The sequence below is a fragment of the Acinetobacter sp. CIP 102129 genome (assembly GCF_000368305.1).
Classification (GTDB): Bacteria; Pseudomonadota; Gammaproteobacteria; order Pseudomonadales; family Moraxellaceae; genus Acinetobacter; species Acinetobacter parvus.
The window spans coordinates 1-51301 of sequence record NZ_KB849341.1 but is presented as its reverse complement, the minus strand read 5'-3'; the positions used below and the strand labels follow the sequence as shown (position 1 = coordinate 51301).

Sequence of the window (51301 nt, the reverse complement as noted above, 5' to 3'; positions counted from 1 at the left end):
TGTTGGTGTTGGTGTTGGTGTTGAGTCATTACCATCATTACATCCACTTAATATAAGAGATGTTCCGATAATAGTCGCCAAAAGTGTTTTAGATATATACATAATATGCTCTCCTCGTACTGTAATAGAGCTGAAGTGTTATAAAAACGTTAGAATTTTTATACGGAACTTTATTAGACCTCTTGCGAAAGTATAGTTTTATCTAATTTTTTAATTGGCTAAAACCCCAAAAATATGGCTTTCGACTGCTTAAAATTTGACTAAAGTAAAAAGTCTATTGTGATTAGTGAAAAAGTCAAATTATTTACAGGCTCGATTAGACCTCTTGCGAAAGTCGTTATTGCAAGTTCATCCAGTTCACCAGTGCAGCGATTAAGTTAATGCGTAAACCGAATCTTTTCCGTCTATTTCGATAGCGTTTACTGAGTATTCTAAATCTTTCCAATTGACTATTAGTTAGTATGTTCGATTACAACTCGTATTTTTTCAATCATTTTATTGTACCTTTTCTCAACTTTAAATAATGGGAAATTTTTCTTTTTTTTGATTGGTATCAATAATTTAAATCCATCTTGCTCTAATCCGTAATGCCCTAAATCGGTCATAACATATTCACAATGTTTGAATTTCTTAGCCGTTTTTCTTGCCAATTTAATGTCATGCTGACTGTCATTCGATATATCTACTCCTATGATTTGTTTGCTCTTCGGATGATAGATCACTTGGGCTTTTAGCGTATGTTTCTTCTTTTTACCACTGTAGAACTTACTCTGATTTTTTTTGGGGCGTTCTATTGAACATTCTGTCGCATCAATAATGAACCAGCTAAACTGTTCGTCTGCTGTTGTAATGCTTCGTTTTGGCGGGGTAAAACGCCTTGATTTCATTAATGCATCTTCAACCTTTTTAATAGTTCGATTCACATTACTTTCAGCGATATGGCAATTTGCCACCAATTCCAATTGAGTGTTATAATTTTGTAAGTAATTGAGTGTTAATAATAATTGATCCTCTATAGCTAAAGTATAAGGACGCCCTGATTTCTTTTTAAGTGATTCTGCATCTTTTAAAACTTCGACCATTTCACTGAAAACTGGTCGAGGTACGCCAACCAAGCGCTTGAATTCAGAATCTGAAAAACGGTTTAATTTCTGATATTTCATGAAATCTATATTAAGTCAGTTTTTACTTTCGCAAGAGGTTTATTATATTGTGTTGAATTAAAATGTTTTTTTATTTTATATACTTGTTGAATAAAAAAATATCTTAGATTCAGAATTTTTTTAGCAGTGAGCGTAATTATTATGTTGAAATTATTGGCATTGGATCGTTTTACAATATTATTAATTACAATGGTGATATTGGCGACCTTTATTCCAGTATCAGGTCAGCTTGCACATTATTTTAATATTCTCACAACTGTCGCAATTGCTATCCTGTTCTTTTTACATGGTGCAAAACTCTCACGTGAAGCAGTGGTTGAGGGGATGTTGCACTGGAAAATGCATGCCTTGGTATTTGTCTTTACTTTTGTGATTTTCCCAGCCATTGGGTTACTGGCAAAACCCATTTTGGAACCTCTTTTAGGTCAGCAGTTGTATTGGGGTTTCCTGTTTATGTGCTTCCTGCCATCAACAGTACAGTCCTCCATTGCATTTACCTCAATGGCAAAGGGCAATGTTGCTGGGGCAGTGTGTAGCGCATCTTTTTCCAATATCATTGGCATGTTTATTACGCCAATTTTGGTCAGCTATTTTATTCTCGGGCAAAGCCAGCATGGTTTTGATCCAACCAAGTCGATCATTCAAATCACCTTATTGTTACTGGTTCCTTTTATTTTGGGTCAGTTATTACGTCCTTATATTTTTCCTTATATGCTCAAGCTGCCGAGTCTGGTAAAGGCTTTTGATCAGGGTTCCATCTTGATGGTGGTGTACGGTGCTTTCAGTAGTGCCGTAGTTGCTGGTTTATGGCATCAAGTGAGTGGCTTGACGCTGCTTTATTTAACAGTTGCATGTTCTGTTTTGTTGACTGTGGTGATGTTGCTTGCTATATATCTGCCAAAATGGCTGGGCTTTAACCGTGCTGATCAAATCACCATTTTCTTTTGTAGTTCCAAGAAAACACTGGCCAGTGGTGTTCCGATGGCACAAATCCTGTTTATTGGACAGCCATTGGGGATGATTGTGTTGCCGATTATGATTTTCCACCAAATTCAGTTGATGGTGTGTGGGGTGATCGCCAATCACTGGTCAAAATCAGGTCGGGAATAGTTCGCAAAATTTAATTTATTGGTGTATAATATTCGCCACTTGTTGGCTTTGCTCTGACCTGGAGTCTCGGTGAGTCAAAAGAAATGGTCTGTTGTGGTGTTGATCTGCGAGTGTGAAAACACTTAGCTTTCCTCATGTTGAGAGTGATCAATTGCGATAACAGCTTAAGCCTTTCTTGCTAAATAGGAGCATCGACCATGCGCGCCGATATTCACCCTAAATACCAAACATTAGTTGCTACCTGTTCATGTGGTAATGTGATCGAAACTCGTTCTGCGCTTGGTAAAGAAACAATTTACCTTGACGTATGTTCAGCTTGCCACCCATTCTATACTGGTAAACAAAAGAATGTGGATACTGGTGGTCGTATCGACAAATTCAAGCAACGTTTCTCTGGTATGTCGCGTTCTATCAAGCGTTAATATCAAGAAAACAAAAAACGGGCAATATGCCCGTTTTTTTTATGATTATAATTTCTAGATATAGGGCGTATTGAATACGCCCTATGTGAATTTATTGGTCTTGCACGTCCGTTAAACGGTCCAGTTTCTTCTGGAAATAGTTACCCTGTAGGAAACGGGCCTCTACATTCCATGCATTGGCAAACTGGTTCATATCATTGAGTTCAGTCAGGAAAATCTCAACAGGTTTTTGGGCAATAAAGTGTAGAATCTTTTCCTGTAGTGCCGCCATCTGTTTTTCAGACCCCAGCATTTTTGCCAGCTTGCTATGGAAGCTGAGATATTGGGTATCAATCTGTTGAAGTATGCTGTCACTATACAATGAGTCGCCAAAACCACGGATGGAAATCTCTGCCCCATGTTGTCGCAGTAAGGCAATTTGTGGCTGTGCCTGAGACAGGTTCTGCTGTAGGGCCTGTTCTGAGAATTGCAGAATCAGTGGGTGAGCCTGTTTACTACCAACAATGGTGAGTAACTTGGCAACCAGCTCAGGCAGTTTCTTGTCATTCAACAAGATATGGTGATTGAGGTTTACAATCAATTTCGCTTTAGGATACTGGGTAATAAAGTTATGCAACTGCTTGCATGCCTCAACCAGTATCCAGCGGTCCAGTTGAACTGATAATTCAGGATCATCCTTTAAATCACCCAGATCAGCGATATCCTGCCATTGATTGTTATGGATAAAACCACCCGACACTTCATAAGTATGGGTATGTTGATCCTGCTTGTCATAAAGCTGCTGGTATTTCAGATGGATATCGCCTGCATCCAGTTTTTGCCTGAGTTCTTGTAACAGGCTTAGCTCTACATTGGTTGGAATCTGTTCGGTTGTTAAACCAATATCTGCATCAATTTTTGGGCCATCAATGGTTGGCAAACCAAGTGAGAATGCCTTGTTCAGGATCTGTTCAAAACTGGCTTCATCCGCAATTGGCTGGGCAAGCTCACTGTAGCCCAGTTTTAGGTGAAGAGGGAATGTATAATTCTCAGTTACCAGTAACTGCGGTTTTTGCAGACTATTCAACCCAATCAGAAGTGAGTTGAGTACATGGGTTGATTCTGCCTGAAACAGCGCAACATAAAGCGCATGGTCCACCTGATAGACAGGAACATTGACCTGCTCCTTAATAAAGCCTGCAATGTTGGAGAAATAGGTTTTGGTGGCACGCCAGTCAGTCTGGAATACTTCGTTTGGACAGCTGTTAAGGCTAAATAAAACCAGTGCATTGGCATTGGCTGGGTGGTTTGCAAGCTGTCGGTTGATATGTTGCAGTGCACTATTCAAGCCTGAAATTTTTTCAGAAGAAGTAACGGCTGGTATTGTCGCTGAAGACTGAATGGTGGACTCACATTCGATGTTCAGCTGGATTTCATCCTCATTTCCTGAAGGAAGGAACTCAACCTGTAATGCACTGTTTTTTACACTTGGGTTTTGGGTGCGAAGTTCAAATCGCCCTTGTTCGAACTGTCCCTGTGAAATTTTCTTAAAACGCAGTTTAAACTGACCTAGTTCTTCAGGCTGCAAAACGTCCAGAATGGGTAGGCCAATTAAATCGTCTGCATTGCTGAATCCAAAAAGCTGTGCATATTCGGTGTTGGCCGTAATATGAATGCCTTCCTGCAAAATTGCGACCGCTTTATGGGTTTCTGCAACCAGTGACTGCGCCTGAGTTTGAGCCGCTTCCAGTTCACTGAGCAGACGGTGTTCCGCCTGAACCAAGCGGCTATAGGACAGGGCCCGAATAATACTGATATAAAAATTTTCAGGTGATTTAAGATTTAGGACATCATAAATCCCTTTATGGATATACGTCTGATATTGATCAGCTTTGTAGTCATCTGGTTCAAGTAACAGTATAGGCAGGCTAGGCTGTGAGGATGCCTGAATCAGTGAAAGAGTCTGTTCAATCTTTAGATCGTACGCACGTCCAAAAATAACCATATCCCAGGGAAGATTCAGTTGCTTCTCAAATGCCTTGAGGTCGTCAAGCAAGGTCGCCTTGACCTGATGCTCCTGATTGGCGAATAACTCCAGAATCTGGTTATAACGTAACTGGTTATCATCAATAATGAGTAAGCGGGTTTCAGTTCGTTTTAACTTTTTAGAGAGTAAAGAATTTCTCACTTCAATGCTTCCCATAAATCTTGATCATTGGTATCCATATTATTTTGTGCCATGAATTTATGAAGAATGGACTGTTCATCTTCATTTAGCAGTTCAAAATCAAATTGAACAAAACTCTGGGTAATTAATTGTGCGTTTAATAAATACACTTTTACTTCCTCTTTCCCCAATCTTAAATGAATCGCCTGTTGTTCCCGAAAAATTTGTGAACCAGGCAAAATTAAAGTTGTTTTGGTTTCATCCAAATTCTGGTTTTTTAATAAAAGTGCTGGATGGTAGTTGCTGACATGCCGATCGGCCTGAACGCGTACAGCACATGGGAAAATTTCCTGAGCAAGAACCTCCAATCCCAATTCCAGACTTTTCTCGGTTGACTGCTTAAGCCAGCGAATCACGCCGCCACGCCAGTGGCCATGTGATGTTTCTTTTACAAGAATATACTCACCTGTTCTTAGATTTTTTGGCGCTTCTGCTGACCATTTAATCCGATAACCATTGACACTAATATCTAAAATATCTGCTTGATAGATTGCTTTATTTTCTCGACTTAAACGCTGGATTGAGGATTCTTGATTTCCAGAAGAATCTTTTTTATCCCAAGTCGATAGAAATTTTGATTCGCTTTGTAGTCCATACCCGTGTTCTAAGAGTAATGTTTCACCAAAGTTTTTTGCTTTGGATAAATAGAAGTGGGCCGTTAAGAGTCCAAAACAAATATGTAGTTGAGCTGAATATTCATAACGTTCATGACGGCGTTCTGCTGTGGTTCCAAGAATGGTCTGAACATGAAACTTGAGTGCAGGAGTCAGGTAAATTTTTTCATTCTTGGAAATATATTCAGCATTTTTATGCAAGGTTGCTGTGACATGGTCCAGCAGGGTATTGGTACTGATAAAAACATTGGGATTAAACCCTGAGCTTTGCTTTTTATTGTAGATGGGTGGGTGGTCTTTGCTGGTGTCCACCACATACTTGGTCAGGTCAGTCTCTTTAGACAGAATCTGAAGCATTTTTGCCCAGTCAAAACTACACTGGAACAATGCCTGAATTTCAGACTGGCGAATTTGATTGGTATTAAAAATATCCATCAAAATTAGTTGGGCATAGGCCTGGGAAATATTGCTGAGAGAGTTGGGTTTACTGCCCTGAATCTGTTCCAGATTGGTCTGGTGGTATTTATGGGTGAGTGCAGCCTCATAAAGTTGATGGGAAATCAGCCATTGTCCTGCAACAGGTTCACTATAGAGCATATGTTGCTGATAGAGAAGTTGGGTCAGTTGCTGCAATGCCTGAAAAGTTGCCAGTGTTCTGGCGGTTTGTAAGTTCTTTTTCTGGTTTAGTGCAAAGATTGAAAATTTCTGATTATCGAGCTGGTCACTGCTGCGACGCACAATATTGATGTAGATAGCCGCAAAATAACAGCGTAACAACATGGCCAGTTCAATAATGTGTTCATTACGGTCTGAACTGATGACACCCTGATTAAAAAAGTTCTTTTCCAGACTACCCAGTACATTTTCAATTGTGGGATGTAAAATTTGTACCAGATCGAAACGCAGTGTCTCAGAACACTCAAGTTCGCTGAGTTCCAACAGGGCTGCAAATAGTGCTTTGGAGGTATCGCCCAACTGCATGATGGACAGGTTGGAAATCCATTCATTCAAGCTTTTTGAATTGGTGTCGCAAAAGCTGAGTTTATCCCGTCTCAAGACAGTTGGAATTTGAAATATATCCGAAAAAGCATTATTCATCATTGTGTTATCAATCTCAGAACGTTTGAACCCCAAAAAGCGGTGTTTTATTTTTTTCGCCCGCAATTTCCCTCACAAGTTTCGGAACCAGATAGCCTGGTAAACTTGCCAATACATCACTGTATATCTGATCTATCTCTGAAGATCTTAAATCAAAATGCTGAGCCCCTTTGACTTTATCCAAAACATGCAGGTAATAGGGCATTACTCTGGCTTCAAATAAACGGAAACTCAACTCATGCAAAGTTTTTGCAGAATCATTCACACCTTTTAATAAAACTGCCTGATTTAGCACTGTAATATGGTGTTCTGATAACTGTAATAACTTTGAGCAAGTAAAGTCGTCAAGTTCAGCTGCGTGATTTGAGTGTATCACTACTACAATGCGTAGCCTACTGTTTTTTAATATGGAAATCAGCTCTTCATCGATTCGATTTGGAATAACGACGGGAACACGTGAATGAATTCTCAGAATCTTAATCTGAGGGAGAGATGCTAGACGTTCCAACCAAAGTGCTAATTTGCGATTCGACAAAGTTAGGGGATCTCCGCCACTCAAAATCACTTCATTGATCAGCGGATTTTGCTCAATATATTGTTTGATATGTGGCCAGTCATCATTTTTAGGCAAATTTTCCTGATAGGGAAAGTGACGGCGAAAGCAGTAACGGCAGTGAATTGCACATGCACCTGTTAAGGTCAGTAAAAAACGGGACTGATATTTATGTAGAACGCCAGCCATCTGGTTGGCTGCCTCTTCACCCAGTGGATCGGTGACAAACTCAGGATGTTCCTCAAGTTCTAGATGATGGGGGAGGACTTGTAGCAACAGCGGATCAAGTGGATCGCCAATGCTCATTTTTTCGACGAATGCACGCGGGACACGCAATTTAAACTTTTCAGAGGCGAGGATTGCCCCTGATAATAGCTGATCGGTGGATAACTCAAGTAGATTTAACAGCTCCAGAGGATCAGTAATGAGGTCACTCAGTTGTGATTGCCAGTTTTGCTCTTGATGTAAATAGTTTATCATGCCATACGTTAAAAATAGTGTGAGGACTATGCCTGTACGTGTAGTCTAGCATTAATAGAGTTGAGTTTTAAGTTTGGAGTGCGCCTTTCATGGCCTATTATTCTACAAATGATTTTAAAGCAGGCCTCAAGGTTATGCTTGATGGCAACCCATGTTCAATCATGGAAAACGAATATGTAAAACCAGGTAAAGGTCAGGCGTTCAACCGTGTGAAACTGCGTAACCTGCGTTCTGGTAAGGTATTGGAAAAAACTTTCAAGTCAGGTGATTCTCTGGAAGCCGCTGATATTGTGGAAGTTGAGATGGATTACCTTTACAACGATGGCGAAATGTGGAACTTCATGGATCCTGTATCTTTCGAGCAAATCGCTGCTGACAAAACCGCAATGGGTGATGCTGCGAAATGGTTAAAAGACGATTCAAATGAAAAATGTACCATCATGTTGTTCAATGGCGTACCTTTAACTGTGAGTCCACCGAACTTTGTGGTATTGAAAATCGTTGAAACTGATCCGGGTGTACGTGGTGATACTTCTGGCGGTGGCGGTAAGCCAGCGAAACTTGAAACAGGTGCTGTGGTGCGTGTTCCATTGTTCGTACAGCAGGAAGAAAGTGTTCGTGTAGACACGCGTACAGGTGATTACTTAGAGCGTGCATAATCGTTAAACACAAAACATACGATTATCGAAGGGATGATGAAGAATCATCCCTTTTTTTATGCCAAAGTATTAGATAAATAATTTTTGATAAAAGATAGACTAACAAAGATATTTTTCTACAGAAAATAGAGAAAGGGAAATCAAAATAACCACAAGTTATGTATTGGAGAGGTTTTGAATGGAGATAACACAAGCAAAATCAACACTTCCCTCAAAACTCCTATGGAGTTTGGTTGCCATAGTCGGGGCAATTTCATTTGGGATATTGGCGGTGAGTCGCGGTGAGCATGTCAATGCAGTCTGGCTGGTTCTCGCTGCGGTTTGTGTTTATAGCATTGCATATCGGTTCTATAGCTTATTTATTGCGAACAAGGTATTTGAGTTAAATCCCAGACGCTTAACACCAGCGCATCGCTTAAATGATGGTCTGGATTATGTCCCGACCAATAAGTACGTTTTATTCGGGCATCACTTTGCAGCCATTGCGGGTGCAGGGCCGTTGGTGGGACCAATTCTAGCAGCGCAGATGGGTTACCTACCTGGAACAATCTGGCTTCTGGTGGGTGTGGTGATTGCTGGAGCAGTGCAGGATTTTCTGGTTCTGTTTATTTCAACACGGCGTGATGGTCGTTCCTTGGGTGAAATGGCAAAGCAGGAGCTCGGCACTTTCGCAGGTGTTATTGTCATGCTCGGTACATTGGGCGTGATGATCATTATCCTTGCGGTATTGGCTTTAGTTGTTGTAAAAGCCTTGGCACATAGTCCATGGGGTGTGTTTAGTATTGCCGCCACCATTCCAATCGCCCTGTTCATGGGTATTTATATGCGTTACCTACGCCCAGGAAAAATTGCAGAGGTATCCATCATTGGTTTTGTGCTGATGATGGCCGCAATTGTCTTTGGTGGGGATGTTGCGAAAGATCCATACTGGGGACAGTTATTTACCCTAAGTGGAACGCAACTGACCTGGGCACTGATCATTTATGGCTTTATTGCCTCGGTGTTGCCTGTGTGGTTATTGTTAGCGCCTCGTGACTATCTATCCACGTTTCTTAAAATCGGTGTGATTGCAGGTCTGGCTGTTGGGATTATCTTTGCCATGCCTGACCTGAAAATGCCTGCGGTGACTCATTTTGTCGATGGCACAGGTCCAGTATTTGCGGGTAGTTTATTTCCTTTCCTATTTATTACCATTGCCTGTGGTGCGATTTCAGGTTTCCATGCACTGGTTTCTTCTGGAACAACCCCAAAACTGGTTGATAATGAAGTCAATATCCGCATGATTGGCTATGGTGGGATGTTGATGGAATCTTTTGTCGGCATTATGGCAATGATTTGTGCAACCGTGCTTGATCCTGGTGTTTATTTTGCGATTAATGCCCCAGCGGCAGTTCTGGGCACAACCGTGGATACGGCTGCAGAAGCGGTGCGTAATCTAGGTTTTATCGTCACACCTGAAATGCTGACGGTGCTGGCGCATGAAGTGGGTGAGAGTTCAATCCTGTCTCGTACAGGCGGTGCGCCTACCTTTGCGATTGGGATGGCACACATCATCTCGGAAATATTCAATAGCCGTTCCATGATGGCTTTCTGGTATCATTTTGCCATTCTGTTTGAGGCCTTATTTATTTTGACTGCGGTGGATGCAGGGACACGTGCCTGCCGTTTCATGGTACAGGATACGGTCGGCATCGTAGTGCCAGCGGTGAAACAATCCAGCTCATTCTTTGGAAATCTGGTCGGAACTTTTGTTGCGGTTGCAGGGTGGGGCTTCTTTGTTTATCAGGGCGTGGTTGATCCACTGGGTGGGATTAACTCATTGTGGCCGCTATTCGGTATCGGTAACCAGATTCTTGCCTCAATGGCATTGATTTTGGGTACAGTCATTTTGTTCAAGATGAAAAAAGAGAAATATGTTTGGGTCACCATTGTCCCAACAATTTTCCTGTTCATTACTTCAATGACCGCGGGTTGGCAAAAGATTTTCCATGAAAATCCAAAGATTGGTTTCCTTGCACAAGCCAACCGTTTTTCTGACGCGATTGCACGTGGTGAGGTGCTTGCTCCAGCCAAAACTGTTGCTGAAATGCAGACCATTGTTATGTCCAATCAGATCAATGCCGCATTGTGTGGCTTCTTTATGATTGTGGCGATTGTGATGGTAATTGCCTCAATTGGAATTGTACGCCGTGCATTGCAAAGTTCTGTACCTACTGTCAATGAGGCACCCGCAGTTTATTCAGAAACACCGATGACCGCGAATAGCATCAAGGGAGAGTAGGCATGGATTTTAAGATTGGTCGGCAGGGAAGTGCTGTGATTGTGAAGATTATTAAATTCACCATCATGTCGCAAAAGCACTTGCTTTTATCTCCGAAGAATTGGTCTCGTATTGCAACTTTATGGCAAAACCTGCAAAAAAGTTTTCGTTTGATGGTCGGTGTGCCTGATTATGAAAACTACGTAAAGCATATGCAAGCGCATCATCCAGATTTAACGCCAATGGATGCTAAGACTTTTTATCGTCATTGTATCGATGCGCGTTATCCGTCAGCAGGCGGTAATATGAAGAAATGTCCTTGCTAGAAATCTTTTGATTTCTTTGAAAAAAAGCAAAAACAGTGTATGTTGAATCATGCACTGTTTTAGTTTGGGGATTGCGTTATGTGGGGCATGGAAAAAGCTTCTATTCAAGAAAAACAACAAAAAAATCAGGAAGTAGAGCAAAATATTAAAAATTTTACTCAGAAAATCGAGCGTTTTTTGGTTGAAGTGAATCAACTTATTTTAGATAAACCACAACAAACTAAATTAGCGCTAACCTGTTTATTGGCAGGAGGCCATGTATTGTTTGAAGACTTACCAGGTCTGGGAAAAACCACGTTGGCCAGTGCACTGGCGCGTTTAGCTGGACTGCATTTTCAGCGTATTCAGTTTACCAATGACATGCTGGCAAGTGATGTCATCGGGATCAATATCTTTAATCAAAAAGAACATTTATTTGAATTTAAGAAAGGTCCTATTTTTACCCAAATTTTGCTGGCTGATGAAATTAACCGTTGTAGCCCCAAAACACAGAGTGCCTTGCTTGAGGCAATGGAAGAGGGGGCAGTCACGGTAGATGGGATTCATTATGAATTGCCACAGCCATTCTGGGTGTTGGCGACCCAAAATCCGCTGTTTCAAAGTGGAACCTATGCCTTGCCTGAGTCGCAGCTTGACCGTTTCCTCATGCGTTTATCCTTGGGTTATCCATCACGGCAGGCAGAAAAATTACTATTACAACAAAGCTCACGTCAGGTTTTAATTCATCAATTAGAAGCGGTATTTACGCAAGTTGATATTTTGCAATTACGTGAATTGGCAAAACAGGTTTTTTTAAGCGATGCGGTGTTAAATTATATTCTTGATTTGGCTGCCGAAACCCGTAAGCAACGGCATGGACTTTCTACCCGTGGCGTATTGGCGCTCAAGGCGGCAGCCCAAGCCTATGCACTGGTTGAGGGGCGAAGCTTCGTCACAACCGATGATGTGCAAACGGTTTTTGTGGCAGTGGTTGCGCATCGTCTAAGTCTGGGAGAGGTTGAGGTGAAACAGCTTTTGCAGTCAGTTGAAGTCTTATAGTTGAGATTGACCTATGCAGAATGGATTTAGGCAGCGAGTACAGCAGTGGATTGCAAAACGCTTTCAGGTGGATGGCAGTAAAACGCTGTTGCAGAAAGATGTTTTGGTTTTCATTTATAAACAGGGTTTTTTATATCTCATTCTGATCCTGATCACCTTTATTGCTGGGATTAACTATGCCAATAACCTGATTTTAGGATTCTGCTTTTTAATCAGTGCCATTTTATGTATTAGTTTTTACCTGACTTTTAAGCAGTTGCATGGCTTACACATTGAGGTTGTAACCCCAGAAATTGGACAGGTTGAACAGGCTTTAATGCTAAAACTGCTGTTTAAACAGCCAGTAAATCACAGCCGATATTTGCGTGTGCAATGGCAGCAACAGGAACAGATTTTTTTTCTTGAGCAGGCTCAACAAACTTTAGAATTACCAGTTATTCCGCAAAAACGGGGTATCTACGATGTAGACTCAGTAAAAATCTATTCCACCTATCCTTTAGGGCTGGTACGCGCCTGGACTTACCTATATCCCAAACAGAAAGTCTGGATTGCACCCAAAGCCCATGACTGGCAGAAAGAGCATAAACATCAGAGCACAAATGCGAATGACAGTCTGGATGAGTTTAAAGAGTTGAGAGCATTTCAGCAGGGTGATTCCTATCAAAATGTTGCATGGAAGCAGGTTGCACGTGGGCAGGGATTTTTTATCAAGATGTTTGAAGCCCAGGCCAACCATCAACATCTGGAAATTGATTATCAACAGATTCCAGCACAGGGACATGAAGAAAAGCTCAGTTTCATGATGGGCTTGATTGAGCAATGTGAACAGTTGGGTGATGACTATGCCGTGATTTTGCCACATGCAAGATTGGAAAGTGGACAAGGGCAATCACAGCTCATCAAGGCTAAACTTTTACTGGCGCAGGCTTAATGATGACCAAGCAAATCTATTTCTGTATTTTGGCTGCACTGGCATTTGTCTTGATGGGGCAAGTCGCCTTTATTCCAGTCACCCTAAGTGGATTATGGGGTGTGGTTTGGTTAACACTGGTCTGGCGATATAGAAAACAAAAAATTTCACCATTTCCACGCTTATTTTTAGTTTTTTTCTCTTTATTGTCTTTAGGTCTTATTTATTTAAATTATCAAACTTTACTGGGAGTAGAAGCAGGAGTCGCATTTTTAAGCACCTGTTTATTTGCCAAAAGTCTGGAGGCTAAAAATACCCGTGATCTGCTGATCGTGTTCAACTTTGCTTTATTCGTTAGTGCGAGCTTGCTGTTGCACAGTCAGGCATTCTGGATGGCGGTACTTGTATTCGCATCATTTGTGATGTGCCTGATGGGATTGTATCGGATTCAGACCAGCTTATTTAACAACAACACCATATCTACCAATCAACTGAAACAGGACATTAAACAGATTTTTAAGTTTGTTGGTATTGCAACGCCGTTCTTTATTTTACTGTTTATCTTCTTCCCACGTCTGCCTCCTCTGTGGTCAATTCCAATTCAGAAAGATCGGGCAACCACAGGGATTAGTGACCGCATGTCACCTGGGGATATTGCCGAGCTTTCGCAGTCCTCGGCATTGGCTTTTCGTGTGGTCGCAAATATGTATCAGTTGCCAAGTCGCAATGAATTATATTGGCGTGCTTTGGTGCTGGATGAATATGATGGCACCACCTGGACCAGTAGTTTTTTTAATCAGCAAGTCAAAAATATACAGTCTACCTCCCATAGTGTGCCATACCAATATTTGCCTGCAGATGAACAGGCAAACTGGATTATGGGTTTGGAATATTCAGTTCCTCAGGGACGTTATTTACAGCTTTATCAGGATGATAGTATTCGACCAACCCGATTGATTAAACGTAATCAACCCATTCAAATGCAATGGTTGGGAAGAACCTCAACAGAAGCTGTTTCTTTGTCACCACGTCAACTTGAATTCAGTATCAGGTTTAAAGAGGACAGTGATAAAAAAGCCCAGCAATTGGCGCATGAATTATTTGAGCAGAATCAGCAGCAACCTGAAAAATATATTCAGGCAGTGCTGTCCTGGTATCGGAAAAATGGCTTTGTTTATACCCTGACACCAGGCACTTTAGGTGGTGATCGTATCGATCAATTCCTGTTTTCCAGCCGAAAAGGTTTTTGTGAACATTATGCCTCCAGTTTTGTGATGCTGATGCGTTATGTTGGAATACCTGCACGCGTGGTAACAGGTTATCAGGGGGGGCAACTTGCACCTGATGGTCAAAGCTGGGAGGTTCGTCAACTGGATGCACATGCTTGGAGTGAGGTTTATCTCAATGGCAAGTGGAAAAGAATTGATCCGACTGCAATGATTGCGCCACAACGAATTGATACTGGGATGCAGGATTATCTGGCAGAAGATCAAACAGTTTGGGGCGATAATCAAACACAGGCTTGGCGTGTTCAGCAGTTTAAATTATTAAAAAATATGCGTATCTGGAGCGATTATTTAAGTTATCAATGGCAAAGCAAAGTCGTAGGATATGATGCCGAAAAACAGAAAAACTGGTTGGCTCGACTGGGGCTGGATTCAAGCTATGGCTATGCTGTGGTTCTCATTTTAGGAATCGGTGGTGTTTTAATGCTTTACGTTGGTTTCTATTGGTGGAGACAAAGCAGACGCCAACAGCAATATCAACGTATCATTTTTAAATTTCAAAAACAGTTACCGAAATATTTGCAAAAATATCCTGCTGAAACTTTCCATTGCTGGATCAAACGTTTGTCTTTACTTGTTGAGGATCAACAACCATTTGAAAAAGTAATTGTGTTATATCAAAAAATCGTGTTTTTAGAACAAAAGAATGGTTCCGATATTCATCAATTCACGAAGTTGCTTAAAGACTGCGCAATTGCACTCAAACAGTCCCAAAAAACTTGTGAACACGCTGAAAAATGAATATTATACTTCTCATTCTAGGTGTATAGCTCAGTTGGTTAGAGCGCTACGTTGACATCGTAGAGGTCTCCAGTTCGAGTCTGGATATACCTACCAAGATAAATCAAAGACTTACAAGCATTTCAAAGACTTGTAGGTCTTTTTTTATGCCTTTCGTTTGCTTTATTTGCTGCATTTAATTCTGCTAATAAAGATATATTTGTGTCAAAAATGGGTCAGAACGCTTTGAATAAAACGTTGTGGTCATTTTAACATAACTTTACAATAATGGTGACAGCAATGAAATTACCAAAACCTAGACAGCGTGGAAATAGTTGGTCCACATCAATTATGATAAATGGTAAAAGAGAGTATTGCACAAGGGATACTGAACAAGAGTGTATTCACTGGGCTAGACTATGTTCAAATGGCGATTCAGCGTTTAATTGGTTTTGGGAAAAAAGAAGAGCTTAAGGAAATTCTGGCAATTTTAAGAAAGCAGAAGCCTGATAGGATAAGGGTTCTGTGAAATTTGTCGTGTACAGAGACAATTTATAAATGCTGAACAAAATTAAAAAAAGCTGTTCCACTTTCATGAAACAGCTTTTTGATCTATGCGCTCATAGCATCTACAGAGAGTTCAGCAACAGTTGGTTTTGGTTTTTCTGCTGTTAAACCTAATTTAGCAAATAGGATTTGGTCTTTACCTTCTCCAGCATTAGGCGTAGTCAATAACTTATCACCAGAAAAAAGCGAGTTTGCACCTGCCATGAAGGCAAGCGCTTGATCTGAATCACTCAGTGATTCGCGTCCTGCCGATAATCGAATATAACTATGAGGCATAATAATGCGAGCAACAGCAATCGTACGAATCCATTCGGTTACATCCAGCTTTTCAACTTCAGCAAGCGGTGTACCTTCGATCGGGACAAGCATATTGATTGGCACTGATTCAGGGTGAACAGGCATGGTTGCAAGCTCATGCAGTAAACCAATACGGTCATTACGGCTTTCGCCTAAACCGACAATCCCGCCACTACAAACTTTCATACCCGCTTGACGTACATGATCTAATGTATCTAAACGATCATCAAAAGTACGCGTACTAATAATATGTGAATAGTATTCACGAGAGGTATCAAGGTTATGGTTATAATAATCTAAACCAGCATCTTTTAAGCGTTCAGCTTGTGACTGATTGAGCATACCTAAAGTCATACAAGTTTCTAAACCGAGTGCTTTTACTTCTCGAACCATTTCTAACACATAAGGCATATCTCGTTCGTGTGGATTGCGCCAAGCAGCGCCCATGCAGAAACGTGAAGAACCAGAATCTTTTGCTGTTTGTGCTTCACGAATGACTTTATCTACTGCAATACGCTTTTCTGCTTCTAGTTTTGAGTCGTAATGTGCAGATTGAGAACAATACTTACAATCTTCTGGGCATTTACCTGTTTTGATTGAAAGCAGTGTACTGACTTGAATGGTATTTGGCTGAAAATGCTCACGATGAACACTTTGTGCTTTGAATACTAAGTCTAGAAAAGGTTGATCATATAAAGCTTGGATTTCATCACGAGTCCAGTCATTACGTAAAGTCATTGTTATATCCATGATGATTGATTACAAACATTGAGATTAATCATACAGAAATCGTGCCAAAGCCAAAGGGCAAAAAACATCATTTTTCTATTCAGGTACGTTTATGTGCTGCAATTGTTGTTGAATTGCCCACTCAATATGTACATTGACAATCTCATCGTGTAGAGCTTTTGCTTCTTGCAATTGGCTCACGATTTCAGCCGAGTATGGCGCATTTCCTAAGCCGATTGCAATATTCCGTTTAAAGGATTGATAGCCTGTACGGCGAATTGGACTACCTTCTGTTTTTGCAAGAAAAGTTACTTCATCCCATTGCCAAATCTCTAACAAGCTAATGTCATCTAAACTATGTCTTGGGTCAAAGTCTGGAATTAACGCGGTTTTAGCAAAGCCATTCCACGGGCAAATCAACTGACAATCATCACAACCAAAAATACGATTACCTATACCTGAGCGTAACTCTTCAGGAATGATTCCTTTATATTCAATAGTTAAGTAAGCAATACATTTCCTTGCATCCAACATATAAGGCTCAACAATGGCTTGTGTTGGGCAAATGTCGATGCAAGCAGTACATGAGCCACAATGGGCTGTTGCAGGTTGATCAAAAGGGAGGTCAAGCGAAGTAAATAGCTCACCCAAAACGAAGAATGAACCTGATTTTTTATGAATGAGTAAGGTGTGTTTTCCCGTCCAACCCATACCTGCACTTTCAGCAAGTGATTTTTCAAAAATAGGTGCTGAGTCCGCAAACGGGCGTGATTCGAAATCGCCCACTTTTTCTTTAATACGACTGGCTAAGGTTTTAAGTCGACCACGCATGACTTTATGATAGTCACGTCCACGCGCGTAGCGTGCAATAATGGCTGAATTTGGTTCAAATGGTACATAACGGGGCTTAGGTGATGCCACAAGATAGTTCATGCGCACACAAATAATGCTTTTAGTTCCAGGTACAAGCAATGTTGGATCAGCACGTTTTTCTAGATTTTCCTCTAAATAGTGCATATCTGCATGATAACCACGTTTTAAATATTCTTTAAAACGTGGCATTTGATCTTGAGCATCAGGTTTGGCAATGACACAATCAGAAAAGCCCAAGTCTAAAGCTTGAGTTTTTATCCATGTTTTAAGTTCTTGAGGATCAAGCTGCTGAAGCTCAATTTTATCAAGTGATTTTCCAGAGGATGTGGTTGAAGCCATAAACCAATAATTAGGGGATAACATGCAACGTTCAGTTTACCATAGCCAAAGCATTCAAGCATGGGAGCAGCGTTGGTTTGCGCAGCAAAATTCATCTTTAGGACTGATGCAACAAGCAGCTTGGACAATCTCACAACAGTTAATTGAACCATTTAATAAAAATAAAATTCAAAAGATCGCAATTTGGTGCGGACAAGGCAATAACGCAGGTGACGGTTACTATATCGCTGCTTTTCTAAAGCAACATGGATTTCACATCACGGTTTATGCAGCTGAACTCGGTCAATCTTTAGATTTAAAACAAGCCGTACAATATGCACTGTTAAATCGAGTTGATATTCAAAGTATCGATTATTTATTGTCGGAAAATGCGAATCACCAAGAAATTCCAACTTTTGATTGTCATATTGATGCTCTGTTTGGCATAGGTCTCAATCGAATGCTGGATCAGAAATGGCAATCGATCATCCATTTATTTAACTCACAGATTGGTTTAAAGATTGCTATCGATATTCCGAGCGGTCTACATGCTAATACAGGTCAGGCTTTACGCTCTGCAATTCAGGCAGATCAAACCTTTACAATTTTAGGTTATAAGGCAGGGTTGTTCACTGGGCAAGGCAAGGAATATGTGGGAAAACTACATTTAGTCAGCTTGATCCCAATTGATGCAGAATTAAAACCACTTGCATATCTATCCTCTGAAAAAATTGTATTACCGAAACGCCAAGCTTTTGGACATAAAGGAAGTTATGGGCATGTGCTTGTCGTTGGTGGTCATACGGATATGGGCGGAGCGGTGATTATGTCTGCTGAAGCAGCGTTTCATGCTGGAGCAGGGAAAGTCAGTGTGGTCTGTCATGCCAAACATCATCAAGCTATTCTGGCGCGTTCACCGAATATTATGGTGCGAGATATTAATGCCTTAGATGAAAAAACGATCCAACACCTATTAACTCAAATTGATGCCGTATGTTTCGGGATGGGCTTAGGGCGAGATGAATGGGCAGAGCATGTTTATCTAGAGTGGTTCAATTTACTTAATCAAAATTCACATTTAGAAGTGGTATTAGATGCAGATGGGTTGTGGTTTTTGGCAAAACATCCGCAACAATTAAATCCTCATGTTTACGCAACTCCACATTCTGGTGAAGCAGCGACATTATTGGGTTGCAAGCCTGCTGATGTTGAACAAGATCGTATTGTTGCGATTCATAATTTACAACAAAAATATGCAGGGCAATGGGTGCTTAAAGGTGCAGGTAGCCTGATTTTAGAAGATGAATTATTTATCTGTACACAGGGTAATGCAGGGATGGGAACAGGGGGCATGGGTGATGTGCTGGCAGGGATGATTGCCACTTTAAAAGCACAATTTCATGAGCAAGTTGCATTGCATGAAATTGTGAGTTTGCATGCACAAGCAGGGGATTTACTGGCTGAAAATGGTATGAGGGGTTTGCAAGCACACGAAATGGGGAAAATGATTTATAAGGTGGTGAATAAAGAATAGAAAGATTAAGGTCTATTGACATTTCATAAAGATATCCAAATAAATATATAAGCTAGAGGGTGTAAATAATTCTGTGTAAATGCAATTTTAAAAATACTTGGTTACATGCTCTTCAAGCATGATACTAAAGCGATTCATGGCAGTTTTCCAATTCTGTATGGGCATCGTCCATTTTTTGCTTGCTGCCATAATTGCTAAATATACTACCTTTTTCACGGAATCATCGGTTGGGAAGATTTTTCTTTTCCTAGTTGCATGGCGGATAACGCTGTTCAATGATTCAATCGCATTGGTCGTGTAAATCGCTTTGCCAATATCCATAGGACAAGCGAAGAGTGAATATCTTAGCAATTTGGATCAGCCAAAAAGGGTGAATAAGCTGATATTTTCTCAGCCCAAGATGAAGTCATTTCATTTTACAAGGCTGAAAGCTATAGAATGGGTAAACATGAATTAAATTCACTTTTCTATGAAATTAACTCGTTTTTATTCATGTGATGCTTTCGGTATAAATCACATCATTCAAGTTTTATCGTGGAATTTAGAGTGGTGGATCACAATGAGCAATGAGTTTGCATTTTCGATTAAGCGTATTCGTTTCGATGAAAACTACCGTCCCTCAGACAATACACGTATGACAACCAACTTTGCGAATTTAGCCAGAGGTGAACGTCGTGAGGAGAACTTGCGCAACACGCTAAAAATGATTGACAATCGTTTCAATGCCTTGGCACATTGGGATAATCCTAAAGCAGACCGTTATTCAGTTGAGCTTGACATCATCTCGGTTGATATTGATGTGGAAGGTAATGGTGAGACTTTCCCAACCATTGAAATATTGAAAACCAATATTGTTGATCATAAAACCAATAAACGTATTGAAGGCATTGTTGGCAACAATTTTTCCTCTTATGTGCGCGATTATGACTTTAGTGTCTTATTGCCAGAACATAACAAGCATCAAGCCAAATTTAGCCTGCCAGAAAACTATGGCGAGCTTCATGGTAAAATCTTTAAGTCTTTTTTAAATTCAAAATCTTATAAAGATAATTTCAGTAAACCACCTGTGATTTGTCTGAGTGTGTCAACCACCAAGACTTATCATCGCACTGCCAATCAGCATCCTATCCTGGGGGTGGAATATCAGCAGGATGATTATTCCTTAACTGATGAATATTTCGCAAAAATGGGCTTGCAGGTTCGCTATTTCATGCCACCAAACAGTGTTGCACCTTTGGCATTTTATCATCATGGTGATTTGCTGAGTGACTACACCGATCTTGAACTGATCGGCACGATTAGCACCATGGAAACCTTTCAGAAGATTTATCGCCCTGAAATTTACAATGCCAATTCGGTAGCAGCACAAAGCTATCAACCAAGCTTGAACTATCAGGATTTTTCACTGACGCAAATTGTCTATGACCGTGAAGAACGTAGCCGATTGGCGATTGAACAAGGCAAATGGACTGAAGAGCATTTTATCAAGCCATACCAAAATATCCTTGAGCAATGGGCTGCGAACTACACCGATAAAACCGAAGCCGCTTAAATTCACCAATTTATAGAAAAGATGATTGATCATGACGAAAATATTATTACCGACTTCAACTGCGGGTAGCTTGCCGAAACCATCTTGGATTGCAGAACCTGAGAAACTTTGGTCGCCCTGGAAATTAGAGGGCGATGACCTGATCCAAGGCAAACGTGATGCGTTGCTGGTATCCCTGCAGGAACAACTCCATGCAGGCATTGATATTGTCAGTGATGGTGAGCAGACCCGCCAGCACTTTGTCACCACCTTTATTGAACATCTGCATGGCGTTGATTTTGAAAAACGAGAAACGGTCAGAATCCGCAATCGTTATGATGCCAGTGTCCCGACGGTATTTGATGCTGTTTCTCGTCAAAAGCCAGTTTTTGTGGAAGATGCCAAGTTTTTACGTCAGCACACCACACAACCAATTAAATGGGCATTGCCAGGTCCAATGACCATGATTGATACGCTGTATGATGCCCATTATAAAAGCCGTGAAAAACTGGCGTGGGAATTTGCCAAAATCCTTAATGAAGAAGCTAAAGAGCTGGAAGCTGCGGGTGTGGATATTATCCAGTTTGATGAGCCTGCATTTAATGTGTTCTTTGATGAGGTGAATGACTGGGGTGTTGCGACCCTTGAGCGAGCAATTGAAGGCCTGAAATGTGAAACAGCGGTACATATTTGTTACGGCTATGGCATCAAGGCCAATACCGACTGGAAAAAGACGCTGGGTTCAGAATGGCGACAATATGAAGAAGCTTTTCCAAAGCTGAAACAGTCTAAAATTGATATTGTCTCACTGGAATGTCAGAACTCACGTGTGCCAATGGATTTAATTGAGCTGATCCGTGGCAAAAAGGTCATGGTCGGGGCCATTGATGTGGCAACCAACACCATTGAAACACCTGAAGAAGTTGCAGATACCTTGCGTAAAGCACTTCAGTTTGTTGATGCGGATAAGCTTTATCCATCAACCAACTGTGGTATGACACCATTATCTCGTGATGTTGCTAGAGGCAAATTGCATGCGTTAAGCGCAGGTGCGGAAATCGTTCGAAAAGAAATTTTGGGCAAATAATTTAGAATTGAGAACATGATGTAAAAGTGACCTGTTTAATGGCTGGTTAGGATTAAACAGGTCACTTTTATTGGGAATAAAATGATGATTGAAGCAATAGACTTTAGAAATGCAATGTCTTTGTTAAGTAGTGCGGTCAATGTCGTGACTACGGCAGGCATGTCTGGTCGTTATGGTTTTACTGCATCTGCGGTGTGTGGTGTATCGGATAGTCCTGCGACTTTATTGGTCTGTATGAATAGAGCTGCGAGTTCGCATATTCATTTTATCGAAAATAAAATCCTAAGTGTCAATGTATTGGCTGAACATCAGCAACATCTTTCTACTGCATTTTCCTCTAAAATTAGTCCAGAAGAGCGCTTTAAACAAGCCATTTGGACAGAACTGGAAACAGGTTCACCGATTTTAACAGATGCTTTAGTTAGCTTTGACTGTGAGATTGAGCAAATTCAGGAAGTGGGCACACATAGTATTTTTATCTGCCGTATTGTTGCAATTCAACAAAGTCAGCAGGAGCAGGGACTGGTTTATTTTAACCGTGTCTATCATCATGTGGGGCAAGTGGAAATAGAGGTGGTCCCACTTGTTTGAACAACTAAAAGCTTATTTATAAGTGATATTTTGCTCTAGTTAAGCTACCTTATTTTGTTGTGGTAGCTGGTCATAGGAAAACTCATCTGGAGTCATTTTGTCCAGACTCGAATGAGGTCGTTTCAAATTATAAAATTCAAAATATGCGTTTAATTGCTTCTTCGCATCCAAAACATTGCTGTAGGCTTTGAGATACACCTCTTCATATTTAACGCTTTTCCATAACCGTTCAACCATCACATTATCAATCCATGAGCAGTATACTGCGCAAGTTTACCATCCATGCTGATTTGGATGTCATTTGATTTCAATGCTTCAATAAATGCATCACTGGTAAATTGACTGCCTTGGTCTGTATTAAAGATTTCAGATCGATACCCTATGCACAAGCACCTTACGGCTGTGCCAATCAATCACAGCACATAAGTAGACAAAGCCTTTTGCCATAGGGATATATGTTATATTCGTTGCCCACACTTGATTACTCCGCTGAATACTCAATCCTTTGAGCAGATATGGATATTTACGCTGAGCTTGATTGGCCTGACTTGGATTTGGTTTACGATATAACGCATTAATGCCCATTTTCTTCATTAAAGTACGTGTATGACGTCGTCCTATAGGATGTCCTTGACGATTCAACAAATCACGCATCATACGGCTACCTGCAAAAGGGTATTGCATATGTAATTCATTCATACAACGCATCAGCTTCAGATCTGATGCACTCACAGGTTTTGGGCGATAGTAATAATGGAGTGAAAGAATATTTAAGTGAAATACTCGGTATATTTTTAGGTGCTGATAAGTGTTTCAAAAATAAAACGATCTGTCATGTTTTTTAGACTATTCCTAAAAAATGCATCGTTATACACTACATTTAATCCAAGATAACGCTTCAAAGAGCATAAAGTAGGAATAACAACATGAGTAACTTCTTAAATAGCATTAAATCGCGTCGTAGCATTTATGCAATTGGTAAAAATCTTACCGTTGACCAAGCAACGATTGAAGAAACAATTCGCGAAGCAGTAAAACACAGCCCATCATCATTCAACTCACAAACTTCACGTGTTGTAACTTTATATGGTGAATCACACCATAAATTTTGGGAAATTGTTCGCGAAACTTTACGTAAAATGGTTCCAGCAGAAGCATTTGCAAATACTAGCGCGAAAATTGATAGTTTCTCAGCAGGTTTTGGTACAGCGTTATTTTATGAAGATCAAGATGTTGTAAAAGGCTTACAAGAGCAATTCGCATTGTATGCGGATAACTTCCCAGTTTGGTCTGAACATTCAAGTGCCATTGCACAGTTCGCATCATGGACTGCATTATCTGAAATTGGTGTTGGTGCATCATTACAGCACTATAATCCAATCGTGGATGCCGAAGTGGCTGAAACTTTTGATATTCCATCAAACTGGAAACTACGTGCCCAGTTAGTATTCGGTTCTATTGAAGCAGCTGCTGGCGAAAAAACCTATATGGATGACGCTGCACGTTTCAAAACTTTTAACTAAGTAAATATATGTATCACTAAAAAGAGCACTCAATGTGCTCTTTTTTTATTTAAGGTTTGTATTCGCCAAAAGAACTACGGTGCTTAGCATTAGAAATGATGTATATATCTTAAAAAAGCCAAATTGTTGGAATAGACAGTTTTGTTTTATGTCATAAAATGGTCATAATCGCAGAGCATAGTGCTTACGATTTCATAAATTGTTTATATCGAGAAGAGTCTAATGTCTTTAAGAGTTGGTGTTGCTGCTTTCGGGTTATTATTGAGTAGTTCAGTTTTTTCAGCAGTCACAATCACTGCACCTGAAGAAATCGTGATTCTTGCGGTAAATGGTCAAGAAGTAAATAATGGTTTAATTCCTTCAAAGAAAAATAACTATCAAGTTGATCCTGGGAACTTAACGGTAAATGTTCGTTACCGTGAATATTTTGAACACTTAAATGGTGAACACGATATTGTGAAATCTGGTGTGGTAACAATTCAAACAACAGATCTTAAAGATAATCAAACTTATAATTTGGCACTCGTAAATGCTCCAAAAGACTTTAGTCAAGCAAAAAAATTTGCTGAACAGCCTACGGTTGCTTTATATGATCAAAGTAAAAAACTTGTAGTACAGCAAACAGGTGCAAATAATGAAGCTCAACCGTGGTTTTCAGGTAATAGTTTATTAGCTCGTACCTTAGATTTAACCCAAAAAAATAAAAATAATGTTGTGAATCAACCTGCACCCGTCTATGCAGCTTCGACAACAAATGTAGCACCTGTTGCTGTAACAGCAACAACGGTAGTATCTGGCAATATAAAAACCACAGATCAGCAATTAGTAGAGTTGTGGCAAAAAGCATCGAAAGCTGAACGTCAAAAATTTATGGCATGGTTAGCAGGGCAAACGAACTAATTGCTCAACTGTAAAAGAACCGATGTTATCATCGGTTTTTTATTGAGCGTATAAAATAGAAATGTCTTTTAACATTAGAACTGCAAAAATTGATGATGTAGCGCAATTGGTTGAATGAATCAATTTGGCTGATCGGGCTCAATCTGAGCGAAGTTGGACCACTGAAAAAGCATTTGTAGATGGAATACGGATTACCAATGAACAATTGAGTGGAGACTTGAGCTGATCAAATTTTAAACTGTTTATTGGTGAGAATGAACAAGGTTTGTTAGTTGCTTGTATTGGGCTCAGTCTTGATCATAACTCTGTTGAAATTGGAACTTTTGCGATTGATTCATCGATTCAAAACTTAGGATATGGCAAACAAATGCTCAATTATGTTGAAGTATATGTTGCACAGAGTTGTATGGAAGTTCGAGATTTAATTATGTATGTCTTAGATGTCCGCTCTGAGTTAATCGCATATTATCAGCGTCGTGGTTATCAGATTACAGGTCATACAGCGCCTTATCCTGTAAATGCAAATGTAGGTCAGCCGTTGGTACCAATTCAGTTAATTGAAATGAAAAAGGCGATCATATAGTCTATTGATTATAAATTAAAAATTTTATTACTCAATATTTTAAATTACATTGTAATTACTTTGTGTATTATTAAATGATCATTCAAAATGACTCAAAAAAAGAGGAAGCCATGCTTCCTCCTTTTATTTGATTTGTTAAAGATTAATTACCAATCCAAATATAATAGCCTAAGATCATCAGAGGCCATGCAATATAAGGACTAAATAACCATTTCCATAACCAGAATCTTGGTATAAACCCAACACCATGAATAAAACCGCCAGAAATTCCAATCATAACCAACATGAGTTGGCTATGGTTATAATGTCCATTGGCATCCAGCATCAATGCAGGATGTACCAATAAAATGGCTGCAAGGGGCAATGCCAACAAAAACGAAACGGTCATTGCAAGCACTTGTGCCTTACTATTCTTCGGTGTTGTCATTGCTTGAGCCATTACTTATTCCTCATCTAAATCTTGATGGTGTTCGATATAGAGCGCACTGAGTACACCTGCGAAGCACGCCATCAAAACGCCTAGAATCCATGCAAAATACCACATTTCACATCTCCTCATTAGTACAAACTATGTGAATTTTCTTCAATGTGTTTGTTAGTGATGACACCCCACATTTTGTAATAAGACCAAGAGGTATAGATCAAAATGAGAGGAACAAAAATACAAGCAGCAACAGTCATTACACCAAGAGTTTTGTGACTAGAAACAGCATCCCACATCGTTAAACTTGATGTTGGATCGATACTTGATGGCAATAAGAATGGGAATAATGCAAAACCAGCAGTTAAGATCGCACCCACAATCATCAGACTCGTACCTGTAAAACTTGCAGCTGCCTTACGTTTTCCAGCACTAAGAATAACCAATAATGCACCTAGGATTGCAACAATTGGTGCAGCCATAGTAATTGGATAGGTTGAGTAGTTATTCAACCAACCATGGTTTGCATTTGTTACAACTTCTTTTGCAAGTGGGTTTAATGCAGCATTGGTATCAACAGCAGTAGCATAACTATAGCCTGAGATATTTCCAAAGAATAACCAAACGCCAGCTGCTAAGAAACATACAAGGAATGCGATTGCCATAATTTGAGTTGCTTTAGCTGAACGGTTATGTAAATCACCATCAGTACGAAGCATTAACCATGCACCACCGTGAGCACATAACATCGACAAACTCACAATACCGCAAATCAGCGCAAACGGATTCAATAATGCAAAGAAGCTGCCTGTGTATTGAGAACGTAAGGTGTCGTCTAAGCTAAATGGTACGCCCAAAAATAAGTTACCAAATGCAACACCGAATACTAGTGCTGGTACAGCACCACCAATGCACAGACCCCAATCCCAAGAAGTACGCCATTGAGTATTTTCTAATTTAGAACGGTAGTCAAATCCAACAGGTCTGAGGAATAGAGCAAATAGAACGAGTAGTAATGCCCAATACATTCCAGAGAAAGCGACAGCATAAACCATTGGCCATGCGGCAAAAAGTGCACCACCAGCGGTAATAAACCAGACTTGGTTGCCATCCCAGTGTGGTGCAATCGTATTGATTGCAGCACGTCTTTCAGAATCAGTTTTACCTACAAATGGCATCAGCGCCATTGAGCCCATATCAAAACCATCAGTGAGGGCAAAGCCGATCAGTAATACACCAACCAATACCCACCAAATAATTTTTAGGAGTTCATATTCGATCATGATTGAGCCTCCCCAGTTTTTGCAGCTAGTTTTTCAAAATGATATTTACCAGTATGCAACGAACTTGGACCTAAACGAGCAAATTTGATCATTAAGTACATCTCAATAATGAGAAGTACTGTATAGAACGCAGCTAGGGCGATAATTGAACCCCATACATCACCAGCACTCACACTAGAAGCAGAAAGATGTGTAGGTAAGATTTCACCAATTGACCACGGTTGACGACCACCTTCTGCGACATACCAACCCGTTTGTGCTGCAATCCAAGGTAGTGGTAAAGCAAATAATGCAAATTTAAGTAACCAAGGTTTATTCTCTGCATTACGTTTAGCCACAGCCCAAGTTGCTAAGATGAATAGCAATAACATGAGGAAGCCAGAGGCAACCATGGCACGGAAAGAGAAGAACAATGCAGCTACGTTTGGAATTGTATCTTTAGTTGCTGCCTGAATGTGTTCTTCAGTTGCATCGACCACATTTGGAGAATATTTTTTCAATAAAAGACCATAACCCAAGTCTTTCTGGTTTTTCTCAAATGAAGCAAGCAATTCAGGAGAACGATCCCCTGCACGAAGCTTTTCTAGCTCACTGTATGCAACCATACCATTACGGATACGAATTTCGTGTTCTTTCATCAAGTCATGGATACCCGTGACCTGTTTATCGGTAGAACGTGTTGCAATGATACCCATAACATATGGAATCTTAATTGCATAGTCGGTACGCATTTCTTTTTGGTTGGGGATACCAAACAAGGTAAATGCGGCTGGGGCAGGTTCTGTATGCCATTCAGCTTCAATTGCAGCAAGTTTGGTTTTTTGAACATCACCTAGCTCATAGCCCGATTCATCACCCAGTAAGATGACGCATAGGGTTGAAGCTAAGCCAAAAATTGCGGCGATTGCGAAAGAACGGCGTGCAAATGGTAAATCACGTTTCTTTAACAGGTAATAACTTGAGATCGCAAGTACAAAGATTGAACCTGTGACATAACCAGCGGAAACGGTATGAACGAATTTAACCTGCGCAACAGGGTTGAAAATCAACGCTCCGAAGTCTACAAGTTCCATACGCATGGTTTCATAGTTAAATGCGGCACCGACAGGGTTTTGCATCCAACCATTTGCGATGAGAATCCACAAGGCAGACATATTGGAGCCAATCGCAACTAGCCAAGTTACACCTAAGTGTTGAACTTTAGAAAGACGATCCCAGCCAAAGAAGAATAGACCAATAAAAGTCGATTCTAGGAAGAAAGCCATTAAGCCTTCAATTGCAAGCGGTGCACCAAAGATGTCGCCTACATAGTGAGAATAATAAGCCCAATTGGTACCAAACTGGAATTCCATCGTTAGACCAGTAGTTACACCTAAGGCAAAGTTAATCCCGAAGAGTTTCCCCCAAAATTTGGTCATGTCTTTGTAAATTTCTTTACCAGAAATCACATAAGTGGTTTCCATAATGGCAAGAATAAACGCCAGACCTAGAGTGAGAGGAACGAAAAGAAAGTGATACATTGCGGTCATTGCGAATTGGAACCGCGAAAGATCGACCACGCTTTCAGAAATCATCAACGTGTCTCCTGAGTTTTGGACATATCGCCAGCAATACGCTCGGCAACTTCATTGTTAAAATCTTTTGGAATCGTTGGGGCATCAAACCAGATATGTTTAATCAGCATAAGAATTGCAACTTTAATAATTAGAATAATTGCTATTTCCCAGATTAATCTTCGGTTTGGGTCTTGAGAACTTGTCTTCATCGAGCCAGCCTCATAATTTTAAAGATGTTACACATTATTAATTAAAATTTATTAAAAATAAACCTTTAAGGGCTTTAAAATGAATTAATTTAATATTATTTATAAAAATCAATTAATTATATAAATTTTGATCAAATTTTGAAAAATATTATTATTACCCAACTAAAATAATATGAATTAATTTAAAAAACTGATTAAAACAGTTGTATTTATATTTTTAAATCTGATTTAAAAGGTTTGGTTTATGATTAATTTAAGAAAAATTAAACCAACTAAAATAGTATGGATATAAAAAATATAATATTTACAATCATTTAAGTAATTGATTACACAATTAAGTAATTCTTATAATGGATTCTGCACAAAACCTAGTGTATTGGTAGAGTTTGGTTTAAAAAATGTGTGAAATATCATCCTTCATTTTGGTTTGAAAGTTAGATCAATAGATTGATGAAAATGGAAGAGGGAATTGCAATATTTATAAATTTTCTTTTTGTAACATATTGTAATTTTTGGTGGGGTGCTCAAAATTTTAACGATATAGGTCTTACTCTGCGGTGAATAGCTTATTTGATATGGAGATTTTTTTAGCAATATAGTACGAATTAGATTTCTGACTGATTAACAACACTTGGGATTGTAATTCCAGTTCACCATATTCAGGCTCAACCTGAACATAGTACAGTTGACCAAATTCATCACGTACACGCGCCTGGGCAGAGAATCCTGGTCGTGCGTTACCTGTGGAAATGGTTGCCAGGCGCCCAACCAAATTGGTATGAGTATGCGTGACTTTAGGTTTAATCACCTGATCCAGACAGTGAATCATAAACACGGTAAAGAAAATATCGATGATCAATGCTGGGATAAAAAGGTAATAGGGTGAAATAAAGTGGTGCTGTAAGGCAAAGAATGATAATTCCAGAAAGTAGCCAGCAAAACTGAAATTGATCAGTAAAAAAACAAAGATGAGATACTTGGAGAATTTAACATCGAGTAGCGGTGAATGAAGTAACCATTCAGGTGTCAGCTTTTTGACCAGATGACTTGGCCGCAACCCAATAAAGATGCCAAGTGTTTCCGCAATGCTGAGCAAAATCAAAGCCACTACGCTCATGTGAAATGGCATAAGGTAGTAATTTAAAAAAAACTCAGTCATCGCAGAATTCATGATTTAGGCACTAATCAATATAAATACCACCATCAGAGTGTACTTCCAAATTTACTTTTTCAAGGAATTCACCTAGACATGGACCCGAAATACATTCACCTGTTTCTACAGAGAACAAGGCACCATGTGTAGAACATTGAATATATTCACCGTCCTGATCCAGAAATTGATTCTCCAGATATTCAAGCTCAGTTTGCAAATGCGGACAAAGATTATTGTAGGCATAAAATTGTCCGTCACGCTGAGTGATGAAGATAGTCTTTCCTTTCATGGTGTCATATGCACGTGCTTCACGTTCAGGAACTTCTTCAGTCATGCAAATCTTTTCCATATTATGCACATTCCTGTTGTGTGGATTTGAATTGTTCGAATAGCTTGGCGTAGTTTTCGACGGCCAAACGTGGGCCGAATTGAGCAACAACCTCACTGGAAATTAAAATGGCAAGCTGGGCAGCCGCTTCCAGACTGAGACCTGCATTGATGGCATATAAAAATGCACCCGCAAAGGCATCACCTGCACCATTGGTATCCACAGCATCAACATGCCGTCCAGCCACATGGAACTGTTGTGCTGGATCAATAATCACCGCACCATTTGCGCCTTGCGTGATGACGATATGCTGATTGTTTAATTTTAATGCTGCAATGGCATCATCAAGATTTTCTGTATTGGTAAACATCAACGCTTCCTGCTCATTACAGAACAGTAAGTCAACGCCATCATCCAGTAATTCTTCCAAACCTTGACGGGCATATTGCACCATTGCTGGATCAGAAAGGGATAGGGCGATTTTCACCCCATGCGCTTTTGCAAGCTCACGGGCCTGTTTGACCGCGATACGCGCCGTATCACTGGTTGATAAGTAACCCTCGATATAGAGCCATTTTGCAGTTTTTAACGGTTCAAAATCGATTTGTTCAGCAGTTAATTCAGCGGTAATGCCTAGATAGGTATGCATGGTACGTTCTGAATCAGGACTGATCAGTACCATACAAGTTCCTGTTACGCCTTCACTGATTGATTGGGTTGTGGTCTGGATACCAGCATCATTTAAACCATTCAGATAAATTGAACCAAGTTCGTCGTTACCTACACGGCATCCGTAAAAAGCTGTACTACCTAAAGCACTGAATGCAACAGTTGTGTTTGCAGCCGACCCACCACTTGCTTGACCCTTGTAGCTTTGAGTATCTTGTAATTGTTGATATAAAGCAGCTTGAGTTTCACCATCGGTCAACTGCATTGTGCCTTTTTGCAAAGCCTGCTGTGTTAAAAACTCATAAGAAACTTTAAATTCTTGGTCAATGAGTGCATTTCCAATTGCAAAAAGATCAACTGTTGCCATGTTTGTCATCACATTAAAAAATCAAAAAGCAAAGTTTACACTAATGCATTGACCATCACACCTTGCTTGCTGAATTTTTCTACAAAAACATACCAATTTACATGGATATCCATGCATATTCTTCGGTAGACTCTCTATAATCAATAGCGTTAATTAAATAGATAAATTGGAGATCACATGACTGTCGATGTTTCTGAAAGCATTACTCAAACCATTCACCCTGCGTTTCAGCTATTACGTCAACACCATGTAGAAGCACTTGATATTTACGTTTCAGAATATAAACATAAAGTGACAGGTGCAGTTCACTATCATCTCGCAACCAACAATGATGAAAATGTGTTTCTGGTGGCATTTAGAACGCAGCCGATGGATTCAAAGGGAACCGCACATATTTTAGAGCATACCGCTTTATGTGGTTCTGAGAAGTTTCCAGTCCGCGATCCATTCTTTTTAATGATTCGCCGTTCATTGAATACCTTTATGAATGCCTTTACCGCGGCAGACTGGACGGCTTATCCATTTGCAACGCAGAACAAGAAAGATTTTCAAAACCTGTTGTCGGTTTATTTAGATGCTGCCTTTGCCGCAAACCTGAATCCTCTGGATTTTGCCCAGGAGGGAATCCGTATTGAGTTAGAGAATGATCAGGCGGTTTATAAAGGTGTTGTATTTAATGAAATGAAAGGGGCTATGAGTTCGCCAACCGATCAGCTTTATCATCAACTAGCCTATCATTTATTCCCTGAAACCACCTATCACTACAACTCTGGCGGTGATCCAAAAGAAATTCCAGATTTAAGCTATGAGCAATTGGTTGAGTTCTATAAAACCCATTACCATCCAAGTAATGCGGTGTTTATGACTTTCGGCAATCAAAATGCTTATGATTTACAGGAACAGTTTGAAACATTGGCTTTACATAAGTTTTCCAAAGGAACGACTTTATATTCCACACCTGAGAAGCGTTTAACCGCGCCCATTGAGGTGACTGAATCCTATGCGGTGGATAGTGAAGACCTGAAAGACAAGACCTTTCATGTGATGTCATGGTTATTGCCTGAAACCAGCGATATTAAGCTGCGCTTAGGCATGCGTCTGGTTGAGGGGATTTTGCTGGAAAATTCAGCTTCGCCGTTGCGTCATTATTTGGAAACTTGTGGTTATGCACAGTCCACAGGGCCATTGATGGGTGTGGATGACAGTAATTTTGAAATGACTTTCTATTGTGGCGTACAAGGTTCAAATGCAGAATATGCTGAAAACTTTAAGAATGGCGTATTAAACATTCTACAGGACGTTGCATCCAAGCCTGTTGATACCGATTTGGTCGATGCAATTCTGCATCAGATTGAATTGCATCAGCGTGAAATCAATGGCGATGGCACACCGTATGGCTTAAGCCTGATCCTAAATGGTTTGGGCAGTGCCATTCACCACAATGACCCGATTCATGTCTGGGATGTGGATTCTGCGATTGAACAGGTTAAGGAAGAATTAAAAGACCCAATGTGGTTATCCAAGCTGATTCAAACGCATCTGCTGGATAATCCGCATCGTGTACAAATGACTTTGGTTCCTGATGCAACTAAATCAGTGAAAGAGCAACAGGCTGAACAGGCTCGCTTGGCTGAGATTACCGCAAACCTAACCGAAGCCCAGAAAATCGAGATTCAGGAAAAAACTGAGGCATTGAAAAAGCGTCAAGATACGCCTGATGATCTTGAGCTATTGCCAAAAGTAGGACTGGAAGATGTTCCTGCTGATCTACATATTGTGCCAGGTCAGTTGCGTGAAATTATCTGTAATGGTCTGGATACACCATTAAATCTTTACCATGCAGGGACTAATGGCATTTATTACCAACAGGTCTTGATTCAAATTCCTGACGACATTGTGCAATCACCGTATTTCAACTTACTTTCAATCTTGATGGGTGAAGTAGGGGCAGGTGAATACGATTATCTTGAATTGCAGCAGCTCCAGACGGCAGTCAGTGGTGGGCTGGGTATGGGTGCATCGCTACGCAGTAAAGTAGATAATAAGGATCGGATCAGTGCGTGGCTGACGCTAACTACCAAGTCATTAACGCAGAAGCTTGATGCCATTCAGTTATTAAAACTGGCATTTGAACAGCTTCGCTTTGATGAGAAAGACCGTATCATCGAATTATTGCAGCAGCGGAAAACCCGTTGGCACTCACGTTTGTCTGGTTCAGGACATAGCTATGCGATGCAGGCGGCTTCACGTCAAATGAGTGCCTTGGCTCGCCGTGACTATCACAATACAGGTTTGGGTGCGCTGAACTGGCTGAGTGATTTAGTCACTAAGATTGATCAGGATGAAGATGCCTATCATGCATTAATTGCTGAATTACAGGCAATTCATCGTAAACTATTGCAGGCTCCTAAACAGTTCCTATTGGTGTGTGAAGAGCATCACTCTGACCGTTTAGTGGAAGAGGTGCAAAACGTCTGGGATAAGTTGCAAGTCAATAAAGCGCCTGTAACACTCACCCAGGTTGAACAAGTCAATACAGCAAATGATGAAGCATGGCTGATCCAGACTAATGTGCAGTTCTGTGCTTCCGCCTATCAGGCAGTTGATGTTGCCCATGCTGATGCTGCACCATTAATGGTGTTGGCTGCCTACCTGCGTAATGGCTTTTTGCATAGTGCCATCCGTGAAAAAGGTGGAGCCTATGGTGGTGGAGCCAGTTATGATGGCAATGCCTGCTCATTCCGTTTCTATAGCTACCGTGATCCACGATTGGCGGAAACATTTAATGATTTTGAAGCCAGCGTGCAATGGTTGCTGAATACAGAACAGCAGCCGCATCAACTTGAAGAGGCGATTTTAGGTCTGGTTGCCAGTATGGATAAGCCTGGTTCACCTGCTGGTGAGGCAATTACAGCGTGTTATGCGTTGCTGCATGCCCGTACACCGAAATTCCGTAAAATGCTACGTGAACGCCTGTTAAATGTGACTCTGGATGATTTAAACCGTGTGGCAAAACAGTATTTGTTGCAACAAAAACCTGTGAAAGCAGTGGTTGCACCATTTGCAAAACGTGAAGAACTACAGCAACTCGGATTTAGTATCCAACAGGTCAATTAAAATAAGAATCGGAGAAAAGTATGGCGTTCAAATCTTTTGATCGGGGTCATTTGGAGCTTAGTGTGGTGGCTATACTAAGCTCTATAACCACGTCATTTACCCATGCACAGGAAACGGCGCCAGCCAGTCCTGCAACAGTTGACGCCTGTGTGGCATTGGCTTCAAATGCTGAACGTCTGGCTTGTTATGATGCGCTTTTTAAAGCACCGACCATTATTGAGCCACAGGTTCAGGTGGCTGAACCTGTGATTGCTGCCACATCTGTACCTGTTGCTGAAACCAATGAAAAAAACAAGCCTGAATCTTTAAAGGATAAAGTGGTTCAAAAACTCAGTGACCTACATTTGCTGGGTGCTGCGCCTAAGTTTGATCCGAATGTTTCCTTGCTGGATCGCCGTTGGGAGCTGTCAGAAGAAAGTAAGTTGGGCGTATGGAATATTCGTGCCTATCAACCTGTTTATTTACTGCCAGTGTTCTGGACCAGTGATAAGAATGAATTTCCAAGCAGCCCAAACCCACAAAATACCGTCAATGAGAAACAGGAATTAACCTCTAGTGAGGCAAAGTTCCAGATTTCCTTTAAGACCAAGGCGTGGGAAAACATCCTGGGTAATAATGGCGATTTATGGATAGGTTATACTCAGTCTTCGCGTTGGCAGGTTTACAACTCTGAGGAATCACGTCCATTTCGTGAGACCAATTATGAGCCTGAAGCAAGTTTAATGTTTAGAACCAATTATGAAATTTTAGGTCTAAATGCACGTTTGCTAGGTGTCACCTTAAATCATCAATCCAATGGTCGTTCTGATCCATTATCACGTAGTTGGAATCGGGTGATTTTTAATTTAGGGTTTGAAAAAGACAATTTTGCTTTGATGCTTCGCCCTTGGTACCGTGTCGAAGAAAATGCCAAAGATGATAATAATCCTGATATTAAGGATTATATTGGTCGTGGTGATTTAACCGCATTTTATCGCAAGGGAGAAAATGACTTTTCTGTTATGTTGCGTCATTCCCTTAAAGGTGGTGATAAATCACATGGCGCGGTGCAGTTTGACTGGGCATTTCCAATCAAGGGCAAACTGCGTGGTCATTTACAACTCTTTGATGGATATGGTGAAAGCCTGATTGACTATAACCACCATGCAACCTATGCAGGTTTGGGTGTGTCGTTAATGAACTGGTATTAAATGGGTTTAAATATTCCAGAGCCATTATTGCAGCTTGAGGCAAATTGTGGGGTGTTTGCGGTCTGGCTGATCTTAAAGCAATATCAAACCCATATTGATATTGCTGACCTGATTCAGTTATGTCGCCATGATCAGGAAGAGGGAACATTTACCATTGCCTTGGCTGTGGCCCTGAAAAAATTGGGATTTGAAGTGTCGCTGTATACTGATCTTGACCGAAATATTGATGAGAAAGAACAGCAAAGCTATATTGATGCACGACGCCTACAGATTCCCATTCGGGCTGCCTTGACTTATACAGAGATTCAACAGGCATTTGAAGCGGGTAAATTTGTGATTGTATTTTATGATACCTTGCAGGGTGTTGGGAATCAGTCCTTGATCTATTCAATTGATGAAAAGGAAATCAGTTTTTGTGATCATTTTGACGTCATGTCAAAAACTGTATTTGAGCAGCAACGCCAAGCCGAGGGGATTTGTCGACAAGCCCTTGTGGTTGAGCAAAATATATCAATTTTCTAGCTCGCCTCAATTTTTGGACAATTTACCCAATCTGAATGTTGGCGATGGCATGTTTTAAACGGCTTTTCTTTGGCGTTGCAATTAAGTAGGCAAGGGTCAGTGGACCCAAACGGCCTGTATACATCAGTAAACTCAAGACAAATAAACTGCCATCATGCAGTTCACCTGTTGCGCCACGCGACAGGCCCACAGTACATGCAGCCGAAACCACCTCAAACATCAGGTCAAGTGCATCCAGTTTAGGTTCTAGCAGCAACAGGATGAAACAACCTGTAAATACTAGCATCCCTGTAATTGCGGTGACCGCAAGGGCTTTATAGGTAGTTTCCTGTGATACAGAATGGTTGAAAATGCGAATTTCCTCATTGCGTCTTAAAAATGAAATCACACATAACACCAGAATAACGAAAGTGCCCACTTTAATGCCGCCTGCTGTACTCAGGGAACCACCACCAATAAACATGAGCAACATGGTGAGTAAGGCGGTGCTATGTTCCATCGCACCTGTATCAATGGTATTGAAACCAGAAGAGCGGGGAACTGTGGCCTGAAACCAGGCATTCATGGCTTGTTCACCCAGACTCATAGAACCTAAAGTCAGTGGGTTATTGGATTCTAATAGCCAAATTAAAACAAAAGCCACTAGATTCAGGATGGCGATTGTACTGAGAATCAGTTTGCTGTTCGGTGTAAGTTTGCTCCAGCGTTTATTCTGCTTGATGTCAATTAAAACCAGAAAGCCAATTCCACCCAAGGTATATAGTAAACTGATGGTGAGGCAAATGAGGTAATGGCTCTGGAAGCTCATTAAGTTATTGTCAAATAATGAGAAACCCGCGTTGTTAAAAGCGGAAACACTGTAAAAAACTGCATAATATAGTCCACGTGCAAAGCCGTAGATGGGCGTAAATGAGGCAGTTAATATAACCACGCCAATTAGTTCAAAAAACAGGGTATACATCACCACACCTTTGGCGACAAAAGTCACTTTGGAGAGACTAGTCTGTCCTAAACTGTCCTGTGCCATCATTTGCTGTTTTAGACCAAGTTTTGGGGCAAGGCTTAATGCCGCCAAAATTGCAAAGGTCATAAAACCTAAACCACCAGACTGGATTAGTAACAAGATAATAAACTGCCCAAAATGGTTGAATGATTCACTTAGATTCACCACCGATAAACCTGTAATCGTTACCGCAGAAGTGGCAGTAAACAAGGCATCCATCCAGCTGACATTGCCATTATTGGCAAAAGGCAGTTTCAATAATATTGTCCCAAGCACAATAAAACTAAGAAAACCGATTGCCAACAATGAGGGTGGACTCAGGTTGAATATCTTCTGGGAGTTTATTTTTATTGCCATTTTATAAGAAACATCCTGAGAGTTTTTTAAGATGATGCAGTGAACCCTCTAAAATCAGGATGTCACCTGCCTGTAAAGTAAAATTGCTATCGGTTTCATAAATCACCTGTTGATTCCGTTTCAATAACAATAACTTAATATGTGGTCCCTGTTGCAGAATGCCTGATAGGTTTACATTTTTGAGTTTATCCTGTACAGGAACCTTAATAATATAATGTTCGTCGCCTAAATCCATATAACGGCTGACCATCGGATAATTTAATGCCTGTGCAACCCGAACCCCCATATCTTCTTCAGGATGAATAATTTTACTGACGTGTAAATGTGACAGAATGGTGTGGTGTGCTTTGGTTTTGGCTTTAACCAAGATTCTTTCTACACCTAAATTTTTTAAATTTAAGACGCATAAAATACTGGCTTCAATATCTTCACCAATCGCGACCACCACGGCATCGCAATTTTGAATATTCAGTTCATCCAAGACGTGTTCATCAGTTGCATCTGCAATAACGGCATGGGTGATCTGATCCGATATATTTTCAACATTGCGCTTATTGGTATCAATACCGATGACATCATGTCTTAGTCGAGTGAGTTCTAGCGCAACAGTTGCACCGAAACTTCCTAAACCAATCACTGCAAATTGTGCCATATCTATCCTTAACTAAATGATAAAAATATCTTTTTATTTATTCTAAGATGGAACAGTTGGTCTGTTTGTAATGATTTTGTTGGCGTCAAAAAAAGTGAATATGAAAAGATCGTACTGTAATAAAAGTAAAGCCAACGCATGGTCGGCTTTAGCTGATGATCTGTTTTATTTAAGAAAGCGCTGATAACCGATATTGTTGCTGATTTCTGCATATGGATAGGTAATCTGTTCCAGTGTTTCAATCAGGCCATCAGGATTCTGTTTGGCATCAGTCGCCTGTAGTCCCACCAGTACACGTCCTTCAGCGGCACCGTGGTTACGATAATGAAACAGGGTGATGTTATGTGTTGGGCCTAAACGTTCAAGGAAAGTCAGCAAGGCACCTGGGCGTTCTGGAAACTCAACACGGAATAAACGTTCATTTTCAAGATTAGCATGACCACCAATCAAGTAACGAATATGTAGCTTTGCAACTTCATCATCCGATAAGTCAGCAACATCATATTGTTGCTTGAGTAATTCATGGATTTCGTGACGTTCAGTTTCACCACCTTTCAGGCTAATCCCGACAAAAACCTGTGCCTGATTGCTGTCACTGGTCCGATAGTTAAACTCGGTGATGTTACGGCCTTGCAGGGCACGGCAGAATTGCAGGAAAGCACCTTTTTGCTCAGGAATGGTAACCGCATAAATCGCTTCTTTACGCTCGCCCAATTCAGTTCGTTCTGCAATATAACGCAGACGATCAAAATTCATGTTGGCACCACAAACAATTGAGACCATGTTCTTGTCTGTTAATTGATGTTCTGCCACATATTTCTTGATTCCAGCCAATGCCATTGCGCCTGATGGCTCAACAATACAGCGGTTTTCATCATATGTGTCTTTAATCGCAGCACAAATTTCATCTGTATCAACCGTGACAATAACAGGTTCAACAATCGGACCTGAGCTGTCTGATTTCATTAAGCGAATCATTTTAAATGGTAATTCACCAATCTGGGCTACCGCCGTACCATCCGCAAATAAACCCACATGCGGTAAAATCACACGTTCATTGCTTTCAAGTGCGGCTTTTAGACAGGCGGATTCCTCATATTCAACACCAATGACTTTGACATGAGGTGCAACCTCACCTAAATAGGCGGCGACACCCGCAATCAGCCCACCACCACCTACAGCAACAAAGACATATTCCACGTCACGCCATTGACGCAGTAATTCATTGGCAATCGTGCCTTGCCCAGCAATCACTAGTTCATCATCATAAGGAGGGATAAAGACTAGGCCCTCAGCTTCAGCACGCTGTTTGGCATATTTATTGGCAATATCAAAGCTGTCACCATGCAGGACAACCTGACCCCCCAGATTTTTTACTGCTTGTACCTTAATGTCTGGCGTGGTACTTGGCATAACAATAATGGCAGGGATGCCGAGTTTTTTGCCAGATAAAGCCACACCTTGCGCATGGTTACCTGCAGAAGCACAAATCACACCGCGCTCTAATTGATCTTTGGGAAGTTGGCTGATACGGTTATAGGCACCGCGCAGTTTGAACGAAAATACAGGCTGTAAATCTTCACGTTTAAATCGAATGTTATTGTTAATTTTTTGACTAATTCGTGGAGCTGCTTCAAGCGGTGTTTCAATCGCAACATCATAAACCGTTGCTTGTAAAATTTGTCGTACCACACGAGACAGCATGTTCATCTCCCCTATAACAGTTTAAAATAGGTGAACATTGTAGCAAACCCCTGTGCATTTGCGCTGTTTTCTTGCAGCAAATGTCAAAATAGTTGAGTGAAGTCATGAGTCTATATGCAACCCAAGATGAAAAGAAACAGGCTGCGGCAAAAGCGGCATTGAAACATTTGCCCAAAGGCGGCATCTTGGGTGTAGGAACAGGAAGTACCGTCAATTTTTTAATTGATTTATTGCCTGAATTGCAGTTAGAAGCAGCTGTGGCGAGTTCCAATACAACGGCTGAGCGGCTGAAAAAAATTGGGATTGAAGTGGTTGACATGAACTCGGTGGGTGGTTTGGATGCCTATGTCGATGGTGCAGACGAAATTGACCGTCATATGCATATGATCAAAGGCGGTGGCGCAGCCTTAACCCGTGAAAAAATTGTGGCCTCAATTGCCAAGAAGTTTGTATGTATTGTGGATGACTCAAAATGGGTGGGGCAATTGGGGCGTGATTTTCCATTGCCTGTGGAAGTTATTCCAATGGCACGTTCTGCGGTTGCTCGCAAGATTGTTGCTTTGGGTGGTGACCCAGTTTACCGTGAGGGTGTTGTCACTGACAATGGTAATGTAATTCTGGATGTTTTTAATCTCAATATCTTAAATGCCATCGAACTGGAAAAAACACTCAACAATATCCCAGGTGTGGTGACTAATGGTATTTTTGCCTTAAATGCAGCAAGTATTGCGGTTGTTGCGACTGATCACGGTATTGAAGAACGTATAGCGCAATAATGGCTCTGCTTTCATTAAAAGCTCAATTACCTGAAATTAAAATGATTCGACATGCCAGCGCGCGAAGTTTGCGCCTGCGTGTTGAACCGACAGGTATTCGTTTAACAGTTCCTTTATTTTGTACCAAGAAACAGATTCAGCAGTTTTTAAATCAATCAGAGCAATGGCTGATTGAAACCTGGGATAAACAGCAAAAACAATTAAATTTAACAGCTGCTTTTCCAGAACAGATTAAATTATTTTATCATTTACAGCCATTTCAAATTATTCATCAGCAACAACGCAATATTTTTAAGTTCGACTGGGTACAACATATTTTGTTCATTCGAAATGAACAACCTGAAAAGGCTTTACAGGCTGCAACACTTGCCTATGCAAAACAATTTTTACCTGAATATTTAACCCAAATTAGCCAGGAAATAGGTTTGCCCTATCAAAGATGTACAATTCGAAAGCCTAAAACACGATGGGGAAGTTGTAGTTCAAGACAGGATATTATGCTTCATGCGGCATTGGTGCTTATGCCTGAGCAGAATGTTCGCGCAGTATGTGTGCATGAGCTGGTTCATACACGGCATTTTGATCATAGTCCTGCGTTCTGGAATAGCGTAAGTCAACATGATCCAGAATATTTACATCATCGCAGGCAATTGAAAAGTATCCAGTTGCCTGCGTGGTGGTATGTTTAGCTAAAACTACATTGTGCCTGAGTTTCTTGTAACTGTTCATCAGGTGCTTTACGGCTATCGAAACCTGCCTGTGCACTTAATACCTGATTGGCCTTAATGTGAACCTGTACAAATGCATATTTTAACGAATCATTATTTGGCTCAGGAGAACTACTGTTCAGTAAATATTCAGATTTTGTTGGATCTGGCAGCTGTAATAAATTATCCGTACTATCCGCATCCAAAACTGAGCGATACATTTTTGAATCCTTAATCAGCTCCAGTGCCCCATTGGCACGAATATTTAACTGACATCCATTCGATTTATCTTCGTAATGACCAATTAAGTACTCGATGGAGGGTAGATTGGGGTTGACTAGATTGATGCCAGTTATGCCTTGCTTACATGGATATTTTGAGTCATTGCAACTTCCAGTTGTGTCTACAAAACCAACAGCACGCCGATAGTCACCAGCACCAGCAACACGGAAAGAGGAGGTGGATTCAAGTATGGGGTCTTCACCTACGTAGCTTTTTTGCTGTAATAGGGCATAACCTGTCGGATTCAAGTTTTGCTGTTGGTAATTATTTGCTAGTTCAAATACTGCTGCTTTTAATGAGATGCCATATTGATCTCGAATAACTTTTTGATTGGCTGTGATATTTAATAATGTATTTTTAGCTGGATCAATATTTTCAGGAGCAGCAGGGATAATGGAGCTTAAATTTGCTTGATCTCCACGAATTGTTTTCGCATCCAGATAGCCATCCCGTAAATCTATAGCCAGATTTTTGGTAAATTCTGTAAGGGTATTATTTGGAAATTGATTTGCCCATTGCTTTAAATAGCCAAAACTTAAATATGTAGTTGTATAGAGATTGGCTTGTTGAGCCAAATTCATATTTTGTGGAGTAAAAGCGCTTAATAAATAGGATGGTTCAAGATTGTGAATATCCATTCCACTAAAAGCATTTAATAAAGCAATGCTTACATCACCAGATGCCATTTTTAGATGTAGTGAACTAATGCGTGTTGGGTCTTCTGGCTCATTAGGTAGTTGTCCAGATCGGATTAATGCTCGTTGATAAATAGCTTCAGAACTTGGATTAATAAAAATTTTTTGAGTTAGATTACTAGTATCAACGTCAACGAGTGCGTGTAAGGTCATAGAAAAATTCTGATACTGACCACTGATAAAATCATAGATTAGTGAATTTGGAAGAGTTGATATCTCAACTCTATATAAATGACTACGATTAAGCACTATTGGTAATGTAAGGCTCAAGTTTGTTGTTGTACTTAACGTCTGTTCAAGAACGATGGAGTTATCGGTATTGTCGAGAACCTTAACAACGACATTACGCATTTCTACAGGAACTTTAATGTCAAAATTCTTTGGTTTTGGAACTGTAATAACAGGGGTATTCTCAATACGTGCTTTACTTTCACCACTACCACAGCTAATGAGTACCGAACTTAATATAAGTGTGCCTAAGCCTAAACCAATATGACGATATGTTCTTTGTTTTACACTCAAAGAAGGCATTCCCGCTCTCCAAAATTTGCATCCATGAAATTTATTATTACCGCATGGTTTTTATTCTATGCGAATACTTCAATGATTCAATAGTATTTTTTGACCAGTGGTAAAATCGGCATCAGTAAAACGATTTAAAAATATCTTTTACACTGTTTTTTGCTGAATAGCGAATCTTTTACAGTGATTAAATCCCGTATGTGCTGATTCCATGAATTTCTGGATTTGTTATATATAAAGCCATAAACATAAGAAACACTATATAAGTTATAGGGTTGTGGATTGTGAAAACCCCATCAAACTGCCATACTAGTGGTACATATATCATTTGAGGTAGAGCACGTGATTTCTGTTGGAATTGTTGGGGGAACTGGATATACAGGCGTTGAATTATTGCGTCTATTATTAAGACATCCACAAGCTCAAGTGCGTGTTCTAACTTCCCGAACTGAAGCAGGAAAGCGTGTCGCGGATATGTTCCCAAGTTTACGTGGACATACTGATCTTGAGTTCTCCGATCTTAGTCTGGATCTGCTCAAGCAATGTGATGTTGTGTTTTTTGCAACACCTCATGGAGTTGCAATGCAACATGCTGAAGAACTGATTGCTGCTGGTACAAAAGTCATCGATCTTGCCGCTGATTTCCGTTTACAGAATTTAGAACAGTTTGAGAAATGGTATGGCATGCAACATAGCTGCCCAACAGTGCTAAAAGATTCAGTATATGGCCTGACTGAACTGAATCGTGAAAAAATTAAAAACGCCAAGGTGATTGGTAATCCAGGTTGTTATCCAACCACAGTACAATTGGGTTTGGCGCCTTTGTTAAAAGCGCAAAATCAACTCATAAATACAAAAAGCATTATTGTTGATGCAAAATCAGGCGTATCTGGTGCAGGTCGCAAAGCTAGCCTGGGCATGATCTATAGTGAAAATGCGGATAATTTCAAGGCTTATGGTGTTGCGGGTCATCGTCATCATCCTGAGATTGTTGAGGCCCTAGAGAATATCTCAGGTCAACAGGGCCAGTTTGACCAGCTTATTTTTGTACCCCATTTAGTGCCCATGATTCGTGGCATGCTCAGTACCATTTATGTAGACCTGACAGAGCAAGGCCAGCAAACCGATTTGCAGGAACTTTACCAAAACTTCTATCAAAATGAACGCTTTGTGGATGTGATGCCAGCCAATAGTTCGCCTGAGACCCGTAGTGTCCGTGGTGCCAATGAATTACGCATCGCTTTATATCGTCCTCAGCCAAATAAGTTGATTATCTTGGTTGCACAGGACAATTTGGTGAAAGGTGCCGCTGGCCAGGCAGTGCAAAATATGAACCTCATGTTTGGTTTTGATGAGGCTGCTGGTTTGAATGGTATCGGTTTATTACCATAAAAAACGCTTTTTTACTTCACACACATTTAAATATGGATTTAAATGTGTGTTTTGATGTAGTCCATAACGATAGAGATGATGATGGAAAACGCTGAACCGACCACTTTACCAGAGAGTTCCGTTAACAAAAATAAATTCCTCAAAACGAATTTACCCTTAGTCATTGCTGCAACTTTACTTATTGGCAGCAGTTTTATGCTTGGTTACACTGTCGGTCATCGTCAGGGATTAACCGTTGTGGGTTATGATGCGGACGCAGAACAACTTGTTGATGTTGTACAGAAGCAAAAAGCCGCGCTCGATTCTGTAAGCAAAAGCCTGAATGCCGCTGTGCAAGAACGAGATATGGCTGTTGGCAATGCAGAGGAATTATTCAAGGGAATTAATCAGGCCAATGCAGATAAAGCGCAATTTGCAAGCATGAATACCATTTATCGTGACATTCTTAGGCAGCGTGGCGGTCTAAGCTTAACGGTTCAGGATTTTGCGATTAAATCACTTCCTGAAAATGCTTTTGAATATCAGCTGGATCTGGTTCAGGTGAGTCCAAATAAACGCCGTGCAATGGGTACAGTTGAATTACGTTTGATTAAGGACACTGAAATACTGGATATACCGTTAGAGGATAAAAACTTTAATTTTGAAGACTTTGAGCGCTTGACTGGTCGATGGACCATGCCAAAGGGCTTTACACCCCAATTTATCGAAGTGCGTTTATCAGGTTCAGGTACACCTGTAATTAAACGTTTTAGCTGGCAGCGTGGCAAGCCTGTTGATGTAAGTTCTGCTTTCGTGTCGGAAATCCCTCAAGCTGAAGCAAATGCCCAGTAAATTTTTAGATTAAGAACTTAATATGCGAAGATATAGACGTCAAATGAATTTAAGTGAAGTGAAAAATTCCTTTCATCAATCGGGTTATGTTGACTGGCACTTGAATCCACGTTTAGGTGATTCGCAAGAGGATCATGAGGGTGAGGTGGTTGTGCAAACAGCCCCGCCAGAAATGAAGCGGCCACCGCTCTATGTTGTTGTTTTAATGAATGATGATTACACACCAATGGACTTCGTGATTGAGGTGTTGCAAAGCTACTTTGCAATGAGCTTTGAACAGGCAAATCAGGTGATGTTAACCGTTCATTACGAAGGTAAGGGCACTGCTGGTGTTTATCCAAGGGATATTGCCGAGACCAAAGCCAATCAGGTGAATAATTATGCGCGTTCTCAAGGACATCCATTATTGTGTCAGATCGAACCTGAGCGAGGATAAAAACAAAGTGAAGCTTTGTTCCGAGCGTAAGACGAGCAACTCTGTTGCGAGTAACAGCGTTGGAAAAGCGAAGTAATTGCGGAATATATTCCTCTTAGAGTAAGTTTATCAAAAGTTAATATTAATCAGTGATTCTTTAAATAAATTAGGACTTACGCATTGACGGATTCAAAAAAGTATTAAAATACTTTATAACGTATCTGTGATCAGACGAACTAAACATGCTTCTACAGCAACTTGTACATTACCCATTTATATGGGCTTTCTCATGACAGAGCCGAACTCTATTAGCTGCACACAACTTGCCGAGACTTATAATATCTCGCATGATAGTGTAAATCGCTTTCTAGAGCGTGAAGACTACACACCTCACGACCTGTATCAAGAAGCAATTCAACATATTGATAATAATAAACTTATAGTCAGTATTGATGATACTGTTTTAGATAAACCATATAGTCAACATATGGACTTGGTTAGCTATTTTTGGTCAGGCAAACACAACCGATCCGTCAAGGGGATTAATCTCATTACCTTGTATGCCACAGATCAAAATGGTCAAAATATTCCCATTAATTTTCGAATTTATGACAAATCTGAAGGTAAAACCAAGAATGATTACTTTATGGATATGTTAACTGAAGTACTCAGTTGGGGTGCAAAGATTCAATTTATTACAGGTGATAGTTGGTATTCATCGACTGCAAATCTAAAAACCATAAGAAAACATGGTATTCGATTTATGTTTGGTATCGACTGTAACCGTAAGGTTTCCCCTGAAAAAGGACAATGGTTTCAACTGCGTTTATTGCCGAATTTCCATCAGGGTCAAGTGGTCTGGCTCAAAGATTTTGGCTTTGTACAATTATTTAAGACTCAGTTAAAAGAACAGCAGAGGTTTTATATTGTGCATCAAGATGAAGATGATTTATTGTCCTTTGAGGGTTTTCATGAATTACATTCAAGTCATTGGAAAATAGAACAATATCACCGAGTGATTAAACAGGTTTGTCATATTGAAAAGTTTCAAGTAAGACGATCTAAACTGATTTTGAATCATATTTTTTCAGCCTTGATGGCCTACGTGGAGATACAAAAGAACCAGTTTGAGCGGATCTTTGAAAATGTATATCGTTGGCAGAAGAAATTATTTAGACCAATCATCAAAAACTTCATTGATGACTTTATTCTCGATAAAAATCATCTGCTACCACAGAGAGTCTATAAATAACAGTGCGTAAGTCCTATAAATAATAAATCTGCTGTCTTTTTGAACGATTAGATAAGTCTTATTCTCTTTGTAATTGAATTTTTACAACAATACGATGTTTTGAATCTTGACCAAGATGCTCAACTAATGCTAACAGTAGATTATGAAGTCAAGAGCTTTGTAGGCATACATGAAATGGCAATTACAGAAGCTCTGGCGGATCAAGTTAATAATTCGCTTTTTCATTAAAAGAGAGGTCTTTTTTTGATGGAGCCCAAGATATAAGGGGGTTACATGCTCAGTCGTCAATTGGAAGTATCGTTACGTTTGGCTGTTAGCATGGCTCGTCAAAAGAGACATGAGTTTCTGACAGTTGAACATTTGTTGCTTGCCTTGCTTGATAATGATTCGGCCGTAAATGCGTTAAAGGCATGTGGCGCTGATATCGTTACTTTACGTAAGGAGTTAGAGGAATATGTAGAGCAACATACCCCGAAACTTGGTGACAACAGTGAACAGGCACCTCATCCAACGGAAAGTTTTGATCGGATTCTGCAACGTGCAATTTTCCATGTTCAATCCAGCGGTGGAGACCGTACAGTTGAAGGTGCAGATGTTTTGGTTGCGATGTACTCAGAGCGAGACTCTTTTGCGGTTTATTTGCTTAAACGTCATCAAATCAATCGTTTGACCTTAACTCAGTATCTTTCTCATGGTACCCGTAAAGATGAGATTCAGGTTGAGGAAGAAGTTGAGGATATTGAGGGTGAAAATGCAGCTTCTGCCAATGCGGGCCCATTAGAGCAATATACACTTAATTTAAATATCGAAGCGCAAAAGGGTAAAACAGATCCTCTGATTGGACGCGAAAAAGAAATTGAGCGTGCAGCACAAATTTTATGTCGACGTCGTAAAAATAATCCGTTGCTTGTCGGTGATCCAGGTGTAGGTAAAACCTCGATTGCGGAAGGTTTGGCGTGGTTGATTGTTAACGGCAAGGCCCCGAAACCACTTGCCAATGCCGAAGTTTATAGTCTGGATATTGGTGCTTTGGTTGCAGGGACTAAATATCGTGGTGACTTTGAGAAGCGTTTAAAGCAATTGTTGAATGCTTTGAAAAAGAATCCAAATGCGATTTTATTCATTGACGAGATTCATATGATTATTGGTGCTGGTTCTAGTATGGGCAGTACTATGGATGCATCAAACCTGATTAAACCTGCATTGGCAAATGGAACTTTACGTTGCATCGGATCAACTACATTTCAGGAATATCGTCAGGTTTTTGAGAAAGACCATGCATTGTCTCGTCGTTTTCAAAAGATTGATGTCAATGAACCAAGTATAAGCGAAACGATTGAAATTTTACGTGGCTTGAAAAGCAAGTTCGAAGATTTTCATCATGTTGAATACGATGATAAATCTCTCGTCGCTGCTGTTGAGTTGTCAGCTAAATTTATCAATGATCGTTTTTTACCAGATAAAGCCATCGATGTGATTGATGAGGCTGGTGCACAGCGCCGTTTAAAAGCTGAGGTTGATAGTTCAATGATTTCTGTAGAGAACATTGAAGATATCGTTTCCAAGATCGCCCGTATTCCACCGAAAACTGTGTCAAAAGATGACAAGACTGTACTTGAGAATTTGGAACGTGACCTAAAACGTGTTGTGTTTGGTCAGGATGAAGCGATTACAGCACTTGCATCAGCGATCAAATTATCTCGTGCAGGCTTAAAAGCACCAGATAAACCAGTGGGTAGCTTTGTGTTTGCTGGTCCAACAGGCGTGGGTAAAACAGAAGTCACCAAGCAGCTAGCAAAACTACTGGGTGTGGAGCTAGTCCGTTTTGATATGTCTGAATATATGGAACGTCATGCGGTTTCCCGTTTGATTGGTGCGCCTCCAGGTTATGTTGGATATGATCAAGGCGGTTTGTTGACCGATGCAATCCATAAAAATCCGCACTGTGTTCTATTGCTGGACGAAATTGAAAAGGCGCATCCAGATGTATTTAACTTGTTACTACAGGTGATGGATCATGGTGCGTTGACAGATAACAATGGTCGCAAGTCTGATTTTAGAAATGTGATTATTGTTTTGACCACCAATATTGGCGCAGAAAGTATTGTACGTTCAAGTATTGGTTTCACTGAGCAAGATCATAGTACAGATAATCAGGATGCCATGAAACGTGCATTCTCACCTGAATTCCGTAACCGTCTGGATGGCGTGATTCAATTTAAGGCGCTTCCAACCACTGTCATTGATTCAGTGGTAGATAAGTTCTTAACAGAGTTACAGGCACAACTAGATGATAAACAAGTGGTACTTGAGGTTGATCAAAGTGCGCGTGACTGGTTATCAACCAATGGTTATGATCGTTTGATGGGCGCACGTCCAATGCAACGCCTGATTCAGGAACATTTGAAAAAGCCACTTGCTGAAATGATTCTATTTGGTGAGTTGGCTGAGCATGGCGGTAATGTTGCGGTTTCTGTGAAAACAGAAGATGGCAAAGAGGTAGGTTTAAAACTGGAAGTGTTTGAAGATCATATTAACCCGAGTGCTGAACCTGCTTAATGTTTGAACTCTCTTTTTCGATAACCCAAGTACTTAAAGTATTTGGGTTATTTTTCGTCACAGCAATTGCTGAAATTTTAGGTTGTTATTTTCCTTATTTAATTTTGAATCAAGGAAAGTCGCATTGGTTATGGGTTCCTACGGCTTTAAGCTTAGCAGTCTTTGTTTGGTTACTGACTTTGCATCCTGCGGCATCAGGTCGTATTTATGCAGCCTATGGTGGAATTTATATTTTTACTGCCCTGATGTGGTTGCGTTATGTTGATCAAGTCATGCTAACGCGTTGGGATATTTTAGGTGGGATCGTTGTTGTTTGCGGTGCTTGCCTGATTATTTTACAACCGCAAGGTTTGGTTCGTTAAAGGCGTAATCTCGAATTGGTTTATTTTTCAACTATTCTATGGATGAAAATGTGAAAGGTCAAATTTTACTATTTTCCCATTTCGATTAAAAAAGATAAAAAGTGCTTGTCAAACACTGAAATAGTGCGTAATTTAGAACTTAGGAACAGTTTTTAGATATTTTAAAGAAACATGTTAAAGCATACTGTAAACACAAACGCATATTTTTATTTCTGGCACTATTAATGGTTGCCTGATGCGTTTCGGGCAGCAAAAAGGTTGCCCAAGCAGTTAATACCTGATCGGCAACCCCGATCAGGTTTTTTTATGCTTTAACAATCACGATTTTAGGAGAAATACCATGTATACATTTAACTATTCATATTTTAGCAAGATTTCTTGGTTTTACTTTGCAAAAAAATCAACATCACTTAGATCACACTTGCTCAAATAAATGATGGGACTGAACAACAGTCCAAAGGAAATCAATAATGAATGCTTTAAATACTGCTTTGACACAACCACACACTCATTCAAAAGAATCAATACTTAGCTTGCCATCACAACTCAAAGCACAGTATCCCTTGTCTGCAACTTTAGCGCAGCAAATTTCAAACCATCGTCAAACCATTCAGAATATTATATCAGGTCAGGATCATCGTTTAATGGTGATTACAGGGCCTTGCTCGATTCATGATCCTATCGCAGTACTCGAATATGCTGATCGCCTCCAACAACTACAAGAACAGGTAAAAGATCATATATTTTTGGTGATGCGTGCGTATATTGAAAAGCCACGTACTACAGTGGGTTGGAAAGGTTTTTTATACGATCCAAATTTAGATGGATCATCAGATTTACAATTGGGTTTAGAAAAATCCCGTGAACTTTATATTCAATTGATTGAAAAAGGCTTGCCGATTGCCAGCGAAATTTTAAGTCCAATGGCAACAGGTTATTTCGATGATTTATTGGCTTGGGGTGCAATAGGTGCACGTACCAGTGAATCACAAATTCATCGTGAAATTGCTAGCCATATGCCATATAGCATCGGTTTCAAAAATGGTACAGATGGTTCAATTCAAATTGCTTTGGATGCGATTCAGTCTGCACTGCATGGTCATCAATTCTTGGGGATGACTCAACAAGGTTTACCTGCAATTTTGCATAGTAATGGAAATCCATTACCACATTTGATTTTACGTGGTTCAAATCATGGAACTAATTATGATTTGGCTTCAATCCAAGCCATGCACTTTAAACATAAGCATTTACCTGCGTTAGTCATTGATTGTAGTCATGGGAATAGTGGTAAAGATCCATTACAGCAGCCGAATGTTTTAAAGCAAATCATTGCAGAACGTGCGGAATCCAAAGTACGTGGTGTGATGATTGAAAGTCATTTGGTGGATGGCAATCAAAAGATTTCTTGTGATATGAACTATGGCCAATCCGTCACAGATGGTTGTTTAGGTTGGGATAAAACTGAACAGTTATTGCTGGATGTTGCTGAGCAGATGAGAAGACATTAAATTGATTTAACAGCCAGTTTATAGTCAAACTACTTTATTATTCATACAGGATTCGAAAAAAACTCGAAATAACTCATCGACTGAGTCG

43 protein-coding genes, 1 tRNA gene and 5 pseudogenes are annotated in these 51301 nt (G+C 40.3%); 29 read left to right on the top strand and 20 right to left on the bottom strand.

Translation table 11 applies throughout. The features are described 5' to 3' along the window. Positions 1-337: 337 nt before the first annotated feature. A pseudogene (locus F973_RS14675) lies at positions 338-1163 on the bottom strand (IS5 family transposase). A gap of 141 nt (positions 1164-1304) precedes the next feature. Between F973_RS14675 and F973_RS08245 the strand changes: the two are divergent. Together F973_RS08245 and rpmE are read left to right on the top strand one after the other, a co-directional pair. Then, positions 1305-2273, top strand: a complete 969-nt coding sequence (locus F973_RS08245; RefSeq protein WP_004761187.1) for a bile acid:sodium symporter family protein — start codon at positions 1305-1307, stop codon at positions 2271-2273. Positions 2274-2470: 197 nt separating this feature from the next. Continuing rightward, positions 2471-2695 carry a 50S ribosomal protein L31 gene (gene rpmE, locus F973_RS08240; RefSeq protein ID WP_004679402.1) on the top strand — a complete coding sequence of 75 codons (225 nt, stop codon included), beginning with the start codon at positions 2471-2473 and terminating at the stop codon, positions 2693-2695. A 91-nt stretch (positions 2696-2786) separates the two neighbouring features. Here the strand turns inward: rpmE and F973_RS08235 are convergent, their stop codons facing one another. Genes F973_RS08235 through epmB form a run of 3 tightly spaced genes read right to left on the bottom strand, consistent with a single transcriptional unit; the run spans position 2787 to position 7646 of the window. Further along, positions 2787-4877, bottom strand: coding sequence for an EAL domain-containing protein (locus F973_RS08235; protein WP_004761186.1), 2091 nt, complete (start codon positions 4875-4877; stop codon positions 2787-2789). After that, complete coding sequence (locus tag F973_RS08230) at positions 4859-6616, bottom strand: hypothetical protein (RefSeq protein WP_004761185.1); 1758 nt, start codon at positions 6614-6616, stop codon at positions 4859-4861. Before F973_RS08230 ends, F973_RS08235 begins: the two co-directional genes overlap by 19 nt. A gap of 13 nt (positions 6617-6629) precedes the next feature. Continuing rightward, positions 6630-7646, bottom strand: a complete 1017-nt coding sequence (gene epmB / locus F973_RS08225; RefSeq protein ID WP_004761184.1) for an EF-P beta-lysylation protein EpmB — start codon at positions 7644-7646, stop codon at positions 6630-6632. An 89-nt stretch (positions 7647-7735) separates the two neighbouring features. Between epmB and efp the strand changes: the two genes are divergently transcribed. From efp to F973_RS15090, 8 genes and pseudogenes are all read left to right on the top strand, one after another. After that, entirely contained in the window at positions 7736-8305 is a 570-nt protein-coding gene (gene efp, locus F973_RS08220; protein ID WP_004652839.1) for an elongation factor P, read from the top strand. 178 nt (positions 8306-8483) lie between these two features. Continuing rightward, on the top strand, positions 8484-10586 hold the full coding sequence (locus F973_RS08215; protein WP_004761183.1) for a carbon starvation CstA family protein: 2103 nt from the start codon (positions 8484-8486) through the stop codon (positions 10584-10586). Between the two features lie 2 nt (positions 10587-10588). After that, the gene (locus F973_RS08210) at positions 10589-10891 is read left to right on the top strand and encodes a YbdD/YjiX family protein (RefSeq protein ID WP_004761182.1); all 303 of its coding nucleotides are present in this window, start codon (positions 10589-10591) and stop codon (positions 10889-10891) included. A 78-nt stretch (positions 10892-10969) separates the two neighbouring features. Then, positions 10970-11929, top strand: coding sequence for an AAA family ATPase (locus F973_RS08205; RefSeq protein WP_004761181.1), 960 nt, complete (start codon positions 10970-10972; stop codon positions 11927-11929). Positions 11930-11942: 13 nt separating this feature from the next. Continuing rightward, positions 11943-12860, top strand: coding sequence for a DUF58 domain-containing protein (locus F973_RS08200; protein WP_004761179.1), 918 nt, complete (start codon positions 11943-11945; stop codon positions 12858-12860). Between the two features lie 2 nt (positions 12861-12862). Continuing rightward, positions 12863-14866: a transglutaminase TgpA family protein gene (locus F973_RS08195; protein WP_004761176.1), complete on the top strand. Its 2004-nt coding sequence runs from the start codon at positions 12863-12865 to the stop codon at positions 14864-14866. Positions 14867-14885: 19 nt separating this feature from the next. Further along, a tRNA-Val gene (locus F973_RS08190) sits at positions 14886-14962 on the top strand. A gap of 286 nt (positions 14963-15248) precedes the next feature. Further along, positions 15249-15374: pseudogene (locus F973_RS15090) on the top strand (IS4 family transposase); the annotation flags it as partial. A gap of 83 nt (positions 15375-15457) precedes the next feature. On the opposite strand, the gene bioB reads toward F973_RS15090, so the two are convergent. Further along, positions 15458-16447, bottom strand: coding sequence for a biotin synthase BioB (bioB, locus tag F973_RS08180; protein WP_004761175.1), 990 nt, complete (start codon positions 16445-16447; stop codon positions 15458-15460). An 87-nt stretch (positions 16448-16534) separates the two neighbouring features. After that, the gene (queG, locus tag F973_RS08175; protein WP_004761173.1) at positions 16535-17650 is read right to left on the bottom strand and encodes a tRNA epoxyqueuosine(34) reductase QueG; all 1116 of its coding nucleotides are present in this window, start codon (positions 17648-17650) and stop codon (positions 16535-16537) included. A 22-nt stretch (positions 17651-17672) separates the two neighbouring features. Here queG and F973_RS08170 point away from each other — a divergent pair, with 22 nt between their 5' ends. Continuing rightward, entirely contained in the window at positions 17673-19163 is a 1491-nt protein-coding gene (locus tag F973_RS08170; RefSeq protein ID WP_004761171.1) for a bifunctional ADP-dependent NAD(P)H-hydrate dehydratase/NAD(P)H-hydrate epimerase, read from the top strand. A gap of 87 nt (positions 19164-19250) precedes the next feature. Here the strand turns inward: F973_RS08170 and F973_RS08165 are convergent. Then, positions 19251-19502: pseudogene (locus tag F973_RS08165) on the bottom strand (transposase); the annotation flags it as partial. Positions 19503-19722: 220 nt separating this feature from the next. Here F973_RS08165 and F973_RS08160 point away from each other — a divergent pair. From F973_RS08160 to F973_RS08150, 3 genes are all read left to right on the top strand, one after another. Beyond that, a complete protein-coding gene (locus F973_RS08160) occupies positions 19723-20715 on the top strand; it encodes a DUF1852 domain-containing protein (RefSeq protein ID WP_004761169.1) in 993 nt (330 codons plus the stop codon). A 31-nt stretch (positions 20716-20746) separates the two neighbouring features. Continuing rightward, positions 20747-21781, top strand: a complete 1035-nt coding sequence (locus F973_RS08155; RefSeq protein ID WP_004761166.1) for a methionine synthase — start codon at positions 20747-20749, stop codon at positions 21779-21781. An 84-nt stretch (positions 21782-21865) separates the two neighbouring features. After that, positions 21866-22372, top strand: a complete 507-nt coding sequence (locus F973_RS08150) for a flavin reductase family protein (protein ID WP_034432704.1) — start codon at positions 21866-21868, stop codon at positions 22370-22372. A 39-nt stretch (positions 22373-22411) separates the two neighbouring features. Here F973_RS08150 and F973_RS15085 read toward each other — a convergent pair. Beyond that, positions 22412-23125, bottom strand: a pseudogene (locus F973_RS15085) (integrase core domain-containing protein); the annotation flags it as partial. 173 nt (positions 23126-23298) lie between these two features. Between F973_RS15085 and F973_RS08140 the strand changes: the two are divergent. From F973_RS08140 to F973_RS08130, 3 genes and pseudogenes are all read left to right on the top strand, one after another. Continuing rightward, complete coding sequence (locus tag F973_RS08140; RefSeq protein ID WP_004761164.1) at positions 23299-23895, top strand: nitroreductase family protein; 597 nt, start codon at positions 23299-23301, stop codon at positions 23893-23895. A 222-nt stretch (positions 23896-24117) separates the two neighbouring features. Beyond that, positions 24118-24795 (top strand): YccT family protein, encoded by a 678-nt coding sequence (locus F973_RS08135; protein ID WP_004682093.1) that lies wholly within the window; start codon positions 24118-24120, stop codon positions 24793-24795. Positions 24796-24913: 118 nt separating this feature from the next. After that, a pseudogene (locus F973_RS08130) lies at positions 24914-25378 on the top strand (GNAT family N-acetyltransferase). Positions 25379-25520: 142 nt separating this feature from the next. Here F973_RS08130 and F973_RS08125 read toward each other — a convergent pair. The 8 genes from F973_RS08125 to F973_RS08090 form a co-directional block, all read right to left on the bottom strand. Then, complete coding sequence (locus tag F973_RS08125; RefSeq protein ID WP_004761161.1) at positions 25521-25817, bottom strand: cyd operon YbgE family protein; 297 nt, start codon at positions 25815-25817, stop codon at positions 25521-25523. A gap of 3 nt (positions 25818-25820) precedes the next feature. Continuing rightward, on the bottom strand, positions 25821-25922 hold the full coding sequence (gene cydX, locus F973_RS14655) for a cytochrome bd-I oxidase subunit CydX (RefSeq protein WP_004653762.1): 102 nt from the start codon (positions 25920-25922) through the stop codon (positions 25821-25823). Between the two features lie 14 nt (positions 25923-25936). After that, entirely contained in the window at positions 25937-27082 is a 1146-nt protein-coding gene (cydB, locus tag F973_RS08115) for a cytochrome d ubiquinol oxidase subunit II (protein WP_004761159.1), read from the bottom strand. Then, a complete protein-coding gene (locus tag F973_RS08110; RefSeq protein WP_004761157.1) occupies positions 27079-28656 on the bottom strand; it encodes a cytochrome ubiquinol oxidase subunit I in 1578 nt (525 codons plus the stop codon). The genes cydB and F973_RS08110 overlap by 4 nt, the downstream gene beginning before the upstream one ends. Then, positions 28656-28847 (bottom strand): cytochrome oxidase putative small subunit CydP, encoded by a 192-nt coding sequence (gene cydP / locus F973_RS08105; protein ID WP_004761155.1) that lies wholly within the window; start codon positions 28845-28847, stop codon positions 28656-28658. Before cydP ends, F973_RS08110 begins: the two co-directional genes overlap by 1 nt. Before the next feature lie 547 nt (positions 28848-29394). Further along, the gene (locus F973_RS08100) at positions 29395-30006 is read right to left on the bottom strand and encodes an OB-fold-containig protein (RefSeq protein WP_171062327.1); all 612 of its coding nucleotides are present in this window, start codon (positions 30004-30006) and stop codon (positions 29395-29397) included. 22 nt (positions 30007-30028) lie between these two features. Further along, complete coding sequence (locus F973_RS08095; protein WP_010589426.1) at positions 30029-30334, bottom strand: Rieske (2Fe-2S) protein; 306 nt, start codon at positions 30332-30334, stop codon at positions 30029-30031. A gap of 16 nt (positions 30335-30350) precedes the next feature. Further along, a complete protein-coding gene (locus F973_RS08090) occupies positions 30351-31364 on the bottom strand; it encodes an adenosine kinase (protein ID WP_004761152.1) in 1014 nt (337 codons plus the stop codon). 177 nt (positions 31365-31541) lie between these two features. Here F973_RS08090 and F973_RS08085 point away from each other — a divergent pair, with 177 nt between their 5' ends. The 3 genes from F973_RS08085 to F973_RS08075 are packed head-to-tail and all read left to right on the top strand — an operon-like array spanning position 31542 to position 36193. Then, on the top strand, positions 31542-34481 hold the full coding sequence (locus F973_RS08085) for an insulinase family protein (protein WP_004761151.1): 2940 nt from the start codon (positions 31542-31544) through the stop codon (positions 34479-34481). A 20-nt stretch (positions 34482-34501) separates the two neighbouring features. Beyond that, positions 34502-35671, top strand: coding sequence for a phospholipase A (locus tag F973_RS08080; protein ID WP_004761150.1), 1170 nt, complete (start codon positions 34502-34504; stop codon positions 35669-35671). Continuing rightward, on the top strand, positions 35672-36193 hold the full coding sequence (locus F973_RS08075; protein WP_004761148.1) for a cysteine peptidase family C39 domain-containing protein: 522 nt from the start codon (positions 35672-35674) through the stop codon (positions 36191-36193). Positions 36194-36215: 22 nt separating this feature from the next. On the opposite strand, the gene F973_RS08070 is transcribed toward F973_RS08075, so the two are convergent. From F973_RS08070 to ilvA, 3 genes are all read right to left on the bottom strand, one after another. Next, complete coding sequence (locus F973_RS08070; protein ID WP_034432553.1) at positions 36216-37553, bottom strand: TrkH family potassium uptake protein; 1338 nt, start codon at positions 37551-37553, stop codon at positions 36216-36218. A gap of 1 nt (position 37554) precedes the next feature. Continuing rightward, on the bottom strand, positions 37555-38205 hold the full coding sequence (locus F973_RS08065) for a potassium channel family protein (RefSeq protein WP_004761144.1): 651 nt from the start codon (positions 38203-38205) through the stop codon (positions 37555-37557). 165 nt (positions 38206-38370) lie between these two features. Then, entirely contained in the window at positions 38371-39915 is a 1545-nt protein-coding gene (ilvA, locus tag F973_RS08060) for a threonine ammonia-lyase, biosynthetic (RefSeq protein ID WP_171062326.1), read from the bottom strand. Positions 39916-40013: 98 nt separating this feature from the next. Here ilvA and rpiA point away from each other — a divergent pair, with 98 nt between their 5' ends. Together rpiA and F973_RS08050 are read left to right on the top strand one after the other, a co-directional pair. Next, a complete protein-coding gene (gene rpiA, locus F973_RS08055) occupies positions 40014-40685 on the top strand; it encodes a ribose-5-phosphate isomerase RpiA (protein WP_004682065.1) in 672 nt (223 codons plus the stop codon). After that, entirely contained in the window at positions 40685-41374 is a 690-nt protein-coding gene (locus F973_RS08050) for a YgjP family zinc-dependent metalloprotease (RefSeq protein WP_004761140.1), read from the top strand. The genes rpiA and F973_RS08050 overlap by 1 nt, the downstream gene beginning before the upstream one ends. On the opposite strand, the gene F973_RS08045 is transcribed toward F973_RS08050, so the two are convergent. After that, positions 41371-42900: a hypothetical protein gene (locus F973_RS08045; protein WP_004761138.1), complete on the bottom strand. Its 1530-nt coding sequence runs from the start codon at positions 42898-42900 to the stop codon at positions 41371-41373. The two genes, F973_RS08050 and F973_RS08045, sit on opposite strands and share 4 nt — an antisense overlap. A gap of 333 nt (positions 42901-43233) precedes the next feature. On the opposite strand from F973_RS08045, the gene argC reads away from it, so the two are divergent. The 7 genes from argC to F973_RS08010 all read left to right on the top strand — a co-directional run bounded on the left by argC (position 43234) and on the right by F973_RS08010 (position 51213). Further along, positions 43234-44283, top strand: a complete 1050-nt coding sequence (argC, locus tag F973_RS08040) for an N-acetyl-gamma-glutamyl-phosphate reductase (RefSeq protein ID WP_004761136.1) — start codon at positions 43234-43236, stop codon at positions 44281-44283. 81 nt (positions 44284-44364) lie between these two features. Next, positions 44365-45114 (top strand): DUF6776 family protein, encoded by a 750-nt coding sequence (locus F973_RS08035; protein ID WP_004677325.1) that lies wholly within the window; start codon positions 44365-44367, stop codon positions 45112-45114. A 22-nt stretch (positions 45115-45136) separates the two neighbouring features. Continuing rightward, positions 45137-45550 (top strand): ATP-dependent Clp protease adapter ClpS, encoded by a 414-nt coding sequence (gene clpS, locus F973_RS08030; RefSeq protein WP_171062325.1) that lies wholly within the window; start codon positions 45137-45139, stop codon positions 45548-45550. A gap of 202 nt (positions 45551-45752) precedes the next feature. Further along, on the top strand, positions 45753-46781 hold the full coding sequence (locus F973_RS08025) for an IS701 family transposase (protein WP_081399906.1): 1029 nt from the start codon (positions 45753-45755) through the stop codon (positions 46779-46781). 273 nt (positions 46782-47054) lie between these two features. Further along, positions 47055-49340: an ATP-dependent Clp protease ATP-binding subunit ClpA gene (gene clpA / locus F973_RS08020; RefSeq protein WP_004761132.1), complete on the top strand. Its 2286-nt coding sequence runs from the start codon at positions 47055-47057 to the stop codon at positions 49338-49340. Further along, positions 49340-49702 (top strand): YnfA family protein, encoded by a 363-nt coding sequence (locus F973_RS08015; protein WP_004761131.1) that lies wholly within the window; start codon positions 49340-49342, stop codon positions 49700-49702. The genes clpA and F973_RS08015 overlap by 1 nt, the downstream gene beginning before the upstream one ends. A 470-nt stretch (positions 49703-50172) precedes the next feature. After that, positions 50173-51213 (top strand): 3-deoxy-7-phosphoheptulonate synthase, encoded by a 1041-nt coding sequence (locus tag F973_RS08010; RefSeq protein ID WP_004761128.1) that lies wholly within the window; start codon positions 50173-50175, stop codon positions 51211-51213. The last annotated feature ends 88 nt before the right edge of the window (positions 51214-51301 follow it).

What these genes read in the sequence shown, in the direction of transcription:
- F973_RS08245 (WP_004761187.1), top strand. Translation starts at nt 1,305, where the DNA reads ATGTTGAAATTATTGGCATTGGATCGTTTTACAATATTATTAATTACA.
- rpmE (WP_004679402.1), top strand. Translation starts at nt 2,471, where the DNA reads ATGCGCGCCGATATTCACCCTAAATACCAAACATTAGTTGCTACCTGT.
- F973_RS08235 (WP_004761186.1), bottom strand. Translation starts at nt 4,877, where the DNA reads ATGGGAAGCATTGAAGTGAGAAATTCTTTACTCTCTAAAAAGTTAAAA.
- F973_RS08230 (WP_004761185.1), bottom strand. Translation starts at nt 6,616, where the DNA reads ATGATGAATAATGCTTTTTCGGATATATTTCAAATTCCAACTGTCTTG.
- epmB (WP_004761184.1), bottom strand. Translation starts at nt 7,646, where the DNA reads ATGATAAACTATTTACATCAAGAGCAAAACTGGCAATCACAACTGAGT.
- efp (WP_004652839.1), top strand. Translation starts at nt 7,736, where the DNA reads ATGGCCTATTATTCTACAAATGATTTTAAAGCAGGCCTCAAGGTTATG.
- F973_RS08215 (WP_004761183.1), top strand. Translation starts at nt 8,484, where the DNA reads ATGGAGATAACACAAGCAAAATCAACACTTCCCTCAAAACTCCTATGG.
- F973_RS08210 (WP_004761182.1), top strand. Translation starts at nt 10,589, where the DNA reads ATGGATTTTAAGATTGGTCGGCAGGGAAGTGCTGTGATTGTGAAGATT.
- F973_RS08205 (WP_004761181.1), top strand. Translation starts at nt 10,970, where the DNA reads ATGTGGGGCATGGAAAAAGCTTCTATTCAAGAAAAACAACAAAAAAAT.
- F973_RS08200 (WP_004761179.1), top strand. Translation starts at nt 11,943, where the DNA reads ATGCAGAATGGATTTAGGCAGCGAGTACAGCAGTGGATTGCAAAACGC.
- F973_RS08195 (WP_004761176.1), top strand. Translation starts at nt 12,863, where the DNA reads ATGACCAAGCAAATCTATTTCTGTATTTTGGCTGCACTGGCATTTGTC.
- bioB (WP_004761175.1), bottom strand. Translation starts at nt 16,447, where the DNA reads ATGACTTTACGTAATGACTGGACTCGTGATGAAATCCAAGCTTTATAT.
- queG (WP_004761173.1), bottom strand. Translation starts at nt 17,650, where the DNA reads ATGGCTTCAACCACATCCTCTGGAAAATCACTTGATAAAATTGAGCTT.
- F973_RS08170 (WP_004761171.1), top strand. Translation starts at nt 17,673, where the DNA reads ATGCAACGTTCAGTTTACCATAGCCAAAGCATTCAAGCATGGGAGCAG.
- F973_RS08160 (WP_004761169.1), top strand. Translation starts at nt 19,723, where the DNA reads ATGAGCAATGAGTTTGCATTTTCGATTAAGCGTATTCGTTTCGATGAA.
- F973_RS08155 (WP_004761166.1), top strand. Translation starts at nt 20,747, where the DNA reads ATGACGAAAATATTATTACCGACTTCAACTGCGGGTAGCTTGCCGAAA.
- F973_RS08150 (WP_034432704.1), top strand. Translation starts at nt 21,866, where the DNA reads ATGATTGAAGCAATAGACTTTAGAAATGCAATGTCTTTGTTAAGTAGT.
- F973_RS08140 (WP_004761164.1), top strand. Translation starts at nt 23,299, where the DNA reads ATGAGTAACTTCTTAAATAGCATTAAATCGCGTCGTAGCATTTATGCA.
- F973_RS08135 (WP_004682093.1), top strand. Translation starts at nt 24,118, where the DNA reads ATGTCTTTAAGAGTTGGTGTTGCTGCTTTCGGGTTATTATTGAGTAGT.
- F973_RS08125 (WP_004761161.1), bottom strand. Translation starts at nt 25,817, where the DNA reads ATGGCTCAAGCAATGACAACACCGAAGAATAGTAAGGCACAAGTGCTT.
- cydX (WP_004653762.1), bottom strand. Translation starts at nt 25,922, where the DNA reads ATGTGGTATTTTGCATGGATTCTAGGCGTTTTGATGGCGTGCTTCGCA.
- cydB (WP_004761159.1), bottom strand. Translation starts at nt 27,082, where the DNA reads ATGATCGAATATGAACTCCTAAAAATTATTTGGTGGGTATTGGTTGGT.
- F973_RS08110 (WP_004761157.1), bottom strand. Translation starts at nt 28,656, where the DNA reads ATGATTTCTGAAAGCGTGGTCGATCTTTCGCGGTTCCAATTCGCAATG.
- cydP (WP_004761155.1), bottom strand. Translation starts at nt 28,847, where the DNA reads ATGAAGACAAGTTCTCAAGACCCAAACCGAAGATTAATCTGGGAAATA.
- F973_RS08100 (WP_171062327.1), bottom strand. Translation starts at nt 30,006, where the DNA reads ATGACTGAGTTTTTTTTAAATTACTACCTTATGCCATTTCACATGAGC.
- F973_RS08095 (WP_010589426.1), bottom strand. Translation starts at nt 30,334, where the DNA reads ATGACTGAAGAAGTTCCTGAACGTGAAGCACGTGCATATGACACCATG.
- F973_RS08090 (WP_004761152.1), bottom strand. Translation starts at nt 31,364, where the DNA reads ATGGCAACAGTTGATCTTTTTGCAATTGGAAATGCACTCATTGACCAA.
- F973_RS08085 (WP_004761151.1), top strand. Translation starts at nt 31,542, where the DNA reads ATGACTGTCGATGTTTCTGAAAGCATTACTCAAACCATTCACCCTGCG.
- F973_RS08080 (WP_004761150.1), top strand. Translation starts at nt 34,502, where the DNA reads ATGGCGTTCAAATCTTTTGATCGGGGTCATTTGGAGCTTAGTGTGGTG.
- F973_RS08075 (WP_004761148.1), top strand. Translation starts at nt 35,672, where the DNA reads ATGGGTTTAAATATTCCAGAGCCATTATTGCAGCTTGAGGCAAATTGT.
- F973_RS08070 (WP_034432553.1), bottom strand. Translation starts at nt 37,553, where the DNA reads ATGGCAATAAAAATAAACTCCCAGAAGATATTCAACCTGAGTCCACCC.
- F973_RS08065 (WP_004761144.1), bottom strand. Translation starts at nt 38,205, where the DNA reads ATGGCACAATTTGCAGTGATTGGTTTAGGAAGTTTCGGTGCAACTGTT.
- ilvA (WP_171062326.1), bottom strand. Translation starts at nt 39,915, where the DNA reads ATGAACATGCTGTCTCGTGTGGTACGACAAATTTTACAAGCAACGGTT.
- rpiA (WP_004682065.1), top strand. Translation starts at nt 40,014, where the DNA reads ATGAGTCTATATGCAACCCAAGATGAAAAGAAACAGGCTGCGGCAAAA.
- F973_RS08050 (WP_004761140.1), top strand. Translation starts at nt 40,685, where the DNA reads ATGGCTCTGCTTTCATTAAAAGCTCAATTACCTGAAATTAAAATGATT.
- F973_RS08045 (WP_004761138.1), bottom strand. Translation starts at nt 42,900, where the DNA reads ATGCCTTCTTTGAGTGTAAAACAAAGAACATATCGTCATATTGGTTTA.
- F973_RS08035 (WP_004677325.1), top strand. Translation starts at nt 44,365, where the DNA reads ATGGAAAACGCTGAACCGACCACTTTACCAGAGAGTTCCGTTAACAAA.
- clpS (WP_171062325.1), top strand. Translation starts at nt 45,137, where the DNA reads ATGCGAAGATATAGACGTCAAATGAATTTAAGTGAAGTGAAAAATTCC.
- clpA (WP_004761132.1), top strand. Translation starts at nt 47,055, where the DNA reads ATGCTCAGTCGTCAATTGGAAGTATCGTTACGTTTGGCTGTTAGCATG.
- F973_RS08015 (WP_004761131.1), top strand. Translation starts at nt 49,340, where the DNA reads ATGTTTGAACTCTCTTTTTCGATAACCCAAGTACTTAAAGTATTTGGG.
- F973_RS08010 (WP_004761128.1), top strand. Translation starts at nt 50,173, where the DNA reads ATGAATGCTTTAAATACTGCTTTGACACAACCACACACTCATTCAAAA.